The following is a 48,668-nucleotide window of genomic DNA, read 5'->3' as shown; positions in this document are numbered from 1 at the left end:
ACGTGTCCTATTGTTCCAACGTTAACATGTGGTTTAGTTCTTTCATATTTTGCTTTTCCCATTATTAATCCTCCTCAATTTTTATAATAACGTATCAAAAAAATGGAGCCCACGACCGGGATTGAACCGGTGACCTCTTGCTTACCATGCAAGTACTCTACCTACTGAGCTACATGGGCATTTAAAACTACTGTAAATAATTGTACTATGTTAAATTTTGAATGTCAATAGATTAAATAGGTAAATCTTTTTCTAATTTCCTTTTTACTCTTTGTAGAGCATTGTCAATAGACTTTACATGTCTTTCTAAATTAATTGCTATCTCTTGATAACTTTTACCTTGCAAATAAGATAGTAATACTTCAAGTTCTAACCCACTAAGTGTTTGTCCTATTTTCTCTTCTATTCTAGATAGTTCCTCTTTAGATATCATAAGTTCTTCAGGATCTGTAACTTTTGCCCCTGAAATCATATCCATTAATGTTCTATCTGACTCCTCATCATATAAAGGTTTGTTCAAAGATACATATGAATTTAAAGGCATATGCTTTTGTCTGGTCGCTGTTTTAATTGCTGTTATAATCTGTCTTGTAATACAAAGTTCAGCAAACGCTCTAAAAGAAGCTAGTTTAGCTGCATCATAATCTCTAACAGCTTTATACAATCCTATCATACCTTCTTGTATTATATCTTCTTTGTCTGCTCCTATCAAAAAATAACTTCTAGCTTTAGCCCGCACAAAGTATTTATACTTTTTAATGAGATATTCTAAAGCTATATTATCCCCCTTTTTTGCTTTTTTAACTATTTCCTCATCACCCATTAATGGGTAAATATCAGTGTATAATTTGTTGATTTTCTTTTGTGCCATGGATTCCACTAATATCTCCTCCAGATATTCCCTGAAATATCAAACTTATATGGTTATTATATATTAGTTACAGTTTGCCAGTCAAGCATTTTAGCTTTTTCTTCGTATTTTTTCGAATTTTTCTAAAATTTCTTTATTCAACCTTTCACCCAATGAATCCTTTTTATATTTAACTTCTTTTTCCTTTTGCTTTTTTATAGAAATCTTTACCCTATTTACTTCAATTTCTAATTCTCTGGCAGATATCCTTGTCCCACCTCTACCTAACACTACTTGTTGTTCTGTCCAGTCAGAAGTTGCAACCCTAACAATTTTATTTCTTCCCATTTGATCTAATTTTCTTTCTATATATCTATCTGCCGTTTCATGTTCCTTTGTATAGACAACAGAAAGACCATATACATCTTCTTCTTTAGTATTACTTCCCTTTACTAAATGAGCATCAAATACTATTATTACATTAATACCTGTAAAAGATTGGTATTCTGACATTATTTCTATAAGTTCATTTCTTGCAGTATCTAAACTTAAGCGACTTAATTCTTTAAGTTTAGCCCAACTATTTATTATGTTATATGCATCTATAAAAAGATACTCTTTTTTATTTTTAGCCATCTCATTTTTTCAATCCTCTTTGCCTATTTACATCATACATTATAATAGAAGCTGCAACAGAGGCATTTAAAGATGAGACTTTTCCTTTTATAGGTATTTTTACTAACTCATCACATTTTTCTTTTACTAACCTCCCAATTCCATTACCTTCACTACCTATAACTATTCCAATAGGTCCTGTCAAATTCGTGTTATAATAATCAGCACTTCCAGCCATATCTGCTCCATATATCCAAACACCTTCTTCTTTTAATACATCTATTGTATTAGCTATATTAGATACCTTTACTACTGGCATATACTCTATTGCTCCTGCCGATGTTTTTGCAACTGTAGAAGTAAGACCCACAGACCTCCTCTTAGGAATTATTATTCCATGAGCACCTACACATTCTGCTGTTCTCATTATGGAACCCAAGTTATGAGGATCTTTAATTTCATCTAATATAATTATAAAAGGATCTTCACTTCTTCTTTTAGCAAGTGCAAATACATCTTCTATATTTTTATAAGTATGGCTTGAAGAAATTGCTATGACTCCTTGATGAGAATTTGTACTACTAATTTGATTAAGTTTATTTTTATGCACATATTGAATTATAATCCCGCGGGATTTAGCTAATTTCTTAATCTCATTTATAGATCCAGTCTTATTTCCATCTTCTATAAATATTTTTTCTATTTCTCGGCCAGATTTTAATGCTTCTATAACTGGATTTCTTCCTTCTATATAATCATTTGTATTCATATTTCTCACTCCTCATATTAGTTTTCTATTATCATATTAAATAACTCTTTTATTCTATCTTGTCTATCTAATAAATATAAATATCCTACTAATGCTTCAAAGCCTGTTGCATATCTATAATCTGATATGTTGGCATTTTTAGGGACACTTTGTGATTTAGTATTTCTACCTCTTTTAACAACTCTAATTTCTTCTTCTGTTAAAACATCCATTAACTCATGTACTATGTCAGATTGTGCTTTTGCTTTTACAAACTCTATAGCTCTTTTATGAAGTTCATTTACAGAAAGTAATTTATCCTCCAATAGAAATCTTCTAATAAACACCTCATATACTGCATCACCTATATAAGCAAGTTGTAGAGGAGAGAGCATATTAACATCTCTCTCACTCCATATCTTTTCATATACCTTATTTACATTTCTCTTTTCCATTTAGTACCTCTCTTTGTATCTTCTAATATTATACCCTTTTCTTTTAAATCATCTCTTATTTTATCTGCTAAATCATAATCTTTATTTTTTCTTGCTTCAAGTCTTTTTTCAATTAATAAAGTTATCTCTTCATCTAGAATTTCATTTTCTTTATATAATAATCCTAATATATCACTTAATTGAATTAGAACATCATAGCTATATTTTAAAGTACCATAAGAAACATCACTATTTAAATTTGTATTGGTATATTTGATAAGTTCAAATATCTTTGATAAAGCATCAGAAGTATTTAAATCATCTTCCATACTCTTTTCAAATTCGACTTTAAATTCATCTATTTTTCCTTTTACTTTATTATCAATATTTATATTGTCTTTATCAGCAGTATCTAGAAGATCTTTCAATTTGTTTTTTCCGTTATAAAGTCTATCGAGACCATTCTTTGATTGTTCTAGTATTTCTCTACTAAAATTTATTGGACTTCTATAATGACTAGATAAAATAAAATACCTTACTATTTCCAGATCATATTCCTTACTTATACCTCTTACTGTAAAAAAGTTTAATTTAGACTTGCTCATTTTTATATCTTCTACATTTATCATTGCATTGTGAAGCCAATAATTAGCAAATGGCTTTCCAGTAAGACTTTCTGATTGAGCTATTTCATTTTCATGATGTGGAAACTCTAAATCATGCCCTCCAGCATGTATATCAATAGTATCTCCTAAATACTTTCTTGCCATTACAGAACATTCAATATGCCATCCTGGTCTTCCTTCTCCCCATGGACTTTTCCAAAAAGGTTCTCCTTCTTTTTTACTTTTCCAAAGAGCAAAATCTACTGGATTTCTTTTTTCTGTATTTACACCTATTCTAGCACCTGACTGCAATTCCTCTATGTTTTTATTTGATAATTTCCCATAATTATGCCATTTACTGATATCAAAATATACGTCTCCATTTACATTATAAGCAAAACCTTTTTGCTCTAATTCTTTTATAAATTCTATTATCTCCTCTATATTTTCTGTAGCTCTAGGATGGATTGTTTCACCTTCTAATATTTGAAGATTGTTAGCATCTATAGTATATTCTTGTATAAACTTATCTGCAATTTCTTTTACTGTTTTTCCTTCTTCATTTGCTTTTTCAATCATTTTATCATCTATATCTGTAAAATTCACAAGGTAGTCCACTTTATATCCTTTTGTCTTAAGAAACCTTCTTAATGCATCAAAAACTATAAGTGGCCTTGCATTACCTATATGGATATAATTATATACTGTAGGTCCACATACATATATTGTCACCTTATCCTTATTTAAAGGTACAAATTCTTCCTTTTTTCTAGTTAAACTATTATATAATTTCATTTTTATTCCTCCCTTATCAATTTTCTTTCTAATTCTTTTATTCTATTATCCATCTCCTTAAATTTATCTGCTATAGGATCAGGAAATTTTGTTTGATCAAGATCTAAGTCTGATATAGGTGTGACTTTCTTTCTAAGAACTACTTCACCAGGTATCCCTACTATTGTTGCATATTCTGGTACTTCTTTTAATACAACTGCACCAGCTCCAATTTTAGCAAAATCATTTACCCTAAAAGGACCTAGCACCTTAGCTCCACTACTTATTACTACATTATTGCCAATAGTTGGGTGTCTTTTACCTTCCTCTTTTCCTGTCCCACCTAAAGTTACTCCTTGATATATAACTACATCATTACCTATTTCAGTAGTTTCACCTATTACTACTCCCATACCATGATCTATAAATACTCTCTTACCTATTTTAGCACCGGGATGAATTTCTATCCCTGTAAAAAATCTTGATATTTGAGATATAATCCTAGCTAATAAATATATATTTTTATTATATAAATAGTGAGATATTCTATGAAGTATGACAGCATGTAATCCTGGATAACATAATAATATTTCTATGAAATTTTTAGCTGCTGGATCTCTTTTATATATTGCATTTATATCTTCTCTTATTCTAGAAAACATAATATTCCTACTTTCTAACACTAATTTTAATATTAAAAAACCGCCTCTATACAAATGTATAGAGACGGTTTTTCCGTGGTTCCACTCTAATTTAAGCATTTAGCTTATCTCTAATAGTTATAACGTAACAAACGTTTTGTTTTACTTTTTTCAAACAAAAAGTTCAAAGGTGCATTTTCAATCTATACATCCCTTAATCCTTTCAGCCTAGGGATTATTCTCTGTTAGGTAGTATAAATTTACTTTTCCTTATCATTACTTTTTAATTATTTAAAATATTATTTTCTACATATTCTATGCGAGTAAGTATATTTTGTTTCCCTAAAACTAAAATTATATTTACCATTTCAGGTCCATGAAGTTGCCCTGTAAGCATAGCTCTTATTGGCATAAACAAATTTTTACCTTTAACTTTAGTTTTCTTTTGAATTTTTTTGATTATTGTTTTTGAAAACTCTTCCTCTATTTCATCTATTTGCTCTAATTCTTCTCTAAAAGCATTTAAAAGTAATGGAACTTGTTCTCCTTTTAATGTTTCTAATACTTTTTCATCTTCTAAATCAATTTCATAATTAAAATATATATTTGCTTTTTCTTTTATTTCAGAAAGATAAGAAAGATCTTCTTTTACAGTAGAAACTAGAGTTTTTATCCAATCATATCTATTTTCCACATCATTATCATCAATATATCCTACCTCTTTTAAGAAAGGTATTGATAAATCTGTTATTCTTTCTAGACTTTCTTCTCTTATATATTGACCATTTATCCAATTTAATTTATCTATATCAAATACTCCACCAGTTTTTGATACTCTATCAAATGAAAATTCTTCTTCTAGTTCATTAATTGAAAATATTTCTTCATTTGATTCTGGACTCCAGCCAACTAAAGCCAAATAGTTAACTAATGCTTCAGGAAGATATCCTTTTTCTTTGAAATCTGATACAGACACATCACCTTGTCTTTTAGATAATTTTTTCTTATCTTTATTTAAAACTGTAGGCAAATGCACATATGTTGGGGCTTTCCATCCAAAAGCTTGGAACATAAATACATGTTTAGGCGTAGATGGTAGCCATTCTTCACCTCTAACCACATGTGATATATTCATCAAATGATCATCCACTACTACTGCAAAATGATATGTTGGATATCCATCTGACTTCATAAGAACTTGATCATCCATATCACTTGTATTAATAGTAACTTTTCCTCTTACTAAATCATCAAATATTATATTTTCATTTTCAGGCAATTTAAGTCTTACTACATAATCTTCACCATTTGCTATTCTAATTTCTGCTTCTCTTTTATCCAAACTTCTACAGTATCCATCATATTTTGGTATTTTACCATCTCTTTTTTGTTCTTCACGCACTTTATCTAATCTTTCTTTTGAACAAAAACAATAATATGCATACCCTTTTTCTATTAATATATCTATATATTTCTTATATATATCTAATCTTTTAGATTGGGTATATGGACCATACTCACCTTTTTCTACAATTTTACCATTTTCTACAAATACACCTTCATCATGTGTTATTCCTGCCCATTCCATAGAATCTATTAAGTTTTCTAAAGCACCTTCTACAAATCTAGTTCTATCTGTATCTTCTATTCTTAAAATATATTTTCCATTATTGTTTCTAGAAAATAAATAATTATATAGAGCCGTTCTAAGACTCCCTATGTGAACAAATCCTGTAGGACTTGGAGCAAACCTTACTCTAATATTACTCATAAAATACCTCCATAAGTTTAAATTTAAACCGTACTTCATTAATTATTGTTATTTATTATATAATATATACCCCTTAATAGCAAGTTACAACTTAAGTCCTTGCTCATTAAAGACTTCTTGAACTTTTTCAAATATTTCATTTGAATTTATTTTTATCTTATCTTCTTTTCCTCTTACAGAAAATTCTACAACTGATTCTTTAGCATCTCTACCTACAGTTATTCTTATTGGAATACCTATAAGTTCTGCATCTGTAAACTTAACTCCAGCTCTTTCCTTTCTATCATCAATTAATACTTCTATACCTTTATCTATTAATTGATTATATAATTTTTCACCAAGTTCCATTTGGTCATCTTTTTTAGCATTTACCACTGTTATTATTACATGGTAAGGAGCTACAGACAATGGCCATATTATTCCTTTATCATCATGATATTGTTCTATTATTGCAGCCATTGTTCTCGTTATACCAATACCATAGGAACCCATCCAAAACTTGCTTGATTTACCATTCTCATCAAGAAAAGTAGCATCTAAGCCATCGCTATACTTTGTGCCAAGTTGGAATATGTTACCAACTTCTATCCCTCTCTCTATTAACAACCCGCTACCACATTTAGGACATTCATCATTTTCTTTAACTAATAACAAGTCTTCAACTTCTTCTGCTGAAATATCATCTATGTTTACATTTTTAATATGATAATCTGTTTTGTTTGCACCTATTATAAAGTTTTTCATCTTTTTAACTCTAGAATCCATTAATATTTTAATATCTTGCTTTAAGTCTATAGGTCCTGCAAATCCTACTTCAGCTCCAGTAACATTTTTTACGCCTTCTTCATCTAACATTTCTAATTCATGTTCAGGAACTTTAAAATGATTTACAAGTTTAGTATGGTTTAATTCTCTATCTCCAGGAATAAGTACTGCTATAACCTCATCAGATATACGAACTAAAAGAGTTTTTACAAAATTAGAAGCATCTATACCAAAAAACTCCACTAAATTTTCTATTGTTTTGATACCTGGTGTATGAATTTCTTCAATTTCTAGATTTTCTTCTTTGTTATCTATACTATATACTACTTTTGCCTTTTCATCTGTAGCTGCATAGTCACAATCTTTACAATAAGCTATCTCACTTTCACCTACACTACTCATCGCAGTAAATTCATGAGAATCGCCATCTCCCATAGCTCCAGAGTCACCTTCTACAACTCTAAAGTTAAGATTACATCTAGTAAATGCCTTTTCATATGCTCTCCACATATCCATATAACTTTCATTCATTCCACTTACATCTTTATCAAAGCTATATGCATCTTTCATAATAAATTCTCTCGAGCGCATCACACCAAAGCGTGGTCTTTTTTCATCTCTATATTTAGTTTGTACCTGATAAATATTTAAAGGCAATTGCTTATATGATTTTAATTCATTTCTTATTAGGTCAGTAAATATTTCTTCATGTGTTGGTCCTAAACAAAATTCCCTTTCATTTCTATCTTTAAGCCTAAACATTTCTGGACCAAAATCAGCCCATCTTCCTGATTCTTCCCATAATTCTTTAGGTTGAATAGCAGACATTAATACCTCTTGAGAACCTGCTTTGTTCATCTCTTCTCTCACAATTTTCTCTATTTTTTCTATTACTCTAAAACCTAAAGGTAAATAAGAATATACTCCTGATACTAATTTTCTAATCATACCTGCTCTTAATAATAATTTATGACTTGGTATTTCAGCATCTGCTGGCACTTCTCTAAGTGTTGGCATATATAACCTTGACATTTTCATATTTAAACCCTCCTATTTTAAAACAAAATAAAAAACCGCCCCTAAAAAGGGACGGATATTCCGCGGTACCACCCTAGTTGACTATAAAAAGTCCACTCTAGACTATAACGATATAAAACCGTAAGCAAATATTGCTTAAGCTCAGGAACAGGTTCAATATTTAGAGGAATGAAAACTTTACAGCCTAGAGTTTTCTCTCTTTGAATCATAAATACTTACTATTTTCCTTCAATGCTTTTAAATTATTTAATTTTATTATATATATTACTAAAAAATTAATTTCTTGTCAATAAAATTTTATTTTTTTATAAGTAAACATACAGAGTGAGATGATATTCCTTCTTTTCTACCTTCAAATCCAAGTTCTTCTGTGGTAGTAGCTTTTATATTTATATTTTCTATTGAAGTATTCAGTGTATCTGATATCACTTTTCTCATATCAATAATATAAGGTGCCATTTTAGGTCTTTGAGCTACAATAACTGCATCAATATTACCTATTATGTAACCTTTGTCATACATACTTTCATAAACTTTTTTCAATAAATTTATACTATTTGCATCCTTAAATTCTGGACTAGTATCTGGAAATTGCTTGCCAATATCTCCTAAAGATAATGCTCCTAATATACTGTCCATTATAGCATGAGTTAATACATCTGCATCCGAATGTCCTAATAGTCCCTTTTCATGTTCTATTTTCACTCCCCCAACAATTAAGTCTCTATTCCTTACTAGTTTGTGTACATCATAACCAATTCCGATTTTCATTTATACATCTCCTATCTATTCTAAAAAATTTTTACCCATTACTAAATCTTCTGGAGTAGTAATTTTTATATTCTTATAACTTCCCATTATCATTTTTACAGAATATCCAAAATGCTCTACTAACATAGAATCATCTGTTACATTCAAATCATTTTCTATACCTTTATTATAACAATCCATTATAACTGAATAAGAAAAACTTTGGGGTGTTTGAACTTTCCACAAATGACTTCTATTAGGTGTGCTTTCAACTATATTATCATCACTAACAATCTTTATTGTATCCTTTACAGGTACACCTACAACTGTAGCTTTATTTACTATAACCTCTTTTATAGACGAATTTATAATTTCATTATCAACAAATGGTCTAGCTCCATCATGAATAAGTACAATATCACTTTCAACATCTATTGCATTTAAACCATTATATACTGAGTCTCTACGTTCTTTTCCCCCAGCAACTATATCTTTTACTTTTTTAAATCCATATTTACTTACTATATTTTTATTACAATAACTTATCTCATCTTCTTTCGCTACAATTATTATATCATCTACAAATTCATTTTTTTCAAACTTATATAATGTATAAAAAAGTATAGGCTTGTCATTTAATAAAATATATTGTTTATTTATATTACTATTCATTCTTTTTCCCATACCTGCAGCAGCAATAATAACTGAAATTTTTTTACTTTTATAGCTCATTTTTTCACCTCAAGTTAATTATAAGAAAAATTCATGAAAAAAGCTACCTTCAAAAGGTAGCTTTTTTTAAAATTATGAAGCTATAATAATTTTTTCACTTATATTAAATTTCTTAAAGTTCTCTTTGAAGTTATATGCTAATTCATTTGCTCTCTCATAGTATCTTTCTTTATCATCCCAAGTATTCACAGGATTTAATATTTCTTCAGGCACGCCATTACATTTTACCGGCATAGATAAATTAAATATATTATCCTTAATATAATCAACACTTTCCAATTCACCATTTAATGCAGCTCTAACCATATTTCTTGTATATCTTAAGTTTATTCTATTCCCTACCCCATATTCTCCACCAGTCCATCCAGTGTTAACTAAAAATACATTTAAATTATATTTTTCAATTTTTTCTCCTAAAAGTTTAGCATATACTTGCGGCTCTAAAAGCATAAAAGGTTCACCAAAACATGCCGAAAATGTTGCCATAGGCTCCTTTATTCCTCTTTCAGTTCCAGCAAGTTTACTTGTGTAACCACTCATAAAGTGGTACATTGCTTGTTCCTTAGTAAGTTTTGAAATTGGAGGCAATACTCCTGTAGCATCTGCTGTTAAAAATATAATATTTTTTGGTATTTCTCCTTTTCCATCAAGTATAGCATCTTCAATATGAGTTATAGGAAATGCAGCTCTAGTATTTTCTGTATATCTATTATCTGAGTAATTTGGATCTTTTGTATTTTCATCTAGCACAACATTCTCAATTATTGAGCCCTTTCTTATAGCGTTATATATTTGAGGTTCTTTTTCTTCTGATAAATCTATACATTTTGCATAGCAACCACCTTCAAAATTAAATACTCCATTTTCAGTAAAGCCATGTTCATCATCACCAATTAGTTTCCTATCATTATCTGCAGACAATGTTGTTTTACCTGTTCCAGACAACCCAAAAAATAATGCAACATCTCCATTTTGTCCTCTATTTGCTGAACAATGCATAGGAAGTACATTTTTAAATGGTAATAAATAATTCATCACAGTAAACATAGATTTTTTTATTTCTCCACTATATTTTGTTCCACCAATTAAAACCACTCTTTTTTCGAAACTAATAACTATAAAGGCTTCAGAATTTAAATTATAGTGTTCAGGCTCTATTTTTAAATTTGGAACAGCTATAACAGTAAAATCATTTTTGAAATCGTTATCCTTGTCCATATTTTCTATAAACATTTGCTTGGCAAATAGATTTTGACTTGAAAGTTCATTTATAACCCTTAGAGGCATTCTATATTTTTGATCAGAACCTACAAAACCTTCAAATACATATAATTCTTTATTTTCTATATAATCTATAACTGTTTTTGATAGCTTATCAAAATCTTCTTTTGAAATAGCTTTATTTTGAGAGTTCCAATTTATATTATTTTTAACTAAGTCTTCTTTTACAATGAATCTATCGTGAGGAGACCTCCCTGTATATTTTCCAGTATTTATACTTAAAGCTCCGTTAGAAGCTAACATAGCATTTTCCTTTTCTATTGCTATATTTATTAATTCATCCTCACTCAAATTAAATTTTACATTTCTAGATTCTAAAATATTTTCTATATTGCCATTAATGTTATACAAAATATTTACCCCCTTGGATATTTGTTTTAAAAATTATTATTGTGTTATATATTATAGCATAATAATAACATTAGTATAACATATATAGTATAAAAAAATATATTATTTTTGTCATATTTATTTTTGATTACAAATAAAAAAACTCTGAAATAAATTCAGAGTTTTATCCTGCTTGTTCAATCATATATTTAGGTTTCGCAAATATCATTCTACCAGCAGCAGTTTGAAGTACACTAGTAACCATAACATCCAATGTTTCTCCAATATGCTTTCTACCGCCATCTACTACTATCATAGTCCCATCATCAAGATATGCAATACCTTGACCTGATTCCTTACCATCTTTTATAACTTGAACAATCATCTCTTCACCAGGTAATACTACAGGTTTAACAGCATTTGCAAGTTCATTGATGTTTAATACTTCTACTCCATGAAATTCTGCCACTTTATTTAAATTGTAATCATTTGTAACTACCATACCATTTAAAAATTGTCCTAACTTTAATAACTTACTATCTACTTCAGATATATCTTCAAAATCTTTATCATGAATTATAACTTCTATGTCTATTTCCTTTTGTATTCTGTTTAAAATATCAAGTCCTCTTCTACCTCTATTTCTTTTTAAGGAATCAGATGAGTCTGCTATATGCTGTAATTCTTCTAATACAAACTCTGGTATAACAAGGGGGCCTTCCATAAATTTCGTTTCACATATATCAGCAATTCTACCATCTATTATCACTGATGTATCCAACACTTTTGGTTTTACTCTTGATTTAGGATAATCTTTTTTTACAATTTCCTCTTTTGGTGCAGATTTCTTAAATAGATTTGTAAGTACTGCAAAATCTTCTCTTTTCTTTGTAGTAACATTAATACCCAGATATCCAAATAATAAATATAATACCACAGCTGCTGGCACTGTTATATAAGGTATATCCAAATTAAATATAGGTTGTGATATTAAATAAGCAATTATCAAACCTACTATAAGTCCAACAGCACCTAATATAATATCCGTTGCTGGAATCCTTTGCAATTCACTTTCTACACTAGATCCTATAGAGTTACCTAAATTTATGATTTTTGGTGATAATATAAATACTATAATTCCAACTAAAGCACTAATAACAATATAACTTACTAATAAAAAAACGTCTCTTTCAATGAAATCTAAAACGCCCAAATTTTCTACTGTCAATGCAAGCCCAAATCCCAAAAGAAATCCAGTTAAAGTCAAAATTATTCTCAAAACTTTATTTACCAAGCATTTCACCTCCTATAAATTAATTATGTCCAAAAAAACAATATATATAACTTATTTACCACGATTATATTAAATCAAGCAAAACCAATATAATTTTTACAAATTTTTAACAATATCTAATTAAAAATAAAGCGTCTAAATAGACGCTATTTTACTATATCTTCTATTAATTCATCTGCTTGAATTTCATCTATTTCTTTTGCTAAAACTATTTCACTTACTAACATTTGTTTTGCATTATTTAACATTTTTCTTTCTCCTGTAGAAAGACCTTTTTCTCTATCTCTAATTAAAAGATTTCTAACTACACTTGCTATTTCAAAAATATCTCCACTTTTGATTTTATCCATATTAGCTCTAAATCTTCTATTCCAATTTTGTGGCATTTTTGTTTTATCATCACCTAGTACAGCTAAAACTTGTTCTAGTTCTTCTAAGCTTATAACTTCTCTAATCCCTATATCTTCTATGTTATCCATAGGAACCATTACCTTCATTTCTCCCATGGGCATTTTCATAATAAAATATTTTTTCTTTTCACCTAATATTTCTTTTTCTTCTATACCTTCTATGATTCCAGCACCATGCATAGGGTAAACAATTTTATCTCCAATATCAAACATATAAAACCCTCCCACATTATAAACATACTCATAAAGACAGTATACAATATTATAGCTTTCTTGTCAAATTTAACATTTTACCACATAACTCAAACGTTTGTCAACTGAATGTAACAATATTTGATAAAATTCTACAATTTACTTGTTTTTAAAGAATATATGATTTATAACTTCTCGTAAAGTCTTTAACCTTATAACTTTTATATTTTTAAACTTCATATTATCTTTTAAGGAGTCGGCTGCAACATATACTTTTTTAAACCCCATTCTCTCTATTTCATTTATTCTTGACTCAATAGAAGGCACTTTTTTAAGCTCTCCTGTTAATCCTACATCACCAATAAACACAGTATTACTTGGTATCCCTTTATTTTTTATGGAAGAAACTATACTCATTATAATAGCAAGATTAACAGAGGTTTCAGTTAATTTAAGTCCTCCTGTAGTCTTTATAACTACATTCTTGTCATATAGAGAACTTCCTCCTCTTTGCTCAAGTATTGATATAAGTGTATTTAGTTGGTCTTTTCTTAGGCATTCCCCTATCCTAGATGGATATGGAGTAAATGATGCTGATACTAAGGATTCTATTTCTACAATAATAGATCTTGATCCTTCTTTTATAACAGATATAGCAGAACCTGCAATTACTTCATCCTCTTCTCTACGTGTCATAAAATACTCTGACGGATTTTCTATAGGAACCATACCATCTTCCTCCATAGAAAATATCCCAAGTTCTCCTGTCCTACCAAATCTATTCTTTTTAGGAGTAAGTATTCTAAGTTCTTCTTCGTTATCTCCTTCTAAGAAAAGAACTGTATCCACTAAGTGTTCTAATGTTCTAAGCCCAGCCATTTCATTGTTTTTAGTCATATGACCTATCATAATAATAGCCCTTGGTCTGTTTTTATTTTTAGCTACATTTACAGCAGCATTTGCACATTCCATAGTTTGAACTGGAGAACCGGGTTTTGAATTATGTTCTTCAAGTGAAAATGTTTGTATACTATCCATTATAACTATATCAGGATCAACTTCTTCAATAGATGTAAGTACATTATCCATACTGGTATCAGACAAAAGCCAGATATTATCCATTTTATCCTTTAAGATTCTATTTGCTCTATTTTTTATTTGACTTTCACTTTCTTCACCTGAAGCATAAAGTACTTTATATCCTTTATTTGATAAATCGCCAGATACTTCAAGTAACAATGTGGATTTACCAGCACCTGGTTTTGCTGTTAATATAATCACAGAATCTTTTACTATTCCACCACCTAAAACTCTATTGAACTCATTCATACTTGTAACTATTCTATCGCTATCTTTTGAATCTACTTCCATTAATCTCTTTGCTTTCTTCAATTGTCTTTTATTATTTGAACTTATAATATTTGTTTTATCTATAATTATCTCTTTAAATGTATTCCATTCATTACATGTAGGACATCTTCCCATCCACTTTGCAGTTTCATATCCACATTCATCACATACAAATTTAGTTTTTGTCTTTGCCAATACTATCACCTCACATATCAATTATATCAAAAAAACAATAACAAAACATATGTTTTGTTATTGTTTTTATAAGGGATTATATATTATATTTACTTTACCATTTTCTGATTCAACTATTTTACAATCAACGTCATAAATATTTTTAATTGTTTCTCTTGTTAACACTTCTTTAGGAGTTCCATATTCAATTACCCTTCCCTCTTTTAAAGCATATATTTTATCACAAAATAATGAAGCTATGTTTAAGTCATGAATAGCTGATACCACTGTTATATTTAATTTCTTTACTATATCCATTAATTGCAGTTGATATTTTATATCTAAATGATTAGTTGGCTCATCTAATACTAAGCATTTGGCTTTTTGGGCAAGTGCTCTTGCAAGTATTACCCTTTGCTTTTCACCTCCAGATAGAGTTGAAAAATTTCTTTTTGAATAATTAGTCATACCTACTTGTTCTAAACATTCATATGCTATTTTAAGATCTTCACTATTGTCCTTTTCAAAAATTTTTTTATGTGGTGATCTTCCAAACAAAACCATATCAAGTACAGTAAAATCAAATTGAGTATCATTATATTGTGAAACTACAGATATAAGCTTAGCAGTTTCTTTTACATGATAGTTATTTAGATTTTTATTTTGTATAAATATAGTACCACTATTAGGTTTTAATACTCTATAAATACATTTTAAAAATGTACTTTTCCCACTTCCATTAGGACCTATTATTCCAACAAATTCTTTGTTTTTAACATTTATATCTATAGATTTTAATATTTGATTATTCCCTAACAAAACATCTATATCTTTAGTTTTTAAATTCATTAATTTTTCCCTCCAAAACCATAGGTTCTACTAACTATAAGATATACAAAGCTTGGAGCTCCGATTAATGATATTATTATCCCTACTGGTACTTCACTACCTTGGATTATTAATCTTGATATAACATCTGACCATATCAGAAGAATAGAACCTATCAAAGCTGACATTAAAAGGATTTTTTTATGATCTGTTCCAAAAATTAATCTTGCTATATGAGGAACTATTAATCCTACAAACCCTATTATACCTGCATTAAACACTAAAAAACCTATAATAATTGAAGTTATTAATAAATAAAATTGCCTATATCTTTGTAAATCAGTACCTAAGGTAATAGATACTTCATCTCCTAATAACATTAGATTTAAAGTTCTATATTGTGTTATAAAAAATATAGTAGAAATAACTACTACAGGAATTGCAATTTTTAAGTTATCCCAATTTGCTCCACTAAAGCTACCCATAAGCCAAAAAGCTACAGTTCTCATACCCTCTCTGTTTTCAGAAGTATATATTATAAAACTTGAAAATGAAGAACATAATGTACTAATAGCCATACCTGCTAATAAAAGTTTTGTAGAAGTTGGTCTTCCCCCTAAATTTGCTAAAGCAACTACCATAATTGAAACTATAAAAGCCATTATAAAAGCACTTATACCAACATAGTTAGAACCTAATGTAGTTCCAATGCCAAGCATTATAGCAAGAGTAGCACCAAGTGAAGCTCCTGATGAAATTCCTAATATATATGGATCAGCTAACGGATTTTTTACAACTGCTTGCATAATAACTCCAGAAACCGAAAGACCCATTCCAACAATTATGGCTAAAATTATCCTTGGTAATCTTACTAACCAAACAATATCAATAATTGCCCTTGATAAATTATCAATAGAACCTATATTAAATATTTTATGTAATATTATTCTATATATATCTTTCACTGAAATATCTATTGAACCAAATGTTATTGAGTAAAAAAAAGAAAATAATAAAAATAAAACTAGAATAATAGAAACACCTATATAAGTAGGTGTTTCTATTAAACATTTTTTATTCTTAAGGTTATTTGAATCTTCCATTATCTATTCACCTTTCATATCTGGATAAATCCCTTCAATTATAGTATTTATTCCATCCATAGTTCTAATACCACTTGCATAAACTTCACTTAATACAATAGGGTTTACTCTATCATTTTTAACCGCAGAAATACTTCCAAGAGCAGGATTATCCATTATGCTATTAACTGCTTCTTCTCTATCTATTGAATCACCATAATATACTGTAAAAATAACATCAGGGTTTAAATTTATCAAATCTTCCATCCCTATATTTTTTTTAGCAACTAAATCTGCTCCTACTTGAGTTGCTATATCTCCACCTATACTATCTTCTCCATATATTCTATATTGTCCTTCTTTTCCTACTTCTAAAATAACTGTTTTTACTTTTTCTTTACTCTTTACGCTTTCTTTAGCTTTTTCAATTTGTTCTTTCATTTCTTTTACAATCTTATTAGCTTTATCTTCTACATTAAATATTTTTCCCATATTAATTATATCTTGATACTCATTTTCTAAAGTGTTAGGTGATTTAACACCGCTATTCTGCTGGATATAAGTATTGATGTCTCTTTCATGCCAAAAAGAAACATCGCCATAAACCTTCTCTGCAAATAAAGAATACCAACTAGTAATAAAATCAGGTTCCAATGCTAATATCTCTTCTTTTGTTGGAAGTTGCTTATAATATTTTATTTTATCAAATGATTCCTTAAATTCTTCTTTAACTGGATCATCTAAATATGAAGCTGCTACTATTTTATCTCCTTGATCTAAAGCTAAAAGTGTTTCTATTGCACTTTGGTATATTGCAACTACCCTTTGAGGAGCTTCATTAAACGTTATTTCCACTGGCTCCTTAGCCCAATTATAAGTAGTAACAGTTACAGGATAATGAGAACTTTCATTGCTTTTATTGGATTCATTTTTTTCTACAACTGTTGATTCAGTATTTGACTCTTTTGAATCACTATTATCATTCCTACATCCTACTAAATTCACTAAAAAAATTATCAATATAAAAATACTTAGTTTTTTAATTATTCTTTTCATTTATTTCACCTTTCTATTAATGAGTTCCCTCAATTACTTTTATTCCTTTAGATTTAAATATATTTACTATTTCTTCCTTCTTCTCTGCTTTACACTTTACTATACATACACCTATATGTACTTTAAATATATTATTTTTTACAAATCTATCTGCTAATTCATTTACCCAATCTTTTGACTCACTAGAACATATTTGACATGTAAAAAAAGATGATAGATTTATTTCTTCATTTTTATAGCTTTTAAAATATTTTTCTTTATTATTAAAAGCTTTAAAACATCCCATTGTTGTGCAAATTCCATTTACCTTTTCACATATTCCAATTGCTATATTCATTAAATTCACTCCTAACATATGAATAGATTACTCTATATAGGATAGTTCTACTAAACACTTATAATTGACAATATAGATCTTCTATTAATCCTATAACTTATAACGAATTTATTCTAAATTACTAATATTATAAGGTATTATATAGTAGTAATTGTAATCTAAACATAAAAAAATCAGCATATATTTGCTGACTTATTACTAATAAAAAAACCTTTCTAGACATAGAAAGGATATTATCAAATAACACCTCCTCATCCTCGTGAGTAATAAACAGCGCTTACACTATTGGCAGGTCTCCTGACTTAAGAATAACAAATCTTATACCTTCCCATGTTCATCATAGTGGTATTCATAAGATTCTATCTATTACAGTGGCGGGACCGTGTCGGTATTTCACCGAACTTCCCTTTTAAACAATTTAACATTAAATTGTACCAATATAGCTATATTCAATTTGTTTATAATATATCATTATTAGTTAAAGTTGTCAATTCTGTCGTCAAAAATAAAGTTTGATAATTAAAATTAGTGGTAAAAAATATATTAGATATCTATTATATTTGAAAGGATGAGATTTATTGAATAAAACTATCGAAAGTCAATTAAATCACCGTACAATTAGGAAATTCAAAAATAAAAAAGTAGATGAAAATACTTTAAACACATTATTTAAAGTAGCAAATCGTACTGCTTCTAGTATAGCTATGCAATCTTATAGCATAATTCGTATAACTGATGATAAAACAAAAGACAAGATAAGTAAAATATGTAACCAAGACTATATAAAAAATTTTCCAGAGCTAGTTATATTTATAGTTGATGTATATAGAAATGCTAGAATATCAGAAGAACTAGGGGAAAATTTACCTCATAAAAAAGATATGGATAGATTTTTTCAAGGATTTACAGATGGTGCAATAGCTGCTCAAAATATGATTACAGCTATTGAATCATTAGATATGGGTACTGTTTATCTAGGAAGTATTTTAAATGACCCTCAAGCTATCATAGATCTATTAGAACTTCCAAGACTTACATTTCCTATAGTAGGAGTTGGCTTTGGTTATCCAGATCAATATCCTATGTTAAAACCTAGAATGGATATATCTCTTAAAGTATTTGAAAACAGGTATAAAAAACAAGAAAATTATCTAGAATCTATAAAGGAATACGATAAAGAAATGAAGGAATACTATGATTTAAGAAATGAAACAAAATCTCTTGATGAATTTAGTAAACAAGTAGTTGAAATTCTTAAAATGGAAAACGAAAAAAGAAGTAAACTTTTAAATGTAGTTAAAAATCAAGGGTTTAATTTAAGAATTGAAGATAAATAAAAAATGTTGTTTAGGAAATTTCCTAAACAATATTTTTATTTATAACAGGACTTTTCCTATTTTTAGTTGATTGTTCAAGACCATATGCAATTTCAAATAATACAGATTCATTCCATTCTCTAGTTAAAAATTCTATACCTACCGGAATACCAATCGGTGCTGTTTCCGTTTGATTTGTAAATCCAGCAGGTAATACGCAAGAAGGAAATCCAGTTATAGCTCCTAATACTCCATTTCTATCTACTTGAGATTCACCTACTTTTACAACTGGTCTTTTTTGATGAGGATATAAAATTGCATCTAATTTATATTTTGCCATAAGTTCCATTACTAAATTTTGTAGTTCAATCCTATTAACTATTCTTTTATTATATTCAGGCATACTTCTATCAATAGTTTCTGCAAATTTAATATTTTTTTCTATTCCCTTATGATATTTCTTAGATTTTATTATATCATTAAGTGAATTAACTTTGGATCTTGATCCCAACTCTTTTAAATATTCATTTAAGTCTTCTTTTAATTCATAAAGATGTACACTTGTTTGTTCTATTAACTTATCAGCATCTATATTCTCATAAATATTTACTACCTCAGCACCATTGTCTTCCATAACTTTTAAATTACTATATATTATGTCATTTACTTGTTTATGTATTTCTTCATTACCAAAAAAACTTTTTAATACTCCAATTCTTTTCCCATTCAATCCTTCTGTGTTTAAGTACTTTGTATAAGTTTTAGGGATATTTCCTATAGACCATGCTGTCATTGGATCCTTAACATCATATCCAACAATTGCATCTAATACCTTTGCCGTATCTTCTACAGTACGCATAATTGGTCCAGCTGTATCTTGAGTCAATGAATAAGGTATAATTCCACTCCTACTTACTAACCCAACAGTTGGTCTAAATCCTACTAAATTACATGCTGAAGCAGGAGACCTTACAGAATTTACTGTATCTGTTCCTATCCCTATTAAACCAAAATTCATAGCTACTGCTGCACCAGTTCCACCACTAGAGCCCCCAGGTGTTCTAGTTAAATCATAAGGATTTAAAGTTTGTCCAAGTATGGAACTTACTGTTTCACCCCATATTGCAAATTCATGTAAATTAACTTTTGCTATTATTATAGCACCTGCATCTTTTAGCTTTTTAGTAATAAAAGCATTCTTTTCAGATTTTACTTCTTTTAAGCTAATAGAACCTGCTGTAGTTTCAGTACCTTCTAAATTAATATTATCTTTTAACAATACAGGTATTCCATGCAAAGGTCCTGTTAATCCTGATTTTTTAAATTTTTCATCTAATTCATCTGCTATTTTAAATGCATTTTTATTTATCATAATTACAGAATTAATCATAGGGCCTATTTTGTCACATTTTTCAATTCTATCTATGTACTTTTTTATAAGTTCTTTACAAGTCAAGCTACCATTTTTAAATTCAGTATGAATTGAGTCTATAGTTGCTTCTTCTAAACAAAACTTTTCTTTTTTCATCCTTATCTCCTTTATATAAAAATATGTTGTAAAGTAATATTAAATATTATTCAAAATATTTTTTACTTCTAATTCTAATTCATTTAAGTTATTTTCTAATTTATTAATATTTTGATTTAAATCTGAAATTATAACCTCTATTTCTCTCATAGCTGCATTAACATTGTTTAATGAATCTTTTATTTTTGACTGCACAAACCAATCAGACAATATACCATCAAAGAAAAAATCTGCAAAAGATACAAAAGAAGATAAATTAACCTGAATACTTGTAAATTCATTTACATCTGATAATTCTTTTTTAAATTTTTTAAGGTCAAATTGAGCAGTTTTTGCTATATTATTTGCTTCATTTATGGCTGAATGTTTAGCCATATTAGAAATTAGACCACCACCAAGTATATCCCAAGTACCCCAGTTCCTTGCACTATTAAGTTTTTCTTCTACAAGATCTAAAGAACTTAATGCATCTTTACCAGCATTTATAGCTTCTCTTAATTCTTTCATATCTACTTTAAGTTGATCTATATTTAAAATTTTATTTTTTAATTCATTCCCTAAATTTCCACCTTCTCTAATTAATAATTCTTCCTTTTCTTTTATTAAATCCTCATATCTTTTATCAACTTTTTCATAGTTTATCAATAATTGGTTAGTATCATCTAGCTGGGTTTCCAACTCATTAATCTGTTTAATACAATCTTCATATCTAAGTTTTGCTATAATATATTCTTCTTTTTCTTTATCAAGTTTTTCTTCTTTCTTTCCTGTTAATGATAGAAATATTGAACTTAAACTTAAATCTTCAAGTTTTTCAAAGTCTTTTCTTTCTTTTTCTAATATTTTCTTTAATTCTTTTTGTTGAATTTTCTTTGTTTCAAGTTCTTCCTCTATTGTTTTTTTCAATGATTTGAGCTTTTTATTTTCTCTTAATTTTTCTTTAATTACCAGTATTTCTTGATTTATTTCTGTAAGCATATAATATCTCCCCTAAACTTTAAAATTCTAATAACAATAATTCTTTATTCAACTTAAGTTTTTTATAGTTATAGTATATCAGAAAAGGGCTATAAAATAATTATCTTATAGCCTTTAACTTAGATTTCATTTATTTATTTTTTCTTTCTTTTCTTTATAAATATTACACCTAGTAATACTAAAACACCTAAAATTAATATATAAGGTAAGGCATATACTAGCCATATTATAAAGTTTTCTAATGCTATTTTAAAAGCAAATATTGAATTAGTGAATGCATTTTTCAATCTAGTAATAAGTGAATTATCTACATTATCAGTATTGGAAAAATTTCTTACTTCTATTAGCTGTAAATTTAAAGTAGTATATTCAATTTTTTCATCTATAGATTTTAGACTTTTTTCTAATCTTTCTTTTTCATAAATAGTATTAGTAAGTTCAGATTCAATAGCTATGATATCTTCTATTTTTTCTGCTTTTTCCAAAAGTTCCAACAATCTTTTTTCTTTTGAAGTTACTAGCTTTAATCTAGATTCTGTATCTCTATAAAGTTTTGTTACATCTTGATTGTTTTTGCTTTCTTCAATTATATTTCCTATTTGACTTAAGTCAGTTTTAAATTTTTCTAAACCTTCTTCTGGAATTCTTATTGAATAGTCTCCATATCTATAGTTTTTAGAATAACTAGAGCCTCTAAAATTCACATTAGAATTTTCTATAAAAGATTTATGCTTTTCAATTAAACTTTCTAACTCTGATCTTGTCTTTTCAAAGTCAAGTGTTTCTAGGCTCATAAAATAAGTTGAAATTATTTTTTCGCCCTCTGCTATTTCAGATCTCTCTACTTCTGGTGTATTAAAATCAGCTTCTTCATCTGAAATTTCCTTTTCTAAAGTATTCATAGAATACTCATTAGTTTCATCATCCTGTCCACTACAAGCTGAAAATAAAGATATAAATATTATTAAAGAAAATAATATTAAAAAATATTTTGTAATTTTTTTCATAATCATTCAGCTCCAATCATTTATTAATACTTCGGACCTTTATATCATCAAAAATTCTTCTCTCACTTCTTTTGGAACTAAGCTTCCTCCTGTACCCCAGCATAAATGTGTAATATTTTCTTCTTTATATTTAGAAGATGTGAATATTGGGCCTAGAAATCCAGCTAATGCTGAAGGCTCTAAAAATATATTTTCTGATTTATATAATGCTTTTAAAAAGATATGTAACTTTTTATCTTCTATAGTAAATGCTCCGGTAAGAAGTTTATCCATGATCTCACTTGCAATAGGGGACGGTCTACCAACTGCCAATCCATCAGCTTCAGTTTTATTATCTAATCCAATATCTTTGACAGAAATTTTATCATATTTTCCTGTTGCAAGCCCTAATAACATTGCAGGAGAATGAGTTGGTTCTGCAAAAAAACATTTTACATTATCTCCATACACAAGTTTAAGTCCATAAGCAACCCCTCCAGGACCACCTCCTACTCCACAAGGTAAATATACGAATAAAGGATTGTCTTCATCTACTAGAATTCCCATATTATCTAATTGTTTTTTAACTCTCATACCACCAACTGTATATCCTAAAAATAGATTTTTTGAATTTTCATCATCTATAAAATAACTCTTAGGATCTCTATCAGATAAATATCTTCCTTCTTTAACAGCTATAGAATAATCATCTTCATACTCTACTACTTTAACACCTTTAGATCTAAGCAAATCTTTTTTCCATTTCTTAGCATCATATGACATATGTACTATCACCTTAAATCCAATCTTAGCACTTATAATTCCTATACTAAGTCCAAGATTGCCTGTACTTCCTACTTGTATAGTATATTGTGAAAAGAAATTCTTAAACTTTTCTTCTGTTAATATTCTATAATCATCATTTATGTTAAGTAATCCTTGTTTTAGCAAAAGTTCTTCTGCATATTTTAAAACTTCATATATTCCTCCTCGAGCCTTTATTGAACCAGCTATAGGAAGCAGATCATCTCTTTTCAAAAGAAGATTTCCATATATTTTAGTATCAAAAATATTCTCTATTTTATTTTTCATTTTATATATTCTATTTATAGGAGATTCTATAATTCCATCTTTAGTCTCTGGAAAAACTTTTTCAATATAAGGTGTAAACCTCAAAAGCCTTGACTCTGCTTTCTTTACATCTTCTATATTAATAGAAAAATCATTCATATTCGGGTAAGCTATATAATTGGGATTATACCAAATTATTTCATTTAATGATTTTAATCTATCAATAATATCCATTTATAATCACATCCTTTTTAGTTATGAATTTTTACTTAAATATCTTTTTAAGAACTTTAAAAATATCAAATGAGGTTTTATTATATGCATATTTTTTAGAATTTATTAACCAGCCGTATCCTTTAGGCATTTTAAGTCCTGAACGATGTACTATTTGTCTTTTTATACTAGTTTTTGCAGCTATTATTTTCTTTAAACTAGGTTTTCTCATTCCTATATTAAAACTCTATATACTAATATTATTCTATAAAAAGTATATAAATCCTTTTAAAAATAAGACTCTGTTAAAGTTTAATGTTGATATTTATTATAAAAATGAAACTTCCATAAATTAGGAAGTTTCATTTTTATAATATTTGCTTGTTCAACTAACGTACCCGTTAGTGCAACAAGGAAATTCTTAATCTACTTTTAGTTTAATTGCTCTAGTAGCAATAAAAGTTTTGATATGCTTATCAATGATTCTTGTTCCGCCAAAATCATCCTCATAAAAACCTGTAATAACAAAACCAGCGTCTATCTGTCCTTGGATTTGGTCTTCTAAAGTATGTGCATATTCTATTGTTTGACTAGAATCGATGTAACCTTGAACTTCATCCTTTGGTAAATAATCCAATGTAGATGAAGGTATAGAATGTTTAACATCTAAAATACCTTTTCTTTCTTGATTGTCATCAAAAATCCATAATAAAGGGTTTGTAAATCCAGAAATCAGAATTCCATTATTCTTTAAAACTCTTGAAACTTCATTCCATACAGGTTGTACATCTTTTACAAACAAATTAGATACAGGGTTTACTACAATATCAAAATATTCATCTTCGAAATCACTAAGGTCCGACATATCTCCTTGTATTGTTTTCAAAGTTAATCCATCACGTTTCGCTACCTTTTCATCTTATTCTAGTTGCTTTTTAGATATATCAGTAACTGTTACATCTGCTCCAGTGGCAGCTAAAACGGGGCCTTGTTGCCCTCCACCTGATGCTAAACAAAGTATCTTTAACCCGTCTAATGATTTTGGAAACCATTTTCTAGGAACTGATTTTTCTGTGGTAACTGTGATTTCCCATTCACCTGACTTACTTTTTTCTATTATTTCACGACTTACAGATTTAGTGTATCTAGAGCCTTCCTCTACCTTTTTATCCCAAGCATTACTGTTCTGTTGTGTCGTATCCATTGTAACCCCTCCTAATTGTATAGTTTCATACTAAGAATTACATTATTTAAGTATTGAATGTCAATTCTTAAATAATCCTGCTCCGTTAGTTGAACAAGCAGTATTGTTTATATCGTGAATCTAGATAACCTAAGTATATCATATGTCTCCATATTTTGTATTAAATTTCCTTTAATCATCAAGTCATTCATAGTAATAGGATTCCTTTGATGTTGAATGAATTCTAACACTTGAAACCAAGCCAGATAATTGTTAACGTTCTAGATATGGTATAGTCCCTTTGTACGAACCTTATCATCAGACTTGAATTGATAAATATCCATACCTTTTCAGCAGATTTACGAAGATAGTATCCTTCTATCATACATTCGATGAATTTAATCCATTGATTAAGATGGCGTGTTCGATATAGAGTAGTATTTGTTAGGTCAGTAAATATCTTTTTACACGCTTTACAGCTATAACATTGCTTTTCTGATGGATTTAGTTTTTGAATGGCTTTAAGAATATCAGTTGCTCTCACGTTTATCACCAACTTTTATATAGTTAAACCCATTACAGAACATAAGTTCCTATAAACCAATTAATCAACAACAGACTTTAACAGAGCCAAAAATAAAAAAGGCTAGCAATATTAATATTACTAGCCCTTAATTTTTTCTAATTACTCTTTACTAAATGTTAACTCTTCATTTTCATCTAAATCCACTAGGATGTTATCACTTTTTTCTAAATCACCTTTTAGTATCTCTTCTGAAAGTTTATCTTCTATTTTCTTTCTTATAGTTCTTTCAAGTGGTCTTGCACCAAATTGAGGATCAAATCCTTCTTTACCTATATATTCTTTTGCATTATCTGTTAGTTTGATGTCTATATCTAATTTCTTAAGTCGTTTTTCTAAGTCTCTTACCATAAGCTCTACTATCTCATTTATATGAGTTTGATTTAATGAGTGGAATACTATTACTTCATCTATTCTATTTAAGAACTCTGGTCTAAAACTTCTTCTTAATTCATCCATAACATTATCACGCATTTTTTCATATTCTGCTTTTTCTTCATCTTGTGGTGCTGTAAATCCAAGTGTCTTTTGTTTTTTAATAGTAGATGCCCCTACATTTGATGTCATAATAACAACTGTATTTTTAAAGTCTACTGTTCTTCCTTTTGAATCAGTAAGCCTACCATCATCTAATAATTGAAGAAGTATATTAAATACATCTGGATGTGCTTTTTCAATTTCATCAAATAATATTACTGAATATGGTTTTCTTCTTACTTTTTCAGTTAATTGGCCACCTTCATCATAACCTACATATCCTGGTGGTGAACCTACAAGACGTGATACAGAATGTTTTTCCATGTATTCTGACATATCAATTCTAATCATCGCATCTTGTTCTCCAAATAGTGCCTCTGCAAGTGCTCTAGATAACTCAGTTTTACCTACTCCTGTTGGTCCTAAAAATATAAATGAACCTATAGGTTTATCTGGATCTTTAAGCCCTACTCTTGCTCTTCTTACAGCACTTGCAACTGCTTTTACAGCTTGATCTTGACCTATTACCCTTTCATGAAGTAATCCTTCTAAATTTAGTAATCTTTCTGATTCTTCAACTGTCATTTTCTTTACAGGAACTCCAGTCCATGAAGATACAATGTGAGCTATTTCCTCATATCCAACTTCATTAGCCTTTGATCTCTTATCTTTTTGCCATTCATTTCTTTCCTGTTCTAACTTTTCTTTTAGTTTCTTTTCTTCATCACGTAATTGTGCTGCTTTTTCATAGTTTTGAGTATTTACTGCTTCTTCTTTTTCTTGTGATAATTCTTCTAATCTTGATTCAATATCTTTAAGTTCTGGAGGTGCTGTTATTGTCTGAATTCTTACACGTGAAGCTGCTTCATCAATTAAATCTATAGCTTTATCTGGAAGATGTCTATCAGTAATATATCTTTCAGATAATTCTGCTGCAGCTTTTAAGGCTTCATCTGTAATTTTCACCCTATGATGTGCTTCATATCTATCTCTCAATCCTTCAAGTATTTTAACTGTATCTTTTATTGAAGGAGCTTCTACCTGTATTGGTTGGAACCTTCTCTCAAGTGCAGCATCTTTTTCTATATGTTTTTTATATTCATCTAAAGTTGTAGCGCCTATTGCTTGAAGTTCACCTCTTGCAAGTGCTGGCTTTAATATATTAGATGCATCAATTGCACCTTCTGCTGCACCTGCACCTATTATGGTATGCATTTCATCAATGAAAAGTATTATATCTCCTGCATTTCTTATCTCTTCCATTATTTTTTTAAGTCTATCTTCAAATTCACCTCTATATTTTGCTCCAGCTACCATTGAAGCTAAATCTAAAGTAACTACTCTTTTATCTTTTAATATTTCTGGAATTTTGCCTTCATTTATTTCTTGTGCAAGGCCTTCTGCAACTGCTGTTTTTCCTACTCCTGGTTCACCTATTAACACAGGATTATTTTTTGTTCTCCTGCTTAACACTTGAACTACTCTCTCAATTTCTTTTTGTCTTCCTATAACTGGATCTAATTTACCCTCATTGGCATACTCAGTTAAATCTCTTCCGTATTTATCTAATGTAGGTGTTTTTGTATTACTTCTATTACCTCCTGAGGTATTCATTCCAGAAGATCCACTACTAGAGTTTGTATTACCAAGCATCTTTATAATTTCATTTCTTAGCATATTTAAATCAATACCCATAGCTTTTAATAGATTAGGAGCTACACCTTCTCCTTCTTTTATAAGTCCAAGTAATATATGTTCAGTACCTACATAATTATGACCAATATTTCTTGCTTCCATAAAACTTAACTCAAATACCTTTTTAGTTCTAGGGGTAAAGCCCAAGACTTCTGTAGCTTCTTTTCCTTTTCCAAGTCTCTTTTCTATTTCTACCTTTATTTTATCAGTAGTTGCTCCTAATTTATTTAATACTTGTGCTGCAATTCCTTCTCCTTCTTTTGATACTCCCAGTAATAAATGTTCTGTTCCTACATAATTATGATTTAATGATTTTGCTTCTTCTTGTGACAATATAATTGCCTTTTGTGCTCTTTCTGAAAATCTTCCAAACATTGCCATTATTTAATTACCTCCTCTTCTAATGATTCTCTTACAATTTTTGCTCTTAATATATCTCTGTCATTTGCATCTAAATCTTTATCTGCACTATTTAAAATATGTGCAGGCTGTATTTCTATCATAAGCTTATTTATTATTACTCTATCAATATTATCTATTATGCTCATTTCTATACCTAATTTTACATCCGATAATAGACTCATTGCTTCATCAGTAGATAATATTCTTGCATTTTTTAATGTACCAAGTGATCTACATACTTTATCTTCCATTCTTATTTTATTATTAGTATAGATAGTACTTCTAGCATTTCGTTCATTTTTAACAAGTTGATTTACTATATTCTTTAATTTTTGAATTATATCGTCTTCGGACTCACCTATTGTAGTCTGATTAGATATTTGAAATAAATTACCCATCGCATTACTTCCTTCTCCATATACACCTCTCACAGTAAGACCGATTTGATTTACTGCTTGAATTATTCCATTGATTTGATTTGTTATAACAAGTGAAGGTAGATGTAACATCACTGATGCCCTCATGCCAGTACCTATATTAGTAGGACATGAAGTTAAATAACCTATCTTTTCATCAAATGCATATTTAATTTTACCTTCTAAAATATCATCAATTCTATTAGATTCATCAAAACATTTTTCTAATTCAAATCCTGGATACAAAACTTGCATTCTTATATGATCTTCTTCATTTATCATAATTGTGGATTTTTCATCTTCACTCAGTAAAAAACCACCAATTTTATTATGTTCAAGTAATCCAGGAGATATCAAATGATCTTCTACATATTTTCTACTTTCAACTATATTTAAATTTTTCATATCATAATATCTATAATTTTTACCTATTTCATCATTTTCTGTTACAGCTTTTTTTATTTGTTCTTTTACACTCTCAGAATCATCTTTATTTATCTTTTGAGGAAATTTTATATTTTCTATATTTCTTGCAAGTCTTATTCTACTACTTACAACTATATCTTGATCGCAACTATCACAATCTAACCATTTCATTTAAATCACCTCTTACTCTTTTATATCCTCTCTAAGATCCCTTATTTCATCTCTCAATTCTGCAGCTTTTTCAAACTCCTCATTTTCTATAGCCTTATTTAATTCTTTAGTTAATTTTTTTATATCATTTCTTAATTTTATACTTTTACCTGCTCTATTTGGTATTTTACCTCTATGAGTATCATGACCATGGATTCTTTTAAATAAAGGATTTAGATTTTCATTAAATGTTTCATAACATTTACTACATCCTAATTTTCCTGTTTGTTTAAATCTATTATAAGTCATCCCACAATTTTCACACTTTTTAGGCTCCATATAATCGAATCCAACACTTTTATCAAATCCACTATCAATTAATCCTGCAAGTAACTGATTAATTGAAAATGGTGAAGATATTTGTTTATTATGAGCACATTCATCACATAAATGCATTTCTTTCTTATTTCCATTTATTATTTCTTTGTAATGAACTGTTGCTTGATTTTTTCCGCATCTATCACAAATCATTTTTTCACTCCTCACTTAACAATGAAATTAGCATATACTTAAATATTTTTGCTCTTAATTCATTTTTATATTCCCCTACTAAAGATAGTGAACTATTACTTATAGCATTTTTCATAATTAAGGACTCTCTATTTGTTATAAACTCTTTTTCATTAAGATTATCTATAATATTATATGATTTTTGAGTTGTAATACTATTACCTATGCTATTTATTAATAACTTTCTAATGTCTTTTTCTTCTTTGATATTAACCCTTATTATTTTTATATACCCGCCACCACCTCTTTTACTCTCAATATAATATCCTTTCTCTGGAGTAAATCTAGTAGCTAAAACATAATTTATCTGAGATGGAGCACATTTAAAATGTTCTGCTAATTCATTTCTTTGAATTTCTAAAATATCTTTTTCAGTATCTGTCATCATTGAAACTATAAATTTCTCTATAATATCACTAATTCTTGCCATAGTTATCCCACCAAATTCACTTTAATTTTACTTTGACCTTGTTTGACCTTTATTTTCATTATATAATATCTTATTTATTATTCAAGTCTAATAATTAAATTTAATCTCAGTTTAAAATAAATTATACCCAAATTACTTTATAATATATATGATTTTCTCAATTTTTCTTATGTTTTCTACTATATTAAGACCATCTAAACTTTTAATACAGTGAAAATAAATTAATAAACCATGATTAATTAATCAACCTTTGATAGTTTCAATTTAGTTAACATATCTAACTAAGACTGTATATTAAAATATTAACAAATTTATGCAAAGTCATATTCACATCAATACTACTGTATCCTATGCCCATGCATTCCATACATAAAAAAGGAGAAGAAAATTAGTTTACTTTCTTCTCCTTACATGTAAAGTTTTAATATATGTTAACTATATTAATTTTGTATATTCCACTTCTTAGCTTGCGTAGGATTTTTGCTACTAAAATAATCTATCCAAATAGATAATTATCTTAAAAAACTACACAAATCTGTTCAAATAATACTTTAGATTTTATATCTCTTATAAATATAGCATTTGTTCTTGTAATTTAAATAATTCATTTATTCCTTCAGCTGATACTAATGTAGAAATAAGATTGATTATACAGCCCACCCTTTAGCTTTTTCTTGTTCTTTATACATGTTATAGTAACGCTTTTTATTTTTAACTAACTTTTCATGATTTCCTATTTCTTCAATTTCACCATTATTAAGCACTATTATTTGATCCGCATTTACTATAGTATTTAGCTTATGTGCTATAACTATTACTGTTTTACCTTCTGTTAATTTTTGAAGAGATCTTTGTATTTCTATTTCATTATCTGCATCAAGAGATGCTGTGGCTTCGTCTAAAAGTATAATTGGCGAGTCTTTTAATATTGCTCTTGCTATTGATATTCTTTGTTTTTCTCCTCCTGATAAAGTAGAACCCCCTTCTCCTATCATGGTATCATATTTATCTTTAAAATCTTCTATAAAATCATGACAATTAGCAAGCTTTGCTGCTCTTACTACTTCTTCATACTTAGCATCTGGTTTGCCTAACTTAATATTATTTAATACAGTGTCGTTTAAAAGATATACATCTTGGAATACTACACTCATCTGTTTAAGTAAATAATCTGGATTTACTTTAGTTATATTATTTCCTCCTATTTGTATTTCTCCACTATCATTGTCCCAAAATCTAGCTATAAGACTAGTTATAGTAGTTTTACCAGAGCCAGAAGGGCCTACTAATGCTGTAGTTGTTCCTTCCTTAGCTTTAAAATTTATACCTTTAAGTATTTGTTTATCTTTCTCATATGCAAATGAAACATTTTTAAACTCTATATCAAAATTTTTAAAATTTACATTGTCTGTACTGTATTGTAAAGGCTTTTTAGCATAAGCATCATTTATCTTTTTTGCTGAAAGTTTTAATGTTTTATACTGTGGATACTGCAATGATAGTGATTTTAATATATTTGTTAAAGAAAGACTTATAATTAAAAATGTTATAAGGGTTTTTTCATTTATACTTCCTCCTAAAAGCGTATATGTTCCTACTAATAGCACTACAGGAAGTATAAAGTCAGATAATATTTGAAACGCCAATACAAATGGTGCTACAGAAAGTTCAATCATTATGCTCTCTTTCTTAAAATTTTTAAAGGAGCTTTCTAACCTTTTAAATTTATCTCCCGTTTGGTTATGTGCTTTAAATACTTTTACACCATTTATGTACTCAATTATTCTAGATATTACATCGCTTAATACAGCTCTTTTTCTTAGCCCAAACTTTTGTGCCATATTACCACTTATTTTTAAAATAGGTATACCTATTACTATAGTTATAAGTTGAGCTAGAGCAATTTTAGTATCTATAAAAAATGATATTACAGTTATATACGGTATTAGCACAACTGCCTTTATAATTTCCCCTAAACTATGTGTTAAAATTCTTTCAAATTCAGTTACATCAGAAGTTAGTATGCTCATTAAATTTCCTATACTATTTTTATTAAAATAACCTAAGTTTAGACTTCTTATATGATCTCCTAAGCTTACTCTCATATCTTTTATAATATCAGACCCTCTAAGATGATTTAACTTATAACCTACACTTACCATTATGCATCTAAATACGAAGGCTATTATAAGAATAACAGTATACATTTTAACTTTATCCATGCTAAATGAATTATTGTTTATATCCATAAGTACATTGTATAAAACGCCTATAAAAACCATAAAACCTACACTATCTAAAAACATAAGTAAAATTGGTAGTCGTAACTTTTTAGCATCTTCTCCTATTACGCTTTTTATCATACTTATCATCCTAAGCACCTCCTTTTATTACTAGTTTTTCACTTTCTATATAAGTTTCCCACATGTCTTTATATAGTCTATTTTTACTTAATAATTTATTGTGGTTACCTTCTTCTTTTATCTCTCCTTTATCAAACACGACTATCTTATCTACATTTTTTATAGTGTGAAGTCTATGAGCTATCATTATAGTTGTTTTTCCTTTTAGCATATTTTCAAGAGCTATTTGTATTTTTCTTTCATTTTCTATATCCGAAAAAGATGTAGCTTCATCAAATATTATAATAGGAGCATCTTTTAATATTGCCCTTGCTATAGATACTCTTTGTTTTTCTCCACCGCTAAGTTTTATACCATCTTCTCCTATTTTAGTTTCATATCCATTAGGCAATGTTATTATAAAATCATGTATTTGAGCCTTCTTGGCTGCCTTTACTACTTCTTCTTTTGTTACAGTTTCATTCCCCATTTTAATATTTTCGTATATAGTGTCATTTAACATAAATATATCTTGAAATACAAAAGCTACAGATTCCATTAAGTTTTCCATAGATATATCTTTTATATTTTTATTGTCTATTAATATATCTCCATTGTTTACATCCCAAAATCTTCCTATTAGCTGTGCTAATGTAGTTTTTCCTGCTCCAGATGCACCTACAAACGCATTGATAGTTCCTTTTTCAAGCTTAGTATTTATATTTTTTAATACATCTTTATCTTCATATTTAAATGTAACATTTTTTATTTCTATATCATAACTCTTATTTTTATCGAGTAAATATGTTCCTGATTTTTGTTTAGGCATATCTAAAATGTCTTTGACTTTTTTTACGCCTTCAAATATCATGGAAAAATTTGACCCTAATTCTAGTAATGTTTTGAAGGAATTAAAAAATCCCATACTTATAACTATAAACAATAGATAAGTTCCTAAATCTATGTCACTATTAACATAGAAGTAACCTCCTAAAGGTATTGTAAATAACAAGCCTGAATCCATAATAACTAAAAATATTGAATATGATTGTGAATTAGTATTCGTTATCTCTTTCCAATAATCAGCATATTCCTCTATGGATTTCCTATACCTCTCAAAAGATAACGAAGATACATTAAAAGCTTTCATTATAGATATTCCTTGAATAAACTGAACTATACTTGAGTTCATATTTTCAAGCAGATTAAAATAATGAGCCATTCTCTTTTGAAAACCTTTAAACATCATTCTTTGAGCTACCATTCCTATAACTATAGGGATCAATAAAACTAATGCCATTTTATAGTTTAGATAAAAAAGATAAATAAACATAATAAGTGGTGCTACTACTGCTGCAGATATGTCCGGTATATGATGAGCTAAGAAGTTTTCCATTTTTTCTATATCTTCATTTATGATTTTTTTCAATTCACCAGAAGTCTTATTTGTAAAAAAACCTAGATTTAAATTTCCCATGTGTTTTATTATTTTCATTCTTATATTGTATAAAATATTAAATGCAGCCACATGAGAAAATGCACCTGATGCAACAAAAAATACTATCCTTAATAATATAATAATTGTTGCTAATATTGCTAAATTAACTACCTCTTTATAAACCACATTACCTTCAAATAATATCATTATCATTTTGTAAATAATAATAAAAGGTGCGAATGCTAATATCGAACTTATAACACTTAAAATAACTGATAAAAGTAGTTTTACTTTTTCACCTCCAGCTAAATATAGTAAATAACTTAAATTTGACTCTTTTTTCACTTTTTCCACTCCCTTCTATCTCGTATTTTACATTTATTGAAAATGATTCTCAACTCCACTAAGTATTTTTTATACTCCAAAATAAAAAGCCATAAATAATATTTAAATATAATTTATGGACTTAAATGTTTTTATGAACTTGTCTATACTCACTGGGAGTTATATTAAATTTAATTTTAAATGCTTCTGAAAATTTACTAGGATTAGTATATCCTACACAACTAGCTATTTCTGATATATTCATATCTGTATTTTCTAATAAGTACTTACCTTTGTACATTCTAACTTCTCTTAAATAACCATATGGTGTCTTATTAAATAATTCTTTAAATCCTTTCTTTAGCTTGTAAGAATTTGTATTGCACATTTCAGACAACGCTTCTATACTAGGTGGATACTCTATATTTCTAGTCAATATATCTTTAGCTTTGCATATATATTCTTTGTCTAGCTTTGTCAGAGTTATATCTGTTCTTTTACTTATTCCATAGTTTATGCTTTTAGATATAACTTCTATAAGTTTACTTTGACACAAAAGAAAACTTGTAACATCTTTAAAATTATAATTAAGCAGCTCTTTCATATCCCATTCTATCACTGGAGGAGCTTTTACTTTTAAGTGAGTACATTCTCCAAATATGACATTCAAAGATTTTTCCCACTGTTTTAGCATAGTTTCCTCACATTCAGAAAAGAAAAATTTCTTAAGCATATTATCATCTATACCTACTGTAATACCTGTATAGTTTTTCAACTCTATATTAAAACATTCTGATTGAGATAAATTGTGATTCCTATAAAATATTAAATCGCCTTTTTTAAATTTAATAAAATCTTTATGAATATCTAAGTTAACAGTTGCTTCTCCATCTATACAATAAGTAATTTCTACAAATTGCTTTTCATTTAATTGGGAATTTAGAAGTTTTCTACTAAAAGTATGGTTTTTACATACACAAAATTCTAGACCCTTATTTAGTATAATTCTATTTATAACTCCACAACCTAAATAATCCTTTACCTTGTATTCAACAGATGTGGGTTTTGTTACAGTTTTATTTAAAAAGTTATTTTCCATTAAATCAAAATATATTTCATTTATATTTCTATATTCTTCCATTTTAACTCCTATTTTATTTATATACTTAATATGCTAATTTACAATTGTTATCACTAATTATATTTTTATCATGCTAAACCTGTAATATATAATTTCATCTATTTTTTTCATTATCCCCTCTAAAAATATTTATCCATTAATTCGTTGCTTCTTTTTAAAAATTCCATTATTAATTGATTTTCTTCACGATTAAGAGAATGAATAAAGTCAAAAAAAGCCTTGTCATGTTCTTCATGATACTCTTCATGCAGCTTATACACATATTTCCCTTTTTCAGTCAAATATAATTTTTTTCTTCTCTTATTTAAATCATCTTCCAACTTATAAACCAAACCTCTGTTTTCTAGCTTTTTTACAGTCTTATGAATTACAGCCCTTGTAACTCCCATATCTCTTGCTATTTCAGAACTATAAACTCCTAACTCATCTCCAATTTTCTTTAATATGTGAATTTCACCTCGGTAAAAGGTCATATCCTCAGAGCCAAAATCTAAAATATTAATATTTCCATTGGCTACTTTTTCAATCATGGCAATAAATGAATTTACCAATTTCACTTTCGTTTCATTCATTAAATCCTCCTCAAAATCCAAATAGGATAAAGCAAATCCTCTGTTTTTTTAACTACTTCAAGTCCTGCATCTTCTAATCCATGTTCAATTTCTTCCTTTGATACAGTAACAAGATTAGAACGAAGTCTACCTGATAGCCATCTAAGTTCTCTATTTATTAATGCATCATCCTTTAAAAGAGAAGCTGAGTATAAGAAAATATATCCATTGGATGCAATTCCATCCTTTAGTTTTCTCAAGAAAGCTTTCACATCATTATAGGCAAAATCTATAATACCTGATGCAATAATTAAATCATAATCTTTACCAAAATCATCACTTATAAAGTCTCCTTCTTGATAATCTAATCTATCTAAAGGAACTCTCTTTTTTATATATGATTTAGCCCTATCTAAAACAGACCTTCTATCAAATAATCTAACCTGAGCTTCTGGATACAACAATGCCAACTCTAGAGCAAATAAACCAGAGCCACCTCCTAAATCTAAAATAGATTTAACAGACTCACTTTCAAAAAGTTGTGCTGCCTCTTTTATCAATGTATCTACTCTAAAATACTCTATTTCCTTTGCACCTACATCTAACATCCTATCAAAATCATAAATTCTTTTAGATTTTGATTCTTCTCCATTTAATAGATTACCTATATGTTCAAAATCTAATAACTCTTTTTTTATAATAAGTATTTCACCTATATAGTATGAACTTTTACTATACAAAAATTTATCAACCTTTTCATTGTTAATTAATTTTTCATTATCCTTTTCTACCCATCCTAATTTTATTAGAACTCTTAATAAAGGTTCTAATCTCTTTATAGATATTTTCATTTCTTGTGCAACTTTTTCTTTTGTTGTAGAATGATGAAAATAATCAAAAATTTTCATTTCTACAACTTGGAAGAAAAGTTTAGATTCCAAGTATTTATCAATTTGTATATAAAGATCTAAATATGTCATTAAACAAATCCCTCCTTATTGTATGCCTAGCATATATTTAGTCTATTCTAATTGATAATGTTTGTCAATTGGAATTTTAAGTTTAAATTTAATTTATTTATGGTCAAAAATTTTGATTATATAATTCATATAATTTAGAGTATTTATTTTACCTACTCTAAATCCCATATCTGAAACACATAATAAAGCTCGCCAATTGGCGAGCTTTATTATGCTTCTTTACTTTTATATTCTTCAACTATTTTTTCACTTATATTTGATGGAACTTCTTCATATCTTGAAAATTCCATTAAAAATGTTCCTCGAGCTTGAGTCATGGATTTTAAATCTATAGTATATTTAAACATTTCAGCAGCGGGAGCTTCTGCTATTACTAATTGAGTACCATCTTCTCTAGGCTCCATACCTAATATTCTTCCACGTCTTTTATTCATGTCCCCCATTATATCACCCATATACTCATCTGGTATGATTATTTCTACTCTCATAATAGGTTCTAAAAGTACTGGACCTGCCTTTTCTATTCCTTTTTTAAATGCCAATGATGCAGCTATTTTAAAAGCCATTTCATTTGAATCTACAGGATGATATGAACCATCTAATAATGTTGACTTTATATTAACTACAGGATATCCTGCAAGTGGCCCTTTTAAAACTGATTCTTTAAGCCCTTTTTCTACAGCTGGTATATATTGTCTTGGTACTGCCCCACCGAATATCTCTTCTTCAAATATAAATTCTTCTGTTGAGGGTTCAAATTTTATTATAACATCACCATATTGTCCTGCTCCACCAGATTGTTTTTTATGCTTACCTTGAACATTTGAAATTCCTTTTATAGTTTCTCTATATGCAATTTTAGGATCTGATAATTCAATAGTAACTCCAAAATCATTTTTTAATTTATTTTTAATTACTTCTAATTGTGTATTTCCTTGTCCTCCAATTAAAAGTTCTTTAGTTTCATTATTTCTTTCTACACTAAAGGTCTTATCTTCTTCTAATAATTTTTGAAGAGCTTGACCTATCTTTTCTTCATCATTTTTATTTACTGGTCTAGCAGCCATAAACAATGTTGGTTTTGGAAAGTGTATATTTTCATAAATAATAGGATTATCTTTATTACATATTGTATCACCAGTATGTGTATTGTTTAATTTTGAAACTGCTCCAATATCTCCAGCATGAACTTCATTTACTTCTATTTGCTCTTTACCTCTTAACATAAATATATTTCCTATTTTTTCTATTTCTTCAGTGTTTGAATTATATACTTCATCATCTTTTTTCAATATTCCACTTCTTACTTGAAATAGTGAAATCTTTCCTAAATATGGATCTGCAATAGTTTTAAATACTGTCGCTGAAAATGGTTCTTCATCTTTTATATTTCTTTCTTCTTCTTTATTATTATTTGGATTTATTCCACTTGGTTTTTCTAAATCAGTTGGAGAAGGTAGATAATCCCACATCATATTTAAAAGTGTTTCTGTACCCACATTTAATGTAGCAGAACCTATAAGAACTGGTATAAGTTTACCTTCAATAACTCCTTTACGTAAACCAATGTGTATTTCTTCCTCTGTAAATTCTTCTCCTTCAAAATATTTCTCTAGTAATTCATCATCACTTTCGGCTACTGATTCAATGAGCATTTCTCTATAATCTCCCATTTTAACTTCTTTTTCTGGCCAAATTTCTGCATCTTCACATACTTTTTTATCTTTATTATAAATTCTTGCTTTCATATCAACTATATTAACAAAACCTTTAAATTCATTTTCCTTTCCTATTGGAATATGAAATGGTATAACTGCTTTACCAAATTTTTCTCTTAATTGATTTATTAATTTATCATAGTTAATATTTTCTTTATCCATTTTATTTATATATAAAATAGTTGGAGTACTTCTTTTTCTAGTGAGTTTCCAAGCTTTTTCACAACCTACCTCTATTCCTGAACTAGCATCTAATACAATTACCGCTCCTTTTGATACTCTAAGAGCTGAATGAACTTCACCTACAAAATCAAAATAACCTGGAGTATCCAATACATTATATTTATGATTCTTCCATTCTAATGGTATAACAGAAGTGTAAATAGAAACTTCTCTTGATTTTTCTTCTTTATCAAAGTCTGATATTGTATTTCTATCTTCTACTCTACCTTTTCTCTTAATTGCTCCTGTAGTCATTAACATTGATTCAACTAAAGTTGTCTTACCACTACTATGGTGTCCTAAAAAAGCTATGTTTCTAATCTTATCAGCATTATAATTATACATACACTTTCCCCCTCAACTAGAGTTTATTATTCTGACTATTTATAATATTCTACATAGATTTGAAATCTCCTTCTTTATATTATTAAATTTAAAATTTATATAGAACTTTTAAGGTTAAATCATAGGATATATACCCCTTCGTTAGAATTTTAAAAATATTTTAACAAATCTTTTCTAGCTAGTGTGATATAATTAAATTAAAATTGTATTTCTATTAACAACTAGGGGGGCTATTAAATGATAAAATTTAGAGATGAAATTAAAGATTTAAAAGCTTATAGGCCAGGGAAGCCTATAGAAGATGTAAAAAAAGAATATGGATTAAAGGAAGTTATAAAGCTTGCATCTAATGAAAATCCCATGGGTACTTCAGAAAAAGTAAAAGAAAAACTAATCAAATCTATTGATAATTTAGCAATTTATCCGGATGGAAATACAACTATATTAAAAGATGAACTTGCTAAAAAATTAGATTTAAAACCGGAACAGATACTTCCAAGTAGTGGGTCTGATGAAATGGTAGATATGATATCAAAAACATTTATAAATAAAGGTGATGAAGTTATAATGGCAGATATAACTTTCCCAAGATATATCTCTACAGCCATTATGATGGGTGGCATTCCTAAAATAGTTCCACTTAAAAATTGGACTTATGATTTAAATGGTATGATAAATGCCATTACAAAAAATACAAAATTAATTTGGATCTGTAATCCAAATAACCCTACAGGTACTATGTTTAGTGAAAAAGAATTATTGAATTTTTTAGAAAAAGTTCCTGAAAATATAATAGTAGTTTATGATGAAGCTTATAGAGAATATGTAACAAGAGATGATTATCCAAAGGATAATTTAAAACTTTTAAAAAAATATTCTAATCTAATCATAATGAGAACGTTTTCTAAAATGTATGGCCTTGCTGCTTTAAGAGTAGGTTATACTATGGCAAGCGAAGAAATAATTGAAAATATAAACAAAATTAGAGGACCTTTCAATGTAAATTCACTTGCACAGATTGCAGCAGTTGAAGCTTTAAAAGATAATGAATTCGTAGAAAGTTGCTATCGAATAAATAAAGAAGGTAAAGAGTACCTATATAATGAATTCGATAAATTAAACTTAGAATATGCACCTTCTGAAACTAACCATATATTTGTTAATGTTAATATAGATTCAGAGGAAATATTTATAGAGCTTCAAAAAAGAGGCTTGATAATAAGACCTATAACAGGAACATGGATAAGAGTTACTATAGGAACAGAAGAACAAAATAAAAAATTTATAACTTTACTTAAAGAAGTTTTATCAAATTAAAAAATACCCCTAGGGGTATTTTTTAATTTGCTGGTTCATTAGCTATACTTGGTTGTGATGTAACTTTATTTCCATCATAACTATTTTCACCATGGAATATAGTTTCATCAAATTCTCCTTCTTTTTTTGATACTATAAGTGTACATACTGCATCACCAGTTATATTTACTGCAGTTCTAGTCATATCCAGTAGTCTATCTATTCCCATTATTAGCCCTATTCCTTCCACAGGTATATTAACTGATTGAAGAACCATAGAAAGCATTATAAGACCTACCCCAGGAACTCCAGCTGTACCAATTGATGCTAAAGTAGCTGTAAATATTACAGTTAGTATTTGAGCAAAAGTTAAATCTATATCATATACTTGAGCTATAAATATAGTAGCAACTCCTTGCATTATAGCAGTTCCATCCATATTTATTGTTGCACCCAGTGGTAATGTAAACGAAGATATATTTTTTGATACTCCTAAATTTTCTTCGGAAACATCTAATGTTACAGGTAAGCTACCACTACTAGTAGCAGTAGAAAATGCTACTGATATTGCTGGGAAGAAATTTTTGAAAAATCTCACAGGACTAAGTCCTGTAAATAATTTTAATATTCCTCCATAAGTTAATACTGCATGTAATAAAAGAACTCCAACTACAGTACCAAAGTATTTAGCAAGTGGAACTATAGCAGTAAGCCCCTCATTTGCAAATGTCTTAGCTATAAGACCAAAAACTCCTATAGGAGCAAGTAGCATTATGAAAGATACCATTTTCATCATAAGTTCATTTAACTCGGAAAATAGTTGTGATACATTCTTTGCCTTCTCTCCAAGAGCCGAAAGTCCAATACCAATTAAAAGTGCAAATACTATGATCTGAAGCATATTAGTATTTACCATTGAAGATACTGGATTTGTAGGTACCATATCTAAAAATACATCTACTATTGGTACTGATTCATTTATTTCTACTTCTTGTGTTACTACTCTTGATAAATCAAGTCCACCGTCTGTAATACCTGGATTTACAATTGATGCTACAAATAATGCAAGTGATATAGCTATAGCTGTAGTAGTTATATAAAAAAGTACTGTTCTTCCTCCAATTCTACCAAGCTTTTTAATATCTCCAATACTTGATGCCCCATTTACTATTGAAATAAATACAAGTGGTACCACTAGCATTTTTATTGCTCTTAAAAATACTTGACCAATAAAATATAAAAGTCCATCAACTATTATGGTATCTCTTATCATTCCTTTTGGCACAAAAAAGTAAAGAATTAATCCAGTTAAAAGACCTAAAAACAAACCTAATAAAATCTTTGTTGTTAACCCTAACCCCTTTTTTTCCATACAAAATCCCCTTTCATTATAAATATTAATTATTAGTAACATTTATATTATAATGAATTTTTTAGGCTTTGTCAATTCATTTTTCTAAATTTATTGATAACTCTTAAGTGATTATATTATATTTTGACTTATAGGAAAAAAAAATGTATAATATATATTAGTGATAATTATTTTCATTTAGTAAATGTTATCGAATATATAGATATTATATTAGATTGGAGGTATTCTAATGTTACAAATGAATTTACAACTTTTTGCACATAAAAAAGCTGGTGGTAGTTCAAAAAATGGACGTGATAGTGAATCTAAAAGACTTGGCACTAAAAGAGCAGATGGACAGTTTGTGCTAAGTGGAAATATATTAGTAAGACAAAGAGGCACTAAGATTCATCCAGGTGTAAATGTAAAAAGGGCAAAAGATGATACTTTATTTGCAATATCAGATGGTATAGTTAAGTTTGAAAGATTAGGTAAAAAAAAGAAAAAAGTAAGTGTCTATCCAGAAGTTATTTAATAAAAAATGGTCAATTTAACCAAAGTTAAATTGACCATTTTTTATTTTCCAGTACTTCCTATTCCACCAATTCTTTTGTTTTTTGTGTTGTCATTATCTGTTAAAAGATAATTTATGAATAATCCTTGAGCTATTCTTTCATTTTGATTTATTTCTACTGTTTTTTTAGAAATATTAGTAATAGCAACTCCTATATTTCCATCATTAGATGGATTGGAATAATAGTCTTTATCTATTATTCCAGTGCCATTTGCTAATACAAGTCCTTTTTTAATACCTATAGAACTTCTTATATACACTTGTAACACTTCATTGTCTAACATATAAGCCTTTATATCTGTCCATATTATTTTGGTCTCTTGAGGCTTAATAATAAATTTTTCAGGAGTATATATATCATATCCTGCAGAACCAGTACTAGCCCTTAAGGGAATATTTATTTCTTTTTCTTTATGAACTCTAAATTCATCATCTACTAATTCAAATCCTCTTACCTTCAATTGTATTCCTCCATTACCTTATTGGACATACTCCAGTATCACAACTTTCATCTCCAATATCAAATTCAGTTTGTTCTTTTTCATATTTGCTTAATAATGATGGAACAAATGGTTTCATTTCTGACATTCTTCTATTATATTCTTCTTCTTCAATTGCTTCATATGGAAGTAATTCATAGAAATTATCATCTAATGATAAGAAGGATAAAGCTACTACATCATCCCAATTATTCCATACCCACTCTTCAACTTCATCCCATTCATAATCTCTTACATGAACAGTTATTGAACAGTTATGTTCTACATAATTCTCCATAAATAGTTTATAATTTTCTAGTTGTTCTATTGCAGATACGTCATACTTAGTTTTTCCTTCAGGAGATTTAACAGGAAATTCTATAACTTTAGTAGTACATGTATCATAATCTTGACCTACTTCTGGATGTATTGGATATTCTAATTCTTCACATACCTTAACAAGTGGATCATCTGCATTTATTCTTACACGTCTTATATAATACGGAGAGTGTGAGTAATGTACACCACTTGAAACAGTTGGTAATTGACTAAGTGTACCTTCAGGTTTTACTGTTGTAACAAGTAATGGAACATTTTCACCTATATCTTCAGCATATTCTGTTGAAGCTTCTTTAGCTGCATCTTTAAGTTCCCTTAATATTCTTGCTTGTTCATCACTATCCATATTTGTAGCATTAACCATATCTTGCCATCCAGTTAAGGAGCAACCTATAAGCTTATCTCTTTGTTGAACTCTATCCCATTTTGGAAGTTCTAATTCTACACAAGTCATTCTATAACCTGCTCTTGCAGATAACCTTTGAGCTTCTTTTAATCCTTCTATATCAAGATTTCCATTTTTATCTACAAATGAATATACATTAATAGTAGTTAGATTACATAATCCTCTAGAGTCAAGTAATATTTCTCCACATGGATTAACTCCATTCATATTTGGTCTTCTCTTTGCACCAGCTACTTCATTTACCCAACCTGGTTCTCCTGAATATCTCATTTTTTCTAATTGCCAATGTAATCGTTCACGACTTGGTTTTTCCTTATAGTATATTGAGTTATTACTCATTTGTCTATGGATTATATCTTTATCAACTATCCATTGACCATCAATTTGTTTATATAGATTTGTTTTTGCATCTATTGCTTCTTTATCTTCTGGATCTACTAATACTATTTCTGCTGTTCTTCTAACCAATTATGTTCAAGTATGTTCGTTATACATACCCCGTAGAATTAACTACTGCTATATGTTACCATATAGTTCAGACCATATCTTGACAAAATAATTTTGCCCTCTCCGTTTCGATTTAAGGGATTCTCACCCACCACTTGGCCCTACTCTACTCGCTTATTAGCTTTTTAGCTATGCTTTCGATGGTCGTTGCACCTTCCTATAATTTACTTCAATCGCTTTATTTCTAAACCTTCATAAACTGAATTTGGCGTTTTCTTTTTATAATTAAGTATTCCACCATTCATATAGATTCTTGAAAAAGCTATTCCAAACTTTTTTTCACATTCTTTGTATGTTAAAATTTCTTTTTTGTCAGGTGAATATGTAATTTCATACATTTTAGAATTTGGATGATTAAATCCTTTTTTGCCAAACATCCCATTCTTTTCACCTTCAATAAGAATTCCATTTTTATACATAGGATTATCTTTTCCAAATCTAGCGCCTTTTCCCCTTCTATTCTTAGAAATTCTTTCTTTTGTTTCTTCATTATGTCTCTTACCATAGAAAGGATTGTTTTCACCAGAAAAATCTATATTTTGTGTTCTCATACCATTTTTATCCCCATAGTGAGGATTTTGTGCTGTAGGATTTAAAAAACCTTCGGCAAATCCTGTACCTCCATTAGTAAAATTACACTTTGCTTGACCTATAGCTTTTAAATCAGCTATTCTTTCTATTTCTTCTTTACAAGCTTCTTCATTAGTTAACTTTTGTTTATAAAGACGAACAGCACAATTATATTTGTTATAAATATTCATGAAGTATTTACTACGATTGTGTAATTCAAACCTTCTTAATTCTGTACCTTTTCCAACATAAAAAATCTCAAATGTATCAATTATAAACCATTCATATACATAAAATTTCTTTTCTGGCACATTTTCACCTCCGATTTGTGATAGAGATGAAGTAATTTATAGGCTTGGCTCATGATTGTCCTTTTAAAAAGGAGTTCCCATGAATTAAAAGAGTTTTTTTAGTTGGAAGCATATGAAAGTTTACCACCAACAACTACATTTTCTCCAATTATATTAGCTATATCTAAGCAATCAATTGGTCTAAGTTTTATCTTTTTCTCTCCAAATATAATTCCTAATTTGTTTATAACTTTATCTATTTTAGAGAACATATTTTTAAGACTTTGATGTCCACTAGCAGTACCACCAAATGTTTTAAGTTTTTCTCCTTGTGGTCTTACATTATCATAGTTTACTATTATTGTAGTTATATTTCTATATTCATTACTTGAAATAAGTTTAAAGTAATAATCTAAAGATTGAACCCATCCTTCTTTACTATCTCCTACAATAATTTTTGCAGTATCATTGTGGAAAAATTCAAGACTTGTGCTATCTTCTCTCTCATGTTTAGGAATTGGTGTATAATCTTCATTTATAAGTTCATAATTTGATCTTACTTTTGGTAAAAGCTTTACGTCATCTCTTAACACTCTTACTCCTACTCCAGAACCTACCATTAGAAGATAAAATAAATCTCTAAATGATTCAAAGTCCTCTATTACTTGGAATGAACAATTATAATTAGCCATAGGGTAATGTTTTGCAACTGGAGTATTACCTACCCAGAATGTTCTACCAGATAAAAATTGTCTTAAATTATATATATTATCATATAATTTTTCTGCCTCTTCTCTTGTAGTAGGTACAAGGCTACAATTATATTCTACAGCACGTCTTACAGTTTCCCACCAATACTCACGTCTACTTTCTTCTGGAATCCATCTAGAATATGTTCTATAATATATAAATTCTCCTAATTGTTTCATAGGCGATGGTTTATGTTTATATTCACTTATAAAATCATCTGTGAGTAAACGTACCTCTTTTTTCTTTGATGATCTTCTTTTACCCTTTTCAAATCTATATATTATGTACCTTTTTGCTACATCTTTTCTAGGGCTATCCATCAGTTCATGCTCTACCATATCTTGTATATCTTCTACAAATACATTCATATCTCTTTGAAGTATTTTTTCTTCAATACTATCAGTAATTGTTTTACTTAAATCTTCATCTATACCTTTTTTTGTTTCTGCCATAGCATTTTCTATAGCTCTTTTAATTTTATTTGCATTAAAAGGTACCAAAGATTTATCTCTTTTCATTACACTAATCATGACAAACCTCCTAAATCTTAATATAATATATTTTACCCTATATATATGGGCAAAAACAAAATATACACAATATTTTGTGTATATTTTTATTTTTATTACTACATATAGTATTTTATCATGACTTTATATTAATAGCAATACTTATTAATTAAATTAACTTATTCTTTTTCTAAAGCACCTTCTGTATATCTATTTGCAGCATTCCATAGTATCCATTCTTCAAGACCTGAATCATAAGTAGCCTTTATCTGAGCTCTAACTTGTTCAGGACCATATGTTATATAATTAGAACCATATGCACTTTTAAGCCAAGGGGCAGAAAAATCTTGTAACCATGGTCTTATTTTAGCTCTTTCTTCTTTAGGTATAGTGTCTAATCTTTCTACAGCTTGATCCATAGCTTTATTTACTATTTCATAAGGTTTAGTATCAGGATAATCTACACCATAGAACCCTAATCCATAATGTGATGGATAAACCATGGGACTTAGAATATCAGTATTTGCACCTAGTAACTCTAGCTGTTGACCTATTGTAGAATCTCCTTTAACTGCTATTATATCTCCAAAAACATCTGCTGATACAACTACGCCCTTATCATGAAGTCTCTCTCTTGCATAATCTAAAAATTCTTTTATAGCATCCGCTTTAGATTTATCTTTTCCTGCTTGTCCATAATCTATATTTCCTCTATCTCCATCAGTAGGAAATCTTACATAGTCAAATTGTATTTCTTTAAATCCCATAAGTGCTGCTTCTTCTGCTAATTGAATTGGATATTCCCACGAATCTTTATTATACGGATCTAACCATGCATTACCTTTGTTATCTCTCCAAACTCCTCCTGATTTATTCTTTATAGCTAAATCAGGTCTAGCAGATCCAATAACTTTATCTTTAAAAGTAACTATTCTTGCTATTGGATATATGTCATTATCAATAATTTCTTTCATTCGTTTACTAAAAAAATCCCTATCATTCATTATAACAACTTCATTAGCTCCAGCTTCTATTGCAAGAGGTACATCAGATTTATATGAAAGCATTCCTCCATCATCTTTTACATCAATAACCATTGAATTTATCTCAGTTCTATTAGCTAAGTCTAATAATTCATTATATTTAGTTGGATGTCCATATGAATGTCCTGTTACAAATATACCTTTTACTTTTTTATCTTGCTTATATAAACCCCAATCTGTAGATGGCTGAGATATGTACCCATCTTCATTTATATTAGTAAATTTGTTTTCATCTGCAATAACTTTATTTGGCATAAATGAGAAAGTAAAAGCTGAAAATGATAAGCCTAAAATTAAACCACTTGTTACTACTTTTTTTCTTATGTTATTCATATTATTCTCCTTTATACTATATTTAATATTATTTTATTATATCTAATATATCTTGTACCGTATCTAAGATATACTTTCCTTTTCTATATTGCTTTTTTGCCACAATAATTTCGGGTTGTGTTCCTTCATTTTCTATCTTTTTTATAACTTTTGGCCTTTCTATAAACCTTCCTAATTCATTAAACTTATTATCATAAATTATAAAAGTAGGTATTTTAGAAAATTCATCTTCATATCCATCTTTTTCTATAATAGATATCTTTATACTTTCATTTAATTTATTAAATATTTGTACAGCTGGAACATTTACTATACAATCGGGACACCAAAGTTCAGCACAAACTAATATATTTATTTCTTTGTCTATATTCTTAATTTGTGAAGTTAAATCTTGTCCTAATTCTATATTATTATAAAAATCTAATGTAGCATCTTTATATTTTGGTTCTGAACTATTTAAAAATTCATCAAAAGATAATCCTTTATTAAAAGTCTCAATCGTATTCATATTTACCTCCTAATATTAAGTTTACTCTAAAAAAATCAGAGTTATAATAACACTTATAACTCTGATTATATTATATTTACTAAATAAACACAACAAAAAAACCAGCAACGTCCTACTCTCCCAAGGCGTTACCACCTAAGTACCATCAGCGCTGAAGGGCTTAACTTCTGT

General features: G+C 28.5%; 44 protein-coding genes, 1 tRNA gene, 1 rRNA gene, 2 pseudogenes, 1 riboswitch and 2 other annotated features. Of the genes and pseudogenes, 3 read left to right on the top strand and 45 right to left on the bottom strand.

Features of this window, described 5'->3' with window-relative positions; translation table 11 throughout:
• Nucleotides 1-103: 103 nt before the first annotated feature.
• From D3Z33_RS14580 to D3Z33_RS14490, 19 genes are all read right to left on the bottom strand, one after another.
• Nucleotides 104-179: transfer RNA gene (locus D3Z33_RS14580), tRNA-Thr, on the bottom strand.
• A 53-nt stretch (nucleotides 180-232) separates the two neighbouring features.
• The gene (sigH, locus tag D3Z33_RS14575; RefSeq protein ID WP_160198512.1) at nucleotides 233-871 is read right to left on the bottom strand and encodes an RNA polymerase sporulation sigma factor SigH; all 639 of its coding nucleotides are present in this window, start codon (nucleotides 869-871) and stop codon (nucleotides 233-235) included.
• A 90-nt stretch (nucleotides 872-961) separates the two neighbouring features.
• The gene (locus D3Z33_RS14570; protein ID WP_160198509.1) at nucleotides 962-1,486 is read right to left on the bottom strand and encodes an NYN domain-containing protein; all 525 of its coding nucleotides are present in this window, start codon (nucleotides 1,484-1,486) and stop codon (nucleotides 962-964) included.
• 1 nt (nucleotide 1,487) lies between these two features.
• A complete protein-coding gene (gene rlmB / locus D3Z33_RS14565) occupies nucleotides 1,488-2,234 on the bottom strand; it encodes a 23S rRNA (guanosine(2251)-2'-O)-methyltransferase RlmB (RefSeq protein WP_160198508.1) in 747 nt (248 codons plus the stop codon).
• Between the two features lie 17 nt (nucleotides 2,235-2,251).
• A complete protein-coding gene (locus D3Z33_RS14560) occupies nucleotides 2,252-2,668 on the bottom strand; it encodes a Mini-ribonuclease 3 (RefSeq protein WP_160198507.1) in 417 nt (138 codons plus the stop codon).
• Complete coding sequence (gene cysS / locus D3Z33_RS14555; RefSeq protein ID WP_160198506.1) at nucleotides 2,650-4,047, bottom strand: cysteine--tRNA ligase; 1,398 nt, start codon at nucleotides 4,045-4,047, stop codon at nucleotides 2,650-2,652. The genes D3Z33_RS14560 and cysS overlap by 19 nt, the downstream gene beginning before the upstream one ends.
• A gap of 2 nt (nucleotides 4,048-4,049) precedes the next feature.
• On the bottom strand, nucleotides 4,050-4,787 hold the full coding sequence (cysE, locus tag D3Z33_RS14550) for a serine O-acetyltransferase (RefSeq protein ID WP_160198505.1): 738 nt from the start codon (nucleotides 4,785-4,787) through the stop codon (nucleotides 4,050-4,052).
• Nucleotides 4,746-4,953, bottom strand: a binding site (T-box leader). It overlaps the preceding gene by 42 nt.
• Nucleotides 4,951-6,438: a glutamate--tRNA ligase gene (gene gltX / locus D3Z33_RS14545; protein ID WP_160198504.1), complete on the bottom strand. Its 1,488-nt coding sequence runs from the start codon at nucleotides 6,436-6,438 to the stop codon at nucleotides 4,951-4,953. (Overlaps the previous feature by 3 nt.)
• 84 nt (nucleotides 6,439-6,522) lie before the next feature.
• Nucleotides 6,523-8,241 carry a proline--tRNA ligase gene (locus D3Z33_RS14540; protein ID WP_160198503.1) on the bottom strand — a complete coding sequence of 573 codons (1,719 nt, stop codon included), beginning with the start codon at nucleotides 8,239-8,241 and terminating at the stop codon, nucleotides 6,523-6,525.
• Nucleotides 8,242-8,285: 44 nt separating this feature from the next.
• Nucleotides 8,286-8,482, bottom strand: a binding site (T-box leader).
• Between the two features lie 56 nt (nucleotides 8,483-8,538).
• Complete coding sequence (gene ispF, locus D3Z33_RS14535) at nucleotides 8,539-9,012, bottom strand: 2-C-methyl-D-erythritol 2,4-cyclodiphosphate synthase (RefSeq protein WP_160198502.1); 474 nt, start codon at nucleotides 9,010-9,012, stop codon at nucleotides 8,539-8,541.
• A gap of 15 nt (nucleotides 9,013-9,027) precedes the next feature.
• Nucleotides 9,028-9,723 carry a 2-C-methyl-D-erythritol 4-phosphate cytidylyltransferase gene (ispD, locus tag D3Z33_RS14530; RefSeq protein ID WP_160198501.1) on the bottom strand — a complete coding sequence of 232 codons (696 nt, stop codon included), beginning with the start codon at nucleotides 9,721-9,723 and terminating at the stop codon, nucleotides 9,028-9,030.
• 72 nt (nucleotides 9,724-9,795) lie between these two features.
• Nucleotides 9,796-11,346 carry a phosphoenolpyruvate carboxykinase (ATP) gene (pckA, locus tag D3Z33_RS14525; RefSeq protein ID WP_160198511.1) on the bottom strand — a complete coding sequence of 517 codons (1,551 nt, stop codon included), beginning with the start codon at nucleotides 11,344-11,346 and terminating at the stop codon, nucleotides 9,796-9,798.
• 172 nt (nucleotides 11,347-11,518) lie between these two features.
• A complete protein-coding gene (locus D3Z33_RS14520; protein WP_160198500.1) occupies nucleotides 11,519-12,628 on the bottom strand; it encodes a PIN/TRAM domain-containing protein in 1,110 nt (369 codons plus the stop codon).
• A gap of 146 nt (nucleotides 12,629-12,774) precedes the next feature.
• On the bottom strand, nucleotides 12,775-13,251 hold the full coding sequence (locus D3Z33_RS14515) for a CarD family transcriptional regulator (protein WP_160198499.1): 477 nt from the start codon (nucleotides 13,249-13,251) through the stop codon (nucleotides 12,775-12,777).
• A gap of 138 nt (nucleotides 13,252-13,389) precedes the next feature.
• Nucleotides 13,390-14,775 (bottom strand): DNA repair protein RadA, encoded by a 1,386-nt coding sequence (gene radA / locus D3Z33_RS14510; RefSeq protein WP_160198498.1) that lies wholly within the window; start codon nucleotides 14,773-14,775, stop codon nucleotides 13,390-13,392.
• 66 nt (nucleotides 14,776-14,841) lie between these two features.
• Nucleotides 14,842-15,603 (bottom strand): ABC transporter ATP-binding protein, encoded by a 762-nt coding sequence (locus tag D3Z33_RS14505; protein ID WP_160198497.1) that lies wholly within the window; start codon nucleotides 15,601-15,603, stop codon nucleotides 14,842-14,844.
• Nucleotides 15,603-16,685 (bottom strand): FecCD family ABC transporter permease, encoded by a 1,083-nt coding sequence (locus tag D3Z33_RS14500; protein WP_160198496.1) that lies wholly within the window; start codon nucleotides 16,683-16,685, stop codon nucleotides 15,603-15,605. The genes D3Z33_RS14505 and D3Z33_RS14500 overlap by 1 nt, the downstream gene beginning before the upstream one ends.
• Nucleotides 16,686-16,688: 3 nt before the next feature.
• Nucleotides 16,689-17,720 carry an ABC transporter substrate-binding protein gene (locus D3Z33_RS14495; protein ID WP_160198495.1) on the bottom strand — a complete coding sequence of 344 codons (1,032 nt, stop codon included), beginning with the start codon at nucleotides 17,718-17,720 and terminating at the stop codon, nucleotides 16,689-16,691.
• Nucleotides 17,721-17,736: 16 nt separating this feature from the next.
• Nucleotides 17,737-18,057, bottom strand: coding sequence for a CGGC domain-containing protein (locus tag D3Z33_RS14490; RefSeq protein ID WP_160198494.1), 321 nt, complete (start codon nucleotides 18,055-18,057; stop codon nucleotides 17,737-17,739).
• Between the two features lie 270 nt (nucleotides 18,058-18,327).
• A riboswitch (cobalamin riboswitch) is annotated at nucleotides 18,328-18,511 on the bottom strand.
• A 124-nt stretch (nucleotides 18,512-18,635) separates the two neighbouring features.
• On the opposite strand from D3Z33_RS14490, the gene D3Z33_RS14485 reads away from it, so the two are divergent.
• Nucleotides 18,636-19,394 (top strand): NADPH-dependent oxidoreductase, encoded by a 759-nt coding sequence (locus D3Z33_RS14485; RefSeq protein ID WP_160198493.1) that lies wholly within the window; start codon nucleotides 18,636-18,638, stop codon nucleotides 19,392-19,394.
• A gap of 22 nt (nucleotides 19,395-19,416) precedes the next feature.
• Here the strand turns inward: D3Z33_RS14485 and D3Z33_RS14480 are convergent, their stop codons facing one another.
• The 18 genes and pseudogenes from D3Z33_RS14480 to fusA form a co-directional block, all read right to left on the bottom strand.
• Nucleotides 19,417-20,901: an amidase family protein gene (locus D3Z33_RS14480; RefSeq protein WP_160198492.1), complete on the bottom strand. Its 1,485-nt coding sequence runs from the start codon at nucleotides 20,899-20,901 to the stop codon at nucleotides 19,417-19,419.
• A 39-nt stretch (nucleotides 20,902-20,940) separates the two neighbouring features.
• Entirely contained in the window at nucleotides 20,941-21,879 is a 939-nt protein-coding gene (locus tag D3Z33_RS14475) for a hypothetical protein (protein WP_160198491.1), read from the bottom strand.
• Nucleotides 21,880-22,013: 134 nt separating this feature from the next.
• Nucleotides 22,014-22,886, bottom strand: coding sequence for a DUF4349 domain-containing protein (locus D3Z33_RS14470; RefSeq protein ID WP_160198490.1), 873 nt, complete (start codon nucleotides 22,884-22,886; stop codon nucleotides 22,014-22,016).
• Between the two features lie 39 nt (nucleotides 22,887-22,925).
• Nucleotides 22,926-24,170, bottom strand: a complete 1,245-nt coding sequence (locus D3Z33_RS14465; protein WP_160198489.1) for a D-serine ammonia-lyase — start codon at nucleotides 24,168-24,170, stop codon at nucleotides 22,926-22,928.
• Between the two features lie 31 nt (nucleotides 24,171-24,201).
• The gene (locus D3Z33_RS14460; RefSeq protein WP_160198488.1) at nucleotides 24,202-24,381 is read right to left on the bottom strand and encodes a hypothetical protein; all 180 of its coding nucleotides are present in this window, start codon (nucleotides 24,379-24,381) and stop codon (nucleotides 24,202-24,204) included.
• A 189-nt stretch (nucleotides 24,382-24,570) separates the two neighbouring features.
• Nucleotides 24,571-25,044, bottom strand: a pseudogene (locus D3Z33_RS16825) (methyltransferase domain-containing protein); the annotation flags it as partial.
• Between the two features lie 24 nt (nucleotides 25,045-25,068).
• Nucleotides 25,069-25,353, bottom strand: coding sequence for a class I SAM-dependent methyltransferase (locus D3Z33_RS16820; RefSeq protein WP_243153522.1), 285 nt, complete (start codon nucleotides 25,351-25,353; stop codon nucleotides 25,069-25,071).
• A 107-nt stretch (nucleotides 25,354-25,460) separates the two neighbouring features.
• Nucleotides 25,461-25,876 (bottom strand): annotated as a pseudogene (locus D3Z33_RS14450) (hypothetical protein).
• Between the two features lie 141 nt (nucleotides 25,877-26,017).
• Nucleotides 26,018-28,462 (bottom strand): ATP-dependent Clp protease ATP-binding subunit, encoded by a 2,445-nt coding sequence (locus D3Z33_RS14445; protein WP_201750547.1) that lies wholly within the window; start codon nucleotides 28,460-28,462, stop codon nucleotides 26,018-26,020.
• Nucleotides 28,463-28,467: 5 nt separating this feature from the next.
• Nucleotides 28,468-29,502 (bottom strand): protein arginine kinase, encoded by a 1,035-nt coding sequence (locus D3Z33_RS14440; protein WP_160198486.1) that lies wholly within the window; start codon nucleotides 29,500-29,502, stop codon nucleotides 28,468-28,470.
• A gap of 12 nt (nucleotides 29,503-29,514) precedes the next feature.
• Entirely contained in the window at nucleotides 29,515-30,012 is a 498-nt protein-coding gene (locus D3Z33_RS14435; protein ID WP_160198485.1) for a UvrB/UvrC motif-containing protein, read from the bottom strand.
• A gap of 4 nt (nucleotides 30,013-30,016) precedes the next feature.
• Nucleotides 30,017-30,481: a CtsR family transcriptional regulator gene (locus D3Z33_RS14430; RefSeq protein ID WP_160198484.1), complete on the bottom strand. Its 465-nt coding sequence runs from the start codon at nucleotides 30,479-30,481 to the stop codon at nucleotides 30,017-30,019.
• Nucleotides 30,482-31,128: 647 nt separating this feature from the next.
• Entirely contained in the window at nucleotides 31,129-32,853 is a 1,725-nt protein-coding gene (locus D3Z33_RS14425) for an ABC transporter ATP-binding protein (protein WP_160198483.1), read from the bottom strand.
• Between the two features lies 1 nt (nucleotide 32,854).
• Nucleotides 32,855-34,606: an ATP-binding cassette domain-containing protein gene (locus D3Z33_RS14420; protein ID WP_160198482.1), complete on the bottom strand. Its 1,752-nt coding sequence runs from the start codon at nucleotides 34,604-34,606 to the stop codon at nucleotides 32,855-32,857.
• A 121-nt stretch (nucleotides 34,607-34,727) separates the two neighbouring features.
• Nucleotides 34,728-35,726 carry a helix-turn-helix domain-containing protein gene (locus D3Z33_RS14415; protein WP_160198481.1) on the bottom strand — a complete coding sequence of 333 codons (999 nt, stop codon included), beginning with the start codon at nucleotides 35,724-35,726 and terminating at the stop codon, nucleotides 34,728-34,730.
• A 119-nt stretch (nucleotides 35,727-35,845) separates the two neighbouring features.
• Entirely contained in the window at nucleotides 35,846-36,298 is a 453-nt protein-coding gene (locus tag D3Z33_RS14410; protein ID WP_160198480.1) for a MarR family winged helix-turn-helix transcriptional regulator, read from the bottom strand.
• On the bottom strand, nucleotides 36,298-37,257 hold the full coding sequence (locus D3Z33_RS14405) for a class I SAM-dependent methyltransferase (protein WP_160198479.1): 960 nt from the start codon (nucleotides 37,255-37,257) through the stop codon (nucleotides 36,298-36,300). Before D3Z33_RS14405 ends, D3Z33_RS14410 begins: the two co-directional genes overlap by 1 nt.
• 209 nt (nucleotides 37,258-37,466) lie before the next feature.
• On the bottom strand, nucleotides 37,467-39,542 hold the full coding sequence (gene fusA, locus D3Z33_RS14400) for an elongation factor G (RefSeq protein WP_160198478.1): 2,076 nt from the start codon (nucleotides 39,540-39,542) through the stop codon (nucleotides 37,467-37,469).
• Between the two features lie 237 nt (nucleotides 39,543-39,779).
• On the opposite strand from fusA, the gene hisC reads away from it, so the two are divergent.
• Nucleotides 39,780-40,859, top strand: a complete 1,080-nt coding sequence (hisC, locus tag D3Z33_RS14395) for a histidinol-phosphate transaminase (protein ID WP_160198477.1) — start codon at nucleotides 39,780-39,782, stop codon at nucleotides 40,857-40,859.
• 22 nt (nucleotides 40,860-40,881) lie between these two features.
• Here hisC and D3Z33_RS14390 read toward each other — a convergent pair whose 3' ends face one another.
• On the bottom strand, nucleotides 40,882-42,210 hold the full coding sequence (locus tag D3Z33_RS14390; protein WP_160198476.1) for a dicarboxylate/amino acid:cation symporter: 1,329 nt from the start codon (nucleotides 42,208-42,210) through the stop codon (nucleotides 40,882-40,884).
• Nucleotides 42,211-42,439: 229 nt separating this feature from the next.
• On the opposite strand from D3Z33_RS14390, the gene rpmA reads away from it, so the two are divergent.
• A complete protein-coding gene (rpmA, locus tag D3Z33_RS14385; RefSeq protein ID WP_160198475.1) occupies nucleotides 42,440-42,724 on the top strand; it encodes a 50S ribosomal protein L27 in 285 nt (94 codons plus the stop codon).
• Between the two features lie 41 nt (nucleotides 42,725-42,765).
• On the opposite strand, the gene D3Z33_RS14380 is transcribed toward rpmA, so the two are convergent.
• The 7 genes from D3Z33_RS14380 to rrf form a co-directional block, all read right to left on the bottom strand.
• Entirely contained in the window at nucleotides 42,766-43,224 is a 459-nt protein-coding gene (locus D3Z33_RS14380) for a dUTP diphosphatase (RefSeq protein WP_201750545.1), read from the bottom strand.
• Nucleotides 43,225-43,237: 13 nt separating this feature from the next.
• Complete coding sequence (locus D3Z33_RS14375) at nucleotides 43,238-44,455, bottom strand: hypothetical protein (RefSeq protein WP_160198474.1); 1,218 nt, start codon at nucleotides 44,453-44,455, stop codon at nucleotides 43,238-43,240.
• A gap of 203 nt (nucleotides 44,456-44,658) precedes the next feature.
• Complete coding sequence (locus tag D3Z33_RS17140; protein WP_160198473.1) at nucleotides 44,659-45,375, bottom strand: NUMOD3 domain-containing DNA-binding protein; 717 nt, start codon at nucleotides 45,373-45,375, stop codon at nucleotides 44,659-44,661.
• A 98-nt stretch (nucleotides 45,376-45,473) separates the two neighbouring features.
• On the bottom strand, nucleotides 45,474-46,634 hold the full coding sequence (locus D3Z33_RS14365; RefSeq protein ID WP_160198472.1) for an ATP cone domain-containing protein: 1,161 nt from the start codon (nucleotides 46,632-46,634) through the stop codon (nucleotides 45,474-45,476).
• A gap of 158 nt (nucleotides 46,635-46,792) precedes the next feature.
• Complete coding sequence (locus tag D3Z33_RS14360) at nucleotides 46,793-47,989, bottom strand: putative glycoside hydrolase (protein ID WP_160198471.1); 1,197 nt, start codon at nucleotides 47,987-47,989, stop codon at nucleotides 46,793-46,795.
• A gap of 28 nt (nucleotides 47,990-48,017) precedes the next feature.
• Nucleotides 48,018-48,497: a thioredoxin family protein gene (locus D3Z33_RS14355; RefSeq protein ID WP_160198470.1), complete on the bottom strand. Its 480-nt coding sequence runs from the start codon at nucleotides 48,495-48,497 to the stop codon at nucleotides 48,018-48,020.
• A 99-nt stretch (nucleotides 48,498-48,596) separates the two neighbouring features.
• A 5S ribosomal RNA gene (rrf, locus tag D3Z33_RS17205) occupies nucleotides 48,597-48,668 on the bottom strand; the annotation flags it as partial.

The organism is Senegalia massiliensis (assembly GCF_009911265.1).
Classification (GTDB): Bacteria; Bacillota; Clostridia; order Tissierellales; family SIT17; genus Anaeromonas; species Anaeromonas massiliensis_A.
Note: the sequence above shows the minus strand (reverse complement) of the source record. Positions and strands in the feature narration are given on the sequence as shown.

Coding starts and splice junctions, on each gene's coding strand:
- D3Z33_RS14425 (WP_160198483.1), bottom strand. CDS start 32,853: ATGATAAGTATGATAAAAAGCGTAATAGGAGAAGATGCTAAAAAGTTA.
- D3Z33_RS14355 (WP_160198470.1), bottom strand. CDS start 48,497: ATGAATACGATTGAGACTTTTAATAAAGGATTATCTTTTGATGAATTT.
- cysE (WP_160198505.1), bottom strand. CDS start 4,787: ATGCTTAAATTAGAGTGGAACCACGGAAAAACCGTCTCTATACATTTG.
- ispD (WP_160198501.1), bottom strand. CDS start 9,723: ATGAGCTATAAAAGTAAAAAAATTTCAGTTATTATTGCTGCTGCAGGT.
- D3Z33_RS14405 (WP_160198479.1), bottom strand. CDS start 37,257: ATGACATATTTAGATCTTTATATACAAATTGATAAATACTTGGAATCT.
- fusA (WP_160198478.1), bottom strand. CDS start 39,542: ATGTATAATTATAATGCTGATAAGATTAGAAACATAGCTTTTTTAGGA.
- D3Z33_RS14360 (WP_160198471.1), bottom strand. CDS start 47,989: ATGAATAACATAAGAAAAAAAGTAGTAACAAGTGGTTTAATTTTAGGC.
- D3Z33_RS14445 (WP_201750547.1), bottom strand. CDS start 28,462: ATGTTTGGAAGATTTTCAGAAAGAGCACAAAAGGCAATTATATTGTCA.
- D3Z33_RS14415 (WP_160198481.1), bottom strand. CDS start 35,726: ATGGAAGAATATAGAAATATAAATGAAATATATTTTGATTTAATGGAA.
- D3Z33_RS14500 (WP_160198496.1), bottom strand. CDS start 16,685: ATGGAAGATTCAAATAACCTTAAGAATAAAAAATGTTTAATAGAAACA.
- D3Z33_RS14475 (WP_160198491.1), bottom strand. CDS start 21,879: ATGCTTACAGAAATAAATCAAGAAATACTGGTAATTAAAGAAAAATTA.
- D3Z33_RS14495 (WP_160198495.1), bottom strand. CDS start 17,720: ATGAAAAGAATAATTAAAAAACTAAGTATTTTTATATTGATAATTTTT.
- rlmB (WP_160198508.1), bottom strand. CDS start 2,234: ATGAATACAAATGATTATATAGAAGGAAGAAATCCAGTTATAGAAGCA.
- D3Z33_RS14390 (WP_160198476.1), bottom strand. CDS start 42,210: ATGGAAAAAAAGGGGTTAGGGTTAACAACAAAGATTTTATTAGGTTTG.
- D3Z33_RS14365 (WP_160198472.1), bottom strand. CDS start 46,634: ATGATTAGTGTAATGAAAAGAGATAAATCTTTGGTACCTTTTAATGCA.
- D3Z33_RS14490 (WP_160198494.1), bottom strand. CDS start 18,057: ATGAATATAGCAATTGGAATATGTGAAAAGGTAAATGGAATTTGCACA.
- D3Z33_RS14560 (WP_160198507.1), bottom strand. CDS start 2,668: ATGGAAAAGAGAAATGTAAATAAGGTATATGAAAAGATATGGAGTGAG.
- D3Z33_RS14570 (WP_160198509.1), bottom strand. CDS start 1,486: ATGGCTAAAAATAAAAAAGAGTATCTTTTTATAGATGCATATAACATA.
- hisC (WP_160198477.1), top strand. CDS start 39,780: ATGATAAAATTTAGAGATGAAATTAAAGATTTAAAAGCTTATAGGCCA.
- cysS (WP_160198506.1), bottom strand. CDS start 4,047: ATGAAATTATATAATAGTTTAACTAGAAAAAAGGAAGAATTTGTACCT.
- gltX (WP_160198504.1), bottom strand. CDS start 6,438: ATGAGTAATATTAGAGTAAGGTTTGCTCCAAGTCCTACAGGATTTGTT.
- rpmA (WP_160198475.1), top strand. CDS start 42,440: ATGTTACAAATGAATTTACAACTTTTTGCACATAAAAAAGCTGGTGGT.
- D3Z33_RS14515 (WP_160198499.1), bottom strand. CDS start 13,251: ATGTTTGATATTGGAGATAAAATTGTTTACCCTATGCATGGTGCTGGA.
- ispF (WP_160198502.1), bottom strand. CDS start 9,012: ATGAAAATCGGAATTGGTTATGATGTACACAAACTAGTAAGGAATAGA.
- sigH (WP_160198512.1), bottom strand. CDS start 871: ATGGCACAAAAGAAAATCAACAAATTATACACTGATATTTACCCATTA.
- D3Z33_RS14440 (WP_160198486.1), bottom strand. CDS start 29,502: ATGAAATGGTTAGATTGTGATAGTTGCGATCAAGATATAGTTGTAAGT.
- D3Z33_RS14505 (WP_160198497.1), bottom strand. CDS start 15,603: ATGAATTTAAAAACTAAAGATATAGATGTTTTGTTAGGGAATAATCAA.
- D3Z33_RS14430 (WP_160198484.1), bottom strand. CDS start 30,481: ATGGCAAGAATTAGTGATATTATAGAGAAATTTATAGTTTCAATGATG.
- D3Z33_RS14460 (WP_160198488.1), bottom strand. CDS start 24,381: ATGAGAAAACCTAGTTTAAAGAAAATAATAGCTGCAAAAACTAGTATA.
- D3Z33_RS14465 (WP_160198489.1), bottom strand. CDS start 24,170: ATGGATATTATTGATAGATTAAAATCATTAAATGAAATAATTTGGTAT.
- D3Z33_RS14540 (WP_160198503.1), bottom strand. CDS start 8,241: ATGAAAATGTCAAGGTTATATATGCCAACACTTAGAGAAGTGCCAGCA.
- D3Z33_RS16820 (WP_243153522.1), bottom strand. CDS start 25,353: ATGGATACGACACAACAGAACAGTAATGCTTGGGATAAAAAGGTAGAG.
- D3Z33_RS14435 (WP_160198485.1), bottom strand. CDS start 30,012: ATGATTTGTGATAGATGCGGAAAAAATCAAGCAACAGTTCATTACAAA.
- D3Z33_RS14410 (WP_160198480.1), bottom strand. CDS start 36,298: ATGAATGAAACGAAAGTGAAATTGGTAAATTCATTTATTGCCATGATT.
- D3Z33_RS14470 (WP_160198490.1), bottom strand. CDS start 22,886: ATGAAAAAAATTACAAAATATTTTTTAATATTATTTTCTTTAATAATA.
- D3Z33_RS14480 (WP_160198492.1), bottom strand. CDS start 20,901: ATGAAAAAAGAAAAGTTTTGTTTAGAAGAAGCAACTATAGACTCAATT.